The following is a 57,671-nucleotide window of genomic DNA, read 5'->3' as shown; positions in this document are numbered from 1 at the left end:
TATGGATAATCTAAATACAGCTATAATACTAGCTGGCGGAAAAAGTAGTAGAATGGGGTTTGATAAGCAATTTTTAGTAATCAATGAAAAGAGATTAATATTAGATATTGCTAAAAAGCTTAAAAAACACTTTAAAGAAATAATAATAGTGACTAATAAAAAAGAGTATTATAAAGATTTAGGGTACAAAGTTGTAGAGGATGAAATAAAGGGTATGGGACCATTGGCTGGAATAAGTGTAGGGCTTAAAAATAGCAGTAGTTTATATGCTTACATAATAGCTTGTGATATGCCTGTTTTAGATGATAATTATATAAAATACATTAAAGCAATGGTCAATAAAGACATAAAAGATAAAAAGGAATCTCATATTTATATATCTATATTAAATGATAAAATACAGCTTTTTCATGGTGCTTATAAAAAAAAATTAGGATATGAAATGAAAGATTATATATTAAACTCAAATAGAAAATCTATAATAAGCTTTTTTGAAAGAAATAATAAAAATGTGTATTATGTTAAAGAAGATGAATTTAAAAATAATAAATTTAATGAAAATATGTTTATAAACTTAAATACAAGAGAAGAACTAGATTCTTATAAAAAGGAAATATATAGCTATGGATGTGGTTAAAAAATATAAAATAAAAAGATACATAAATGGGGAATTAATAGAAGTTGATGATGATATAGTGGTAGAGTATTTATTTACTATATATATAAACGAATATGAATATATAACACTAATATGTACTCCAAGTTCATTACTACATTTAGCAGTAGGATTTTTGTATTCAGATGAGATAATAACTTCATATAATGATATTAATAGCATTAATGTATTTGAAAAAGAAGGATATGTAGATATAAAAATAGTTAATAAAAACAATATAAATAATAAGTTAAATGAAAAAAGAGCTATAACTAGTGGTTGTGGTAAAGGGAGTATATATTATAAGTCTTTAAAAAAGTTAAAAATAAAACTTGATGATACTTTAAATATAGATAAGTTAGATTATAAAAATATAAATAAGCTTATAAATAAATTTAATGAAAAATCAGAAGTATTTAAAAATACTGGTGGGGTACATAGTGTAGCTCTTAGTAATTTTAAAGAGATATTATTTTTTAAAGAAGACATAGGAAGACATAATGCATTAGACAAGGTAATAGGGAAGTGTTTAGTAGATAATATAGATATAAATAATAAATTAATACTTACAAGTGGAAGAATAACATCTGAAATAATATTAAAATGCTTTAATTTAAATTTAAAATATATAGTATCAAGATCAGCTATAACTGATATGGCTATGAAATTATCAAAAGAATTAGGTATTAAAGTAATAGGCTTTGCAAGGGGAGAAAAAATGAATATATATAATGATTAGTAACATTATTATATATGCTTTATTAATACCGTTTTTTGAAAAAATAAGTATATTGATATAATAAAGGTATTAATAAGATTTTAAATTTATTGACTTAAAAAATATATATAAAAATTATAACATTATTATAACTACAGTATATGGTATAAAAATATAAAAGGTAAACTTAAAATATTTGCTGAAAATACTAGAATAAAATTTTCTAGTATTTTTTATATTTTTATAAAAAAGTTAAAACTTTTTACTAAAACCCAGAGTCTAATAAATGTAATCAGAAATGAAAGTAAGAAGGGAGTAAAAAAGTGGATGAAGTAATACTAGCCGAAAAGGCAATAAAAGGTGATAAAGAAGCTTTTGAGAAATTGATAAATATATACTCAAAAAGACTATACAAGGAAATATATATAAGGTGTAAATATGAGGAAGATGCAAAGGAAATATTTCAAGAAACAGTATATAAAGCATACAAGAATATACAAAAATTAAAAGAGCCTAAGTATTTTAAAACTTGGATAAGTAAAATACTTATAAACACAACAAATGATTATTTAAGAAAAAATGGGATGATAGATTTAGGACATAATGAAAATTCATATACAAAAGAAGTTTTAATAGATGATAAGATTGAAACAAAAATAGATTTATACAATGCTATAGATGAATTAGAAGATAAATATAAAGATGCAATTATACTTAGATATATAGAAGATTTAAAGGTAGAAGAAATATCAAATATACTAGACCGTCCTATTAATACTATAAAAACTCATCTAAGAAAAGCAATAAAAGATATGAAAAGTATATTAAAGGAGGGCTATGGGAATGAGTAAAAAAAATAAAGTTGAAGATAATTTAATTGATATAGATATAGATATAAAAGACATAGATAAAGAAATTAATGATTTTTACATAGATAAAGAAAAAATAGAGTCAATTGAAGTTCCAAGTGACTTAAATATTTTAATAAAAAATGCCATAAATAATGCAGAAAAAGATATTAAGATAGAAAAAAGCAAAAGGAAATTTATGTATATAGCAGCAAGCCTAGGGATTATATTATCTGTTGGTATATATAACCCTGTGCTTGCACACAAGTTACCACCAGTTAAAAATTTCTTCCAAACTATAAATGACACTTTACAAGTAGATGAAATAGCATCTTTTATAGGAGTAGATAAATATATACCAAAAGCTAAGTTAGATGAAAATGGTAGTATAAAGTTTGAAGTAGTAGAAACTACAGAGTACAAGGTAAATAAAACAGATGAAGACTTAAATAAAGAACTTAAAATTTCAGATAAAGAAAAAAATGAAGATATAAAAGAGGAAGATAACGTACAAGTAAATAATTTATATATGCCAAATAGTGAATATCAAAGCATACAGTTTATACATGAAATGGCAAATAGTATTATAAAAGCTATAGATGATAGAAAGTATGGGATGGTAGAGATAACACCTGAAAGTGTAGATATAGCCATAACTTCTTTAGGATATATAAAAGATAATGGTGTTAAGGAATATCTAAATAGACAATTATTAAATTGGAAAAAAGGTGATTTTGATAATGCAGTAGAAGTTCATAACTATGTATGGAATATACTAGGAGGAGAGGTTGGAAAAGCAATAGCTATAAAGCATGATGAGGTAAATAAAATAAAATCTAAATATTTTAAATAGGGGGGATTTTTATGGGGGGATTAAAAAAAATACTTATATTATTAGGGGTAATTATTATGATTACATTATTGTTTGTAGGATGTAGCAATGAAAGTGAAGTAAAACAAATTATAGATAGTTTTACTAAGGATTTAAACGATAGAAAGTTTGATAAATTATATGAAAATATATCTATTAAATCCAAGAAGGAGATATCCTATGAAGAATTTACAAATAGATATGAAAAAATTTATGGCTCAATAAACGCAAGAGATATAAATATAAAAATAAAAGAGATTGATAAAGATTTAAAAATATTAGCATCTATGAGTATAAACACTATCGTAGGCAAATTAGATTATGATAATTTAAATATAAATTTAGTTAAGGAAGATGATAGATATAAAATACTATGGGATGAAAGTTTAATACTACCTAATATGAAAAAAGGAGATTTAGTAAGAGTAGAAACCAAAAAGGCCACTAGGGGAAAAATATTAGATAGAAACGACGAAGAACTAGCAATTGACTCTAATGTAAATTCAGTTTATATACATCCAGAAGTATTTAATAAAAACAAAATAGAAAATATAGACAAGGTAGCAACAATACTAGATATAAGCAAAGAATATATAGAAGATACAATAAAAGATAAGCCAAGTAGCCAGTTAGTACATTTATTAAATGTATCACCGTACGAAAATGATAGAATAAATAATTTGAAATTAATAGAAGGCATTAGTATAAAAGAAGAAGTGTCTAGAGTATATAAAAATAGTGAAGCTTTGGGAAATTTAATTGGATATATAGGAAATATAACAAAAGAAGAATTAGAAAAAAGTAAAGGATATTCACAGACTAGTAAGATTGGAAAAGCAGGATTAGAACAAATATATGAAGATAGACTAAGAGCAATTGATGGAGTAGAGGCTTATCTAAAAAGAGGAAATGAGAAAATAGAAATAGGCAAAGTAAATCAAAGAAATGGAGAAGATATAAAGTTATCTATAGACTCTAAACTTCAAGATAGTATATACAATGAATTAAAAGGAGATAAAGGAGCTTCTATAGCAATTAATCCTCTAAATGGAGAAGTATTAGCTATGGTAAGTTCTCCATCTTATAATTCTAATACACTGGTTACATACAAGACTAAAGAAATAGCTAATAAGTGGGAAAATCAAAATAATATACAGTTTGAAAATCGAGCTAATGATTCATACTCTCCAGGGTCAACTATAAAACTAATTACATCTAGTATTGGATTAGAAAGTGGAGTTATAAATCCTAACGAATACATGGATATAAAGGGGGAGAGTTGGCAAAAGGATAGTAGTTGGGGGAATTATAGCGTAACAAGAGTAAAAGATACAAAAAGACCTGTTAATGTATACGATGCAGTAAAATATTCTGATAATATATACTTTGCAGATAAGGCTATAAAATTAGGAGAAGAAGATTATATAAAAGGTCTTAAAAAATTTGGAATAGGAGAAAAAATTACTTTTGAATATCCTATGCAAAACTCTCAAATATCTAATAATGGGAAATTAGACAATGAAATTCTTTTAGGAGATACAGGATATGGTCAAGGGGAAATTTTAATGACACCACTAGATGTTGTACTTTCTTATAGTGCTTTAGTTAATAATGGAAATATAATGATACCAAGACTTGTTATAAGTGAAAACAAAGAAAGTAAAGTATATAAAAATGCTATAGATAAGAAATATATAGAAGAATTAAAAAAATGCTTTAAAGGTGCTATAAACGATGAAGATTCAACTGGATATCTTGCTAAAATAGAAGGTAAAAATATAATGGGGAAAACTGGAACTGCTGAAATTAAAAATAGTAAAGATGATAATAGCGGTATTAATAATGGATGGTTTGTTGCAGTAAATGAAGATGACCCCAAAATAGCTATATCTATGATAGTAGAGAATATAAATAAATCTACTAGTGAATATGTAGTACCTAAGGTTAAGAATATACTAAATTATTACTTAAACTAAAAGTATATATAAAATTAATTAGTTTTTTATATTAATAATTTAAACTAGATTAAGGAAAGATATTAATAATCAAAATATAAAATATTAATATGAGGGATTAGCTAATGATAAATATAATAAAAAGAGATGGAACAAAAGAGAGCTTTGATAAAAGTAAGATATATAATGCTATTTATAAATCAACTATAAATAGCAAGTTTGATGAAGATAAAGAGTTAGCTATAGATATAGCTAACAAGATAGAAAAAAGTTTAATTAATACAAATAAACCTATAAACGTAGAAGAAATACAAGATATGGTAGAGTTATATCTTATGGAATCAAATAGAAAAGATGTAGCTAAAAAGTACATATTATATAGAGAAAAAAGAGCAAATATAAGATATTCTAAGTGGAAAATGGAAGAGCTTCAAAAGTCTATATGGTCAAACAAATATCAATATAATAATGAAAGCTTTGATGAGTGGCTAGTAAGAGTATCTGGAGGAAATAAAAAAATAGAAAAGCTTATAAGAGAAAAGAAGTTTTTATTTGCAGGAAGAATACTTGCAAATAGAGGTCTTAATAAGCATGGTATAAAAGTAACCTACTCTAATTGTTATGTATTATCTAGACCAAAAGACAATATAGAGTCTATATTCGATACTGCAAAATATTTAGCTAGAACATTTAGTTATGGAGGAGGAGTAGGAATTGATATATCAAATTTAAGACCAAGAGGATCAAGGGTATATAATGCAGCAAAGACTACTACAGGGGCTGTATCATTTATGGATCTTTACTCTATGACAACAGGTCTTATAGGCCAAAGGGGAAGAAGAGGAGCTCTTATGATATCAATGGATGTTAATCATCCTGATATAGAAGAGTTTATAGATATAAAAACAAATTTAGAAAAAATTACTAAAGCAAATATATCAGTTAGAATAAATGATGAGTTTATGAGAGCTGTAGAAAATAAAGAAAAGTTTATTTGTAAATTTTTAGTAAAGGAAACTGATGAAGTTATAAATAAAGAAGTAGATGCATATAGTTTATTTATGAAACTCATACAAAATAATTGGGATTATGCAGAGCCAGGTATCTTATTTTGGGATAATATTAATAAAAATCACTTACTAAGTGAAGATAAAAATTTTAGATATGAAGGTGTAAATCCCTGTGCAGAAGAGCCATTACCAGCTGGAGGAAGCTGTTTACTAGGTTCTATAAATTTAGCTGAGTTTGTAGTTGAGCCATTTACAAAAAAAGCAGTTTTTGATTTTAATAAATTTAAGTCAACTGTACGTGATTGTGTTGTAGGATTAAATGAAGTGTTAGAAGAAGGTCTTAATCTTCATCCTCTAGATATACAAAAAGAGAGTGTAAAAAATTATAGACAAATAGGTTTAGGTGTTATGGGAATAGCGGATATGCTTATAAAGTTAAATTTAGTATATGGAAGTGAAAATTCTATAAACTTATGTGAAAAGTTATCAAAGATTATGTTAAATGAGGCCTTAAAGCAATCAGCAATTCTTTCAAGGGATTATGGAAGTTATGAAAAATATGATGAAGAAGTAGTTTTTAGTTCTAATTTCTTCAAAGAAAATGTTGATGATGATGTTAAGAATTTAATTAGGAAATATGGGCTTAGAAACTCTCAATTATTGACAATACCACCTACAGGCTCTATATCAACTATGCTTGGTATAAGTGGTGGTATAGAGCCAATATTTAACTTATCATACATAAGAAAAACAGAAAGCTTGCATGATGAGGATGTATATTACAAGGTATATACTCCTATAGTAAAAGAGTATATGGATGAATATAATATAGTAAATGAAAAAGATTTACCAAACATATTTGTAACCGCTATGAAGTTAAATCCAGAGGATAGAATAAAAATGCAAAACGCATGGCAAAAACATATAGATGCATCTATATCATCTACAATAAATCTATTTCATGAAGCTACTGTAGATGATGTGTACAATATTTATATGAGTGCTTGGAAAAATAATTTGAAAGGGATAACTATATACAGAGATGGTTGTAAGAGAAGTGGGATATTGGTTAATGAAAAGCCAAAAGATGATAAAAAAGAAAATTTATATGCAGATACAATAGAAAATGAAAAATTTATATGTCCAGAGTGTAAAAGTGAATCTATAATACCATCAGGTGGATGCGGGGTATGTTTGCAATGTGGGTATAGTAAGTGTAACTAATAAAAAGAAATTTTAGCAAATATATATAATTATAAAATAAATAACGAGGAGATATAGGGGGAGATTCCATGTTAAAATTTATTAAAGAAATAGTAGATGGGTTTATGCGTGGGCAAATGTTGGGATATAGCAGATGAAATATAAAAAAAGAGCTATCTTTATATAAAGATAGCTCTTTTTTTGTTGTATATTTATGTATTTCTGGTTAACTATTTTAAAGAGATGAAAGTATATATTTTACACTTTGAGACTTTAACATATCTCTTAACTTTTCTCTATGGCTTAGAAATTTAGAGTACAAGTCTTCTGAAGGTTTAGGATCACCATATACTCTCCAATATTTAGTGTTATGAAACTTATAACTACCATAACCCATAAATCCTACTACATCTTTAAGTGGATATCCTAAAAATATACCTATTTCATCTGGGAAATCATCTCCCTCTAATTTGTTTATCAAGTGATTAAGGTATAAATCTGTATCTAAATTAGATGGATAACCTAAATATTTTAAAAAGTTATGGATTTTTTTATTATTTAATTGAGTAGATAAGGAGTCTTTATTTATAAATAATAGTTTAAGTCCCTTTTCTTTTTTATCTATTATTATATAATTAATTTTTTTACATAATTTAAAGTGATTTTTTATATCGTTTATTTTATTATCTTTATTTTTATCAAAACTAGGTATACTAAGTATTTCACAAGGCTTAGAACCCATAAGTACAGGACCTAGTATTTCTAATAACCATTTTATATATGATGAATTTATATTAGTTTTACATGAATAACAGTTCAAAACTATCAACTCCTAATGAAAATTATTATCAATTAATTATATTATAGAATAAATGATAATCAATTTCAATGATAAATTTTATTAATTAATAATTTTTAGTATTGAAAATATCACGTTTAGTATTAGGTATAAACATTTTATTATCGTTATATAACTTAAATTAAATGCAAATTTTATTACAATATTCTTACTAAAAGTTTGTTCAAAAATTATAAAAATGATACAGAAATATAGATTAATTTTTATGGCAACTATGGTAAAATAAGAAATTTAAAATGTTAAATTTTTTATAATAATATTTAAGATTTAGTAAATAATAGTAGAGTAAATAATTACATAAAGAAAAATTGGAGGTAAAATATGAAACTAAAAAAACTTATGACAATAGGACTTTCATTAATGTTATCACTTGGAGTAGTAGCATGTAATAACAATGGAAAAAATGCAAACGAAAATACAAAAGGTACAAAAGTAGAGACTCCAACAGGAGATAATACTTCTGTAAGAGATAATGATTATGTAACTCAGTACTCAAGATTTTATGGAGATTATATGAATGATTTAAATAATTATAAAGTTTACTTATCTCCACAAAGTGTATCTAAGTACTATGAAACAAATGAGTACCCAGGAAATGAAAAATATTTATCTAATGTAAAAGAAGCATATAAAGATGCAAGAGATAAAACTCAAGCTTTTGTAAATAATTTAAAAAATGATGTAAAAACAGATGATAAAGAATTAGATAAAATGAATAAAGATCTTATAAGAGAAGGCGAAAAAACTATAGCTAATATAGATACAAAATTAAAAAATTTAGATAAAATATCAAAAGAAGATTTAAGTAAGTCAAAAGAAGACTTTATGAGAGTTGTAGATGAAGCAACAAAAACAGATAAAGGTGAAAAAAACCAATTTGAAAAATTATTAGAAGATATGAATAGATCATTAGGAATAGATACTAGTAAATATAACAATACTAATAATAACAACAATAATAATAACAATAACAATATTAATAAAAATGATAATGTTAAAAAGTAATTTTAATAAAAACATCTATAAATTTTTATAGATGTTTTTTATTAATACATATAAATTTATATAATTAATTTTTCGGATAGAGTAAAAGAGTACTTCTTAGAAGTACTCTTTTTTATAAAAATCAGTATACAAAATATAGATTTAAGAGAAACTAAATCAGAAATACATTTGATAAGGAGTTTTTCATATGGTTTTTTATATATCCGTAGCAATAATTGGGTTATTTGTATTGTGGGGACTTATATCTCCAAATTCTTTAGCAAGTACAGCTACACTTGCGTTAGCTTTTACAACAGATAAATTTGGATGGATGTTTCTTATAATTACATTTTTAGTATTAGTATTTATGATTGCATTAGCTTTTAGTAAATACGGTAGACTAAGACTTGGGCATGAGGATGATAGACCTGAATTTAGCAATATAACTTGGTTTGGAATGCTATTTAGCGCAGGAATGGGTATAGGTCTTGTGTTTTGGGGAGTAGCAGAACCTTTAGATCATTATATTTATCCTTTATCAGGAATACCAAAACTTACACCTGAAGCTGCTAATGCTGCTATAACTTTTTCATTTTTTCATTGGGGACTTCATGCATGGGCTATATACTCTTTAGTAGGACTTGCTATAGCTTATTTTAGATTTAGAAAGGACAAAAAGTTACTTATAAGTCAGACTCTATCTCCAATTATAGGAGGTGATTTGAATTCTCCACAATCTAAGTTTATAGATATTCTTGCAATAATAGCAACGGCATTTGGAGTTGCTACATCTTTAGGTCTTGGAGCCATGCAAATAAACGGAGGACTTAACAATTTATTTGGAATAAATATAAATATATTTAATCAGATAATAATAATAATAATATCTACTATATTATTTTTAATATCTTCAACAACTGGACTTGAAAAAGGAATTAAAATACTTAGTAATATAAATGTAGGTATAGCTGTATTACTTTTAATATTTGTATTTATACTAGGACCAACAGCAAATATACTTGAGGTATTTACTAATAATTTAGGAAATTATCTTCAAAATATTATATCTATGAGTTTGAGATTAACACCATTTGAAGAATCAAATTGGATAGCCAATTGGACATTATTTTACTGGGCATGGTGGATAGCTTGGTCACCTTTTGTTGGTGTATTTATAGCAAGGGTATCTAAAGGAAGAACCATAAGAGAATTTATAATAGGAGTATTATTAGTACCATCTTTATTTAGTTGTATATGGTTTGCTGTATTTGGAGGAACTGCATTAAGCTTAGAGATAAATACCAATCTAGCACTACTTGAAGCATTAAAAGCAGATATGAGTTCAACTTTATTTGTAATGTTAGAGAGTTTGCCATTTGGATATATTATAAGCATAATAGCAACGATACTTATACTTACTTTTTTCGTATCATCGGCAGATTCAGCAACTTTTGTATTAGGTATGTTTAGTGCTAAAGGTTCTATGGAACCAACTAATAAGGTAAAATTAGTCTGGGGAATACTTCAGGCATTAGTTGCAGTAGCACTACTTCTTAGTGGAGGACTTCAAGGACTTCAAACAATGTCAATAGTTACGGCACTTCCATTTAGTATAATATTAGTACTTATGATGCTATCTTTTATAATGGAACTTAGGAAAGAAAAAATATATAAAATACCAAAGCACCCTAAAAAGCACTAGTATTAAAATATACAAATAAGAAAAAATATAAACGATATTACTTTTAAGGAGTGACATTATGAATAATAACAAAAAATGTGAAGGAAATAACCAATGGTCAGGTTCTAATGAATGTGTAACTAATAAAGCTAATAGAAATAAAAAAGACGCTACTAATAATGAGTGGACGTCAACTTTAAAAAATGTTTCTGATAGTAGTAAAATATATAATGATAAAAAATAGCAAAAAGTACCTAGATTAATCTAGGTACTTTTTTATTTAATCTTTATACAATCTTAATGTATATAGAATTATATTAACATTCATTTTATATAAAAAATAATAGAATAATCATATACAAAAATTAGGAGGAGAAAAAATGAGTAGCATTGTAATTCAAGTAATATTTTTTATAGCAATAGTTTTATTGCTAGCAAAACCTTTGGGAATTTATATATCTAAGGTATTTAAAGGTAAAAGAGTATTTCTAAGTAAAGTAATAAAACCTATAGAAAAATGGATATATAAAGTTCTTAAAATAAATGAAAATGAAGAAATGTCAGGTAAAGAATATATTTTAAGTTTAATGGCATTTAGTGTCATTAGTTTATTATTTGTTATGTTTTTACAAATGATTCAGTATATATTACCACTAAATCCTGAAAAATTAAGTAATGTAAATTGGGATTTAGCTTTTAATACAGCAGCAAGCTTTATAACTAATACAAATTGGCAAGCATATAGTGGAGAGACTACATTAAGCTATATGTCTCAAATGTTAGGTCTAACAGTTCAAAACTTTGTATCAGCAGCAGTTGGGATAAGTGTACTTATGGTTTTAATAAGAGGATTTAAGAGAACTAAATGTTCTAAACTAGGAAACTTCTGGGTAGATTTAATAAAATCGACTTTATATGTGCTGATACCTTTATCTATGGTACTTGCAATATTCTTAACAACTCAAGGAGTAGTGCAAAACTTTAAACCTTATCAAGAAGTAAGCTTAGTAGAAGAAATAGTTTTAGATGATAAAAGTACAGTAGATACTCAGATTATTCCAGGAGGTCCTGCAGCAAGCCAAATAGCAATAAAACAATTAGGAACAAATGGAGGAGGATTCTTTGGAACGAATTCAGCACATCCACTTGAAAACCCAACATTATTATCAAATATAGCTCAAGTAGTATCAATTATATTAATACCAGCAGCATTATGCTTTACATTTGGTGACATGGTAAAAGATAAAAAACAAGGAACCACACTTTTATCTGCAATGATAGTAATATTTGTAATAGCTATGGCAACAACTATGTATTATGAATACAAGTCAACTCCAGAATTAGTAAATAATCCATATATATACAGTGAGATAGATGATAATCAGTCTGGAGGAAATATGGAAGGAAAAGAGGTTAGATTCGGAGTTACGAATTCTGCTATATGGGGGGTAACAACAACATCAGCATCTAATGGTTCTGTAAATTCTATGCATGACTCTTTCACACCAATAGGAGGAATGATTTTAACACTACTTATGCAACTAGGTGAAGTAGTATTTGGAGGAGTTGGTTGTGGACTATATGGCATGTTAGCGTTTGTAATATTAACAGTATTTATATCAGGTCTTATGGTAGGTAGAACTCCTGAGTATCTAGGAAAGAAAATAGAACCTTTTGAAATGAAGATGGCATCTATTTTAATAATAACTACTCCAGTCTTGGTTTTAGTTGGAACTGCTATGGTTTGTATGTTACCAAATGCAAGTGATTTATTAAACAATAGTGGAGCTCATGGATTTTCAGAAATATTATATGCATTAAGCTCTACAGGAAACAATAATGGTAGTGCATTCGCAGGATTTGGTGCAAATAATATATTCGTAAATTTATTAACAGGTATAGTAATGTTACTTGCTCGCTTTATACCTATAATATTAATAATAAATATAGCAGAGTCTTTAGCTAGCAAAAAAATAGTTCCACAAAGTTCGGGTACATTAGCCACTAACAATACACTATTCGTATTTTTATTGGTAGGAGTAGTACTTATGATAGGTGCATTAAGTTTCTTACCATCTTTAGCACTTGGACCAATAGCAGAACACTTGAGCATGATATTTTAATATAAGGAGATAAGATTATGGGTGATTTAAATAAGACTTTCATAAATAAAGATATTTTAAAAGGGGCTACTAAAGATTCTATAAAAAAATTAGATTTCAAGAATCAACTAAAAAATCCGGTAATGTTTATAGTTTATGTAGGTTCCATAATAACTAGTATTATAAGTGTTTTATCTATTTTTAACATAACAAATGACAATACACCATTTACTATAACAATTAGTATATTTTTATGGTCAACAGTGTTATTTGCAAATTTTGCAGAAGCGATAGCAGAAGGTAGAGGAAAAGCACAAGCAAGTAGCTTAAGAGCTGCTAAAAAGGACGTTTTAGCTAAAAAGCTCAAAGAGTGTAATATAGATAGTGAATTTGAAATGATTCCATCTAATTTACTAAAAAAAGGAGATATAGTTTTAGTAGAAGCAAATAACCAAATACCAGCAGATGGAGATGTTATAGAAGGAGTGGCATCTGTTGATGAAAGTGCTATAACAGGTGAGAGTGCACCAGTTATAAGAGAATCTGGTGGAGATAGATGCGCAGTAACCGGTGGAACAACGGTGGTATCAGACTACTTAATAGTAAAAGTTACATCAAATGCAGGTGAAAGTTTCTTAGATAAAATGATTGCTATGGTTGAAGGGGCACAAAGAAAAAAAACTCCAAATGAAATAGCTCTTCAAACTTTACTAATAGCGTTAACAGCAATATTTTTAGTAGTTACAATTACACTATATCCATTTAGTAGATTTGCTGTAAATCAAAATGGAGTAGGAAGTGTAGTTTCTATAACATCTTTAGTAGCCTTATTAGTTTGTCTAGCACCTACTACAATAGGAGCACTACTTTCCTCAATCGGTATTGCAGGAATGAGTAGATTAAATAATAAAAATGTATTAGCAACATCAGGAAGAGCTATAGAGGCAGCAGGTGATGTAGACATTTTACTTCTAGATAAAACAGGTACTATAACTTATGGAAATAGACAGGCAAGTGAATTTATACCTCTTAAAAATGTAGATATGGAGGAGTTTGTTTATTATACTGAATTAAGTTCTACACTAGATGAAACTCCAGAAGGAAGAAGTATAGTAATACTTGCAAAAAAGAAGAAGGCAATAAATGGAAACTACTTAGATGTTAAAAATCCTGAATTTGTTCCATTTTCTGCAAAAACTAGAATGAGTGGTACTAATATAGGTCAAGACAAGATAAGAAAAGGGGCAGCAAGTGCTATTAAAGAATTTGTAGAAAATATGGGAGGTAATTATCCAAAGGAATGTGATGAGATAGTAGAGTCAATATCTAAAAAGGGAGGAACTCCTTTAGTAGTTTGTAAAAATGAAAAAGTATTAGGCGTAATATATCTAAAAGATATACTAAAAAAAGGTGTATCTGAAAAATTTAACGATTTAAGAAAAATGGGAATAAAGACTATTATGATAACGGGTGATAATCCATTAACAGCAGCAGCTATTGCAGCAGAAGCTGGAGTAGATGATTTTTTAGCAGAAGCAACTCCTAAAGCTAAGCTTGATTTAATACATGAATATCAAAGAAAAGGGCATTTAGTAGCAATGACAGGAGATGGAAGTAATGATGCTCCGGCACTTGCACAAGCAGATGTTGCAGTTGCAATGAATACAGGAACTCAAGCTGCTAAAGAGGCTGGTAATATGGTAGACTTAGACTCAAGTCCAACAAAGTTAATAGAGATTGTAAAAATAGGTAAACAGCTATTAATGACTAGAGGAGCTCTTACAACTTTTAGTATAGCAAATGACATAGCAAAATATTTTGCTATAATACCACCCCTATTTATAGGTATATATCCTCAACTTGATAAATTGAATATAATGAATCTATCTAGCCCAGAAAGTGCAATAATGAGTGCTGTTATATACAATGCACTTGTAATTATAGCGTTAGTTCCTCTTGCTTTAAAGGGAGTTAAATACATAGAGCTTCCTGCTAGTAAGTTATTATCAAAAAACTTAATGATATATGGTGTCGGAGGCATTATCACACCATTTATATTTATAAAATTAATAGATATGCTTATAAGCATGATTATGTTTATATAGTTAAATAAGGAGAGTTTAATATGGAATATATAAAAAAAGCATCTTTAATATTTATAATAATGACAGTAATAACAGGAATTTTGTATCCAGTTACAGTAACAGCTTTTGCACAAATATTTGTACCGTACAAGGCAAATGGTAGTATAATAAAAGAAGATGGTAAAAGCATAGGTTCAGAAATATTAGGACAAAACTTTACTAGCCCAGATTACTTTTGGTCAAGACCATCAGCAACTTCAGACTATCCATATAATGGATTAAGTTCTGCTGGAAGCAATATGTCCCCAACAGGAGAAGATTTTGAAAAAGTAATAGATGAAAGAGTAAAATTATATAAAAAGTATGAAGAAAATAGTGATAAGAAAATACCTGTTGATTTAGTTACAGCATCAGGAAGTGGATTAGACCCACATATATCATTAAAAGGAGCAATATATCAAGTAGATCGTGTAGCAAAATATAGTAAAGTTTCGAAAGAAAAATTATTAGAATTAATAGATAACAATACAGAAAAGAAATTTATGGGTATATTTGGAGAAGATAAAGTTAATGTATTAAATCTTAACTTAGATTTAGAAAAAATCAAATAGTTAATGGGGGAAATATGAATAGACCAGATCCAGAAAGTTTATTATCAAAATTAAATAGTGAAGAAGAAAAGTCAAAAAGAGGTAAATTGAAAATATTCTTTGGGTATGCAGCAGGAGTAGGTAAAACCTACTCCATGCTTGAATCTGCACATACTCTAAAAGAAAATGGAGTAGATGTAGTAGTAGGATATGTAGAACAACATTCAAGAAAAGAAACTCTAGCTTTAATAGATGGACTAGAGGTTTTAGACATAAAAGAAGTAAAGTATAAAAATATAGTTTTAAAGGAATTTAATTTAGATTTAGCTCTTAAAAGAAACCCAGAAATAATATTAGTAGATGAGTTGGCACATACAAATGCTAAAGGATGCAGGCATGCTAAAAGATGGCAAGATATAGAGGAACTTCTAATGGCAGGAATTGATGTATATACTACAGTAAATGTACAGCATTTAGAAAGTTTAAATGATATAATTGAAATTGTTACCAATGTATGTGTAAAAGAAACTATCCCAGATAAAATAATAGATTTATCATCACAACTTGAGTTAATAGATGTAGAACCGGATGTGTTGTTAGAGAGATTTAATCAAGGTAAAATATACAAAAAGGAACAAGCAATAAGAGCACAAGAAAATTTTTTTACTAAAGATAATTTAATAGCACTAAGAGAATTGGCACTTAGAAAAACAGCACAAAAGGTAAATAAAGAGGTTGAAATAACTAGACTATCAAAAGGAAAAGAAATAGTAATCCCAACTTCAGAAACAATACTTGCATGTGTTTCACCATCGCCATCATCTCAAAAAATACTTAGAACTGCATCTAGAATATCACAAGCATCGTTATCAAAATTAATAGCTATACATATAAAAAATCCAAGCCAGAAAGAAATGTCAAAAGAAGCAAAAAAACAGTTAGAAAATAACTTAGAACTTGCAAAAAAACTAGGTGCTGAGATTGTGCTTTTACATGGCGATAATATGGTGGAAGATATTTTAAGATTTGCAAAAATGAGAAATGTAACCAAAATTATAATAGGTAGAAATCATAGAACTCATAGTATATTTTCTAAATTTGTTAAAAAAGATATAGTAGATAAATTAATAGATGAAGCTGACTACATAGATATACATGTAATACCTTATAAAGGAAGAAGCAGTAATAGATATATAACTAAAAATGAAAGTAGTTTAATATCAAAGATTAAAGTAAGTAGTCTTGATATAATAAAATTATTATGCATAACAATAGTAGTTACGGTAATATCTTCTGTATTAAAATATATGGGATTTATACAAGAAAATATATATTTAATTTATATACTAGGTGTTGCTTTAGTATCTGTTGTTACAAAAGGATATACAGCGGGGATAATAAGCTCAGTTATAAATGTAATCCTTTTAAATTACTTATTTACAGAACCTTTTTATACTTTAGATATTGATGATCCAAATCATATAATAACACTAGTTGTATTTTGTATAGTAGGTATAATAACATCAACACTTACATCAATAATACAGCAGCAAGTTGAAATATATTCAAAAAGAGAACAAAATACTCATATGTTATATGAAATAAATAGAAGCTTCTTGAGATTATCGAATAAAGAAGAAATTATAAAAAAAGGATTAGAATTACTTTCGGTAGGTCTTGATAAAAATGTAGTATGTTATATAAAGGATAAGAAGCAAAAAGAATTAAAATTATATAAGAATATAAAAAATAAAGAAAATGAAGAGATTTTTATATCAGAGTCTGAAAAGGCAGTAGCTACATGGGTATTTAACAATAGTACTATTGCCGGAAATGGTACAGCTACATTACCAGGATCTAGAGGTTTTTATATGCCTATAATTGGTATGAATGAGACTTTAGGTGTTATAGGTATTTCTTCTTTAGGTAAAAAGATAGATAATGAGGATATATGCCTAATAGAAGCGGTAATAGCACAAATGGCTATATCTATAGACAGAGAGATATTAGCAGAAGTGCAAAAAGAAGCTAGCCTTGAAATTGAAAGTGAAAGATTAAGAAGTAGCCTATTAAGAGCAATATCCCACGATTTAAGAACACCACTTGCAGGAATAAGTGGTGCAGTTAGTACTATCATAAAAAATAAAGATGCAATAAATGAAAGTATAATAGATGAGTTGTTACATGGAGTATTTGAAGATACTCAATGGTTAATAAGGTTAGTTGAAAACCTACTTAGTATGACAAGGATAGATGAAGGAAAGCTTGAAGTTAAGAAAAATCCAGAAATGATAGAAGAAGTTATATCAGAGGCTTTATCCCATATAAAAAAGAGGATACAATATATAAAACTTAAGATAGACATACCAAATGAAATACTGTTTGTTCCTATGGATGCTAAACTTATAGAACAAGTATTAATAAATTTAATAGATAATGCTATAAAATATTCTAAAGAGGAGTGTGAAATAAATATAAAGGTTTATGAGGAGGGAGAATATATTGCTTTTGAGGTAAAAGACAATGGACCGGGTGTTTGTGAAAATGTTATAGATAATATTTTTGATAGATTTTTTACTGGTGAAATAAAATACAGCGATTCTAGAAAAGGAGTTGGGCTAGGTCTTTCCATATGTAAGTCTATAATAAATGCCCATAAAGGCGATATAAGTGTAAAAAATAATAAAGACAAAGGAGCAACATTTAAATTCATACTTCCAAAAGAAGACTAGACAGAGGGGAAATAAAATGAGTAAATATCTTATATTAATTATAGAAGATGACAGTACAATAAGAAAATTTATAAATGCATCACTAACAACACAAGACTATATGGTTAAAGAAGCAACAACTGGTAAAGAAGGTATATCTCTTTGTATGTCTTACTCTCCAGATGTCATATTACTAGATTTAGGTCTTGAAGATATAGATGGTATAGAGGTCATAAAAAATATAAGAAATTTGAGTGATGTACCTATAATAGTAGTATCAGCAAGAGAACAAGATAGAGAAAAAGTAGAAGCTTTTGATATGGGAGCAGATGATTATATAACAAAGCCATTTTCTGTAGCTGAACTATTAGCTAGGGTTAGAGTAGCTATTAGACATTCGCAAAAAAATAAGCCTAAGGCTATAATTAAAAATAATTTTGATTATAAAGATTTATATATAGATTTTGACAAAAGGAAGGTAACAATTAAAAATGAAGAAATACATCTAACTCCTATTGAATATGATATATTATCTTTACTTGTAAGATATCATGGTAAAGTTCTTACACACAAGTTTATTGCAAAAGAAATATGGGGAAGTACGCTTGGAGGTGAAATAAAATCATTAAGAGTATTTATGGCAACGATAAGAAGAAAAATTGAAAAAGAACCAGCAAATCCAGAATATATAATAACTGAAATAGGTATAGGATATAAGTTAAATGATGAATTATAAAAAGAATAATAAAAAAGAGTACTTAGTCTAAATAGAATAGTACTCTTTTTTTATAGTAAAATTAAATGTATCTAATATAGATATTAAATTTATTCAATTTGATACATACTAATCATATGACATTAAAATATATAAAAAACAAGGAGGTATAATATTTGAATAAAGATTTTTTTAATAAAGATGGTATAGAAGTGGCTAAAGGTATATTAGGTAAATATTTAATAAGAAAATACAACAATGAAACAATAGTAACAAAAATCGTAGAAACTGAAAGCTACATGGGAAAAGATGATAAAGCATCACATGTATATAATGATAAAAAAAGCAATAGAACAGCACCTCTTTATTTAGAAGGCGGTCATATATATGTATACTTAATATATGGTATGTACAATTGTTTAAATATATCTGCAAACAAGGAAAATATACCAGAATGTGTACTTATAAGAGCAGTAGAACCTATTAAAGAAATAGATGAGATATCTTTTAATAGATATAAAAAACATTATAAAGACTTAAATTCATATCAGAAAAAAAATATAACTAATGGACCAGGGAAGCTTTGTATGGCACTTAATATATGTAGAGATTTAAATAGTAAAAGTATACTAGGTGAAGAACTTTTTATAAGTGATTTTTATTATGAAGGAAATAAGAAAATATATAGTAGTAATGATTTTGAAATAATAAATAGTAAAAGAGTTAATATAGATTACGCTAAAGAAGCTAAAGATTATTTATGGAGATTTTATATAAAAGACAATAAATTCGTCTCTGTTAAATAAATGTGAGTTTATGGTACAATTATATAAATAACAAATTAATAAAGGGGATATTATGAGGAAAAATACAAAAATATTAGTGGTTGAAGATGATATAAGCATAAATAAGCTCTTATGTGATATGCTAAGGCAAAATGGATATGATATAATATCTGCCTTTTCAGGTACAGAGGCTATTATAAATATAAAGTATGAAAATATATCTATGGTACTTTTAGATATAATGCTACCAGGAAAAAATGGAGAAGATGTACTTTCTTATATAAGAAAAGAAATGGATATACCTACAATAGTTATATCTGCTAGAGAGGAGATAGATTTAAAGGTAAAAATACTAAAAATGGGAGCGGATGATTATATAACAAAGCCTTTTGATATAGATGAGGTGCTAGCTAGAATAGAAACGAATTTAAGACGATATAAAATAGGTAAAAATACTATAAATGAAGATGTAATAAGCTTTAAAGATATAAAAATGAATAATATACAAAGAGAAGTAACCGTTAATGATAAATTAATAGAATTTACTAATATAGAATATAAAATTTTAAATATATTTATAAAAAATCCAAATAAGGTATTTACAAAAGCTAATTTATTTGAAAGTGTTTGGGAAGATGAATTTTTAGGAGATGACAATACTATAACAGTACATATTAGTAATATTAGAAATAAACTATCTAAATATGGAATACATAAAGAATACATACAAACTGTATGGGGAATAGGATATAAGCTAATAGATAAAAATTAATACTTTCTTAATAATTTCTTTATGCTTTATTAGAACTTAAATCTTAATATATAGGTATAAAGGAAGGAGAAGGGGCCATGAAAGAATATATACTAAAAACTTACAATATAAGTAAGAAATATAAGAAAAACTTAGTCGTAGATAATGTAAGTATATCTGTAAAAAGAGGGGATATATATGGATTTATCGGTCAAAATGGAGCTGGTAAAACTACTATAATGAAAATGATAACGGGATTAGTCAATCCTAGCGAAGGATATATAGAAATATTTAAAGAAGTAGAGAAAAATAAAATAAATAAAGAAAGAAAAAGATTAGGAGCACTTATAGAAACACCAGCTTTATATTTAGATATGAGTGCTAGTGAAAATTTAGAAGTATTAAGAATACAAAAAGGAATACCAGGAAGTAGTTGTGTAAATGAAAAGTTAAAGATGGTAGGATTAGAAAATACAGGCAAAAAGAAAGTTAAGCAGTTTTCATTAGGAATGAAACAAAGACTAGGAATAGCTATGGCATTACTATCTGATCCTGAAATTTTAATACTTGATGAACCTGTAAATGGACTAGATCCTAAGGGAATAGTTGAAATAAGAGATTTATTAAAAAAATTAAATAAAGAAAAGAATATGACAATAATTATATCGAGTCATTTATTAAGCGAGTTAAATCAAGTAGCAACTTGCTATGGGATAATAAATAATGGAAAATTAATAGAAGAAATAAGCCAAAAGGAGTTATATGATAAATGTAAAAAGGCTCTTAGAATAAAGGTAGATGATATAAACAAAGCTGTAGTTTGTTTAGAATCTGTATTAAAAACTACTAATTTTAAAGTATTAAAAAATAATACTATAAAATTATATGATTATATAGATAACCAAATAGAAGTATCTAAAGCTCTTATTAGTTCTAATGTAATAACTGAAGAAATTGTATCTATTGGAGATGATTTAGAAGATTACTTTATGAACTTAATAGGAGGTAGATTATAATGGAAAATTTAATTAAGTCAGAACTGTACAAGCTAAGAAAAAGTAAAGTTTTTATAAAAATGCTACTAATAACTCTAATTCCATTATTATTAGGATTAGGTCTTCACATATTTAAGCCTCAAGGAGATGAAATTCTTAGCTTAATAGTAACTTTTATAAATAACAGAAAATATGGATTTACTATGAATGATTTTAGCAATATAAAAAATTTAAGTGCTCAAGATTTTTTATTCTCAGCAATAGGATTTACAGCTGTTACGTATATGATTTTAGTATATTTTGTAGGAAATATAGTTGTAGATGAATACGTAGATAAAACTATAATGCATAAGATAAACTATGGATATAGCAGAACGAGTATATATATCAAAGTTAATAGTTTCATTTATAGGGGTAAGTATTATAGCTTTATTTCCAATAATACTCAATACATTAATAGGCGGATTAATGTATGAATTTGGAAATTTTGATATTTTAAAAATATCAAAGTTTTTAACTTTATATATGCTACTATTATACGCATCTACAAGTTTTTATGTACTTTTAGCTAGTATAATGAAGATAAAATCAGAACTTATGGGATTTGGAGTATTAATCCTACTTTTACCAGCATTTTTGACAGAAAAAAATGTATTGTATTTAACTAAATATATTCCATATGGTGGATTACTTGATATTTGTGGAAAATATCCAAGTAATGAGGTTATGGTAAGTTTAGGATTAAATGCTATAATAGTTATAATAATAACATCTACACTTGGATGTATATTAATAAATAAACAAGATATTAAATAAATTTATGATAGAAAAGGAGAATGAGTAAATTATGATAGCAATATTCTTTGGAGTAATTATTATAATATTACTCATCTATTTATTTTCTATAAAAAAGGAAATAAGAAACATTACAAAACAGCTGAAATACTATAATGAAAATAAAACTAATAAAAAGATAGATATAAAGTTAATAGATAAAGATCTAGAAATGTTGGCTTATAATATCAATAATCAAATAGATATAATAGAAGCTACAAATATAAATAAAAAACTAAGAGAAGAAAATTTAAAGCAGTCAATAGCAAGTATATCTCATGATTTGAGAACACCTTTAACATCTATACTTGGGTATGTTCAAATGCTAAAGAGTGATAAAGTAAATGAGGAAAGTAAGAATGAATATATAAATACGATTCAAGAACGTTCAAAGCGACTTGAAATATTACTTGATGAGTTTTTTAAACTATCACTTATAGAACTGGATAGTTATAAATTGAATATAAAAAAGGATAATTTAAATAATATTATATATAATATAATAGCTAGTTTCTATGAAGATTTTACAAATAAAAATATAAAGCCAAATATATATGTAGAAGAAAAAGACATAATTGTAAGTATAGATAGTAATGCTTTTACTAGAGTTATAGAAAATGTAATATCTAATAGTCTTAAGTATTCTAAGTCAGATATAGATATAATAATAAAAAAAGAAAAAGAGTTTGCTATAGTTAAGTTTATAGAATATAATACTAATCTTAATCTTAATAGTGAAGATATAGATAACATGTTTAATAGATTTTACAAAAAAGATAAAACAAGAAATAATGATAGTACAGGTCTAGGACTTTATATAGCCAAAAGTTTAATGCAAAAAATGAATGGTGATATAAATGCTACTCTTAGAAATTATGATTTAGTAATAAGCTGTAAGTTAAATTTAAATACTAAAAAACATGATAAAGATTAAGCAAATATTAATTTAGAAGTATATCTTTAAAAATTTAAATATAACCTAACTTATTTAAAACAACGAAAAAGAGTACATTCATAGATTAAAATTAAAATCTATGAATGTACTCTTTTCATATAAAAACACATTAATTTAAGCAATTTTAAAATATTTTTTATTCATTAAATCTTCATATATGTGAAGGTCTTTTTTATTTATTCTAAGAGTCTTAGATATACTACCATAGTATAGTGTAAGATCTACATATTTAGAACCAGCCACTAAATAACCAAACTTATAACCAGTAAGTTCATCCCAAGAATGTAAAACTCCATCATTAAATATTATGCCTTCATCAAATACTTTATTTTTAGTATTATTATGTTCAAGTATAGACACAAATAAAAGTAGTAAAGATATTAATATAAAAGTTAACAAACTTAAAAATATAAATTGTTGCTTAAAAGAAACATTAAAAAAGTTATATAATGTACTAAATCTAAAATCATTTAATGCAGGTAGTATATAAAATATAAGTAAAAGTGCTAAAAAAGAATAATCTGTAATTTCTTTACAGTCAACATTTATTATATGAGTAACTTGTTTTTTAGAATGATTTCTATTAATAGGCACTTTTATAGAATAATATATAGCAAATAGATTAACACAAATTATTGGAATTATAAAAATAGTTATATTCTGTATCATTATAGATGATATGAAAAATATGAATAAGAATATAAATAATCGTCTAAATATTTTAGTCAAAATAGACACCTCCACAAAATTATCATAAGCATATTATACCACTAAAAATTATAAAAACATAATTTGAAAACTAATAAATAGGGATGTATAAAATTTTTAAAATAAATATAAGAAATTTTTTTGACTTTATTGTAAAGTAGGAGTATTATGTATAAGGATGAAATTTATTGGAGGGAAAAACAGAATATGTCGCCAAAGTTATTTACAATGTTTAAGCAAAATGAATTAAGTGGTGAGCAAGTGAGAAAAGATATAGTAGCAGGATTTATAGTAGCAATTATAGCATTACCATTATCAATAGCTCTTGCTATATCTTCAGGTGTATCACCAGAAAAAGGTCTTATTACTGCAATATTTGCAGGATTTATCATATCTTTCCTTGGAGGAAGTAAAGTTCAAATTGGAGGGCCAACAGGAGCCTTTGTTGTAATAGTCTATGGTATTGTGAAAATGTACGGTATGGATGGTCTTATAACAGCAACTATTATGGCAGGTATACTTCTTGTAATAATGGGTCTTTTAAAATTTGGAAATCTTATAGAATATGTTCCTCATACTGTTACAGTAGGATTTACTAGTGGTATAGCAGTAACTTTACTTATAACTCAAATCAAAGATTTACTAGGTCTTAAAATAAATGATGTTCCAGCAGAAGCTATAGGAAAAATAGAAAGCTACATACATAATATAAATACATTTGATATGATGACTTTCATAGTGGGTATAGCATGTATATTAATTATGATATACTGGCCAAAAATAAATAAAACTGTACCAGCATCTATAATAGCATTAATACTTTCAACAGTAGTTGTAAATGTTTTTAGCTTAAATGTAGACACTATAGGAAGTGTATATACTAACATATCAGCAAGCATACCAATGCCAAGTGTGCCAAGTTTTAGTATAGATAAAATAGTATCCTTAATACAACCAGCTATAACTATAGCAGTATTAGCTGGGATAGAATCACTTCTTTCTTGTGTAGTATCAGATAATATGATAAATGACAAACATGATTCTAATATGGAGCTTGTAGCACAAGGACTTGGAAACATAGCATCAGCACTATTTGGTGGGATACCAGCAACTGGAGCAATAGCAAGAACAGCAGCGAATGTAAAAAATGGTGGGAAAAGTCCTATATCAGGTATGGTACATGCAATAACTCTTCTTTTAATAATGGTAGTTTTAATGCCACTTGCAAAAATGATACCTATGACAGTTTTATCTGCGATATTAATAATAGTATCTTATAATATGGGTGAGTGGAAAGAAATGAAAGAAATGATGAGCTTACCTAAAAAAGATGTAGTAGTTCTTTTAGCTACATTTATATTAACTATAGTATTTGACTTAGTTATCGCTATAGCAGTTGGAATGACTATACATATAGTAGCTAACATAGTACTTAAGAATAAAGTTGATAGTGAGATAGAAGATGTAGCATAAATTATAAAAAATACTACATAATTAGGTAGTATTTTTGTTTACTAAGAGATTAAATATTTTTAAAATCGTGAGTTTAACTTAGTTTGTTAGATAGATATACCTATGTTATAATTAGATGTAAAACGTATTCAGGGAGGTAGAATATGAATGTTATAGAAATAAAAGACCTAAGGATGAATTACGGTCAAAAAGAAGTTTTAAAGGGGATCAATCTAAATATAGATAGGGGAAATATTATAGGGTATATAGGATCAAATGGAGCAGGTAAAAGTACTACTATAAAAATACTACTGGGATTAGTTAAGGGATATAGCGGTAGCGTATATATATTTGGGAATGATATAGAAGATATTAATAATAAATATAAAAATAAAATAGGTTATGTTCCTGAAGTAGCCAAAGTCTATGAAAGTTTAACAGCTAGAGAATACTTAACTTTTATTGGCCAAGTGTATGGGCTAAGTTATGAAAAGAGTGATAAAAAAGCTAGAAGGCTTATGGAAATACTTAAAATAGAACATGCTTATGAGTCTAGACTATCATCATTTTCAAAAGGAATGAAGCAAAAGGTAGTTATAATAAGTTCAATGCTTCACAATCCAGACATATTATTTTTAGATGAACCATTAAGTGGACTTGATGCTAATAGTGTACTTTTAATAAAAGAAATACTACACAAATTAAAGCAAGAAGGAAAGACTATATTTTACTCATCTCACATAATGGAAGTTGTTGAAAAAATAAGCGATAGAATAATACTTCTAGATAAAGGAAATATTGTAGCAGATGGTAACTTTGAACAAATAAAAAATACTAATTTTGAAGGTTCTTTAGAAGAGATATTTAACCAGCTAACAGGATTTGAGGAACATTCAAATTTGTCTGATGAATTTATAAAAGTATTAAAAGAGGTGTAGCATGAAAGACTCTTTTATTTTAAAAATACTAGATATATTTAAATATTTATATACTAAAGCTGGTGTAAATTATAGTTTAATGCGACTTATAGTTAAGCATAAACTTATAATGGATGGTAGACGTGGGCAACGCAATATAAGTAGCAATGAAGAAGGTAAAGATAAAAATAACTTTTATATAAGCTTAATAATATATGCAATTGTTGGGTTAGCATCAGCACCTATTATAACACTAGATATTAACCCTATTGTAAAAATGAGTTTATATTTTAGTTTTTTTATGGTTATGATCTTAAGTGTATTTGTATCAGATTTTTCAAGTGTAATACTTGATATAAATGATAAAGATATATTAGAAACTAAAGGCGTAGATGTAAAAACTCTAAATGCAGCTAAATTTACACATATATTCATATATATGACATTACTTAGCTTATCAATAAGTATAGCAGCTATACTTTGTAGTATTAGATATGGTATTAAGTTTATATTATTATTTATACTAAATATATTTTTAATAAATGTATTTATGATTATAGTTACTGCCATAATGTATTTTGTCATATTAAAGTTATTTAGCGGAGAAAGGCTAAAGGATGCCTTAAATGCTTTTCAAGCTTTATTTATATTGGTATTTATACTAGGATATCAAGTTGTGGCAAGAGCATTTACCTTTGTAGATTTACAATTTGTATATGAACCAAAGTTTTGGAATTTACTACTTCCTCCTATGTGGTTTGGTTCAAGCTTTAATCTTTTATATAATATAGATGTAAATAATTTAATTATAATCATGAGTGGATTAGCTATTGTAGTTCCTATAGTATCTATATTCGTATATGTAAAGCTAATACCAAGATTTGAATATAACCTTCAAAAATTAAATGATAATACTTATGTCAATAAAAAATTTAAAGAAAAATTAAGTATAAAAGTTAGCAAACTAATATGTAAAGATAAAGAAGAAAGAGCATTCTTTAACTTTGTATATGATGTTCTTAAAAAAGATAGAGAGTTTAAAACAAAAGTATATCCATCATTAGTTATGGGGGCATTTATGCCATTTTTAATGATGATTAGTAGCTTTAGGAGTGATAATAATTTTTTAACAGAACTTAGATCTGAGCCATCATATCTATTAATGTACTTTTTTGTGCTTATGAGCCAAAGTATATTAACAACTCTGAAATTTTCTAAAGAATATGAAGCTAGTTGGATATATGATATACTTCCGATAAATAATAAGAAAAATATATATACAGCAGCTTTTAAAGCTAGTATATATCTTTTAGTACTTCCTTTATTTATATTAATGAGTATAGGATTTATAATAATATTATCACCAAAAGTTATAGTAGATTTAGCAATAGGATTTGTAGCTACTGTATTATCATCAATGATTACTTTTAAATTAAATGAAAAGCATATGCCATTTACTTGTGAATATCAAAATACTAATACAGCATCAAACATAGGAACTATGATAAAATCCATGGTGTTTGTTGGTGTAATAGCATTAGGCCATTTCTTACTTAGTAGTAGCATATTTTTAAAAATAACTTATTTAATAGGCTTAGTAATTTTAGTTAGGTTAATATGGAATAAAGTATTTGAAGTATAAATAATTATATAAAAAGAGTAATCTTAATAAATTAAGATTACTCTTTTTGTTTTTAGGCTTTTTTATATTCATTAAAGTAGTTATCTAGTACTTTTTTAAGAGAGTGACCTATTTCAGAATAGGCATCATCAAATAGATTAGCAAGTGATATTCTTATAGACCACTTAGGTCCAGCAAATCCACCTCCACCTAGTAAAACTATTGATGATTCCTCTGCTAAATCAAATAATATATCCACAGGATTGTAATTAATCTCTAAGTAATAAGAAAAATCTTCTCCATAGTAGTCTTTAGCTAAATCTAATACATCAAATTGAGTATAGTATGATGCATCATTTTTATCAAATTCTAAATCCATACCAAGACTATCAAATAATAACTTTTTACGAGTTCTACATATGTCTATTGTAAGGTTTTTGTATGAATCGTCATTATCCATAAGAGATACTAATGATAAAAATGCCATTTGAACTTGTTGCGGAGTAGAAAGACCAGCAGTATGGTTTAGTGCAACTTGTCTACTATCTGCGACTAATCTATCTATAAATGGCACTTTTTCTGGATTAGTATTCATATCAGCATATCTTTTATTAGTTCTTTTTCTTATAGAGTATGGAAGTTCATTTATAAGTTTATCAAATACATTGTTGTGATGCAGTGCTAAAGTACCTAATCTCCAACCTGTTACACCAAAATATTTAGAATATGAATAAGCACCTATTGTATTGTATGGTAATTCCGACATTAAAGACTTAAATCCATGGACAAAAGTTCCATAAACATCATCAGATATAATCATTAAATCAGGATTATAATTTTTAACTATATTTACTATTTTACTAGTACTTTCAGGAGATATAGCCATTGATGGTGGATTACTAGGATTTACAACAAATAGAGCTTTTATATCTTTATCACAAAGCTTTTCAAGTTCTTTATCAGTGCATTGCCATGTATGTTTTCCATCAGGCGTTTTCTCATCTGCATTTATATATACAACATCAAATTCATATCTTGGTAGATGAGGTATTTCTAAATATGGAGTAAATACTGGTGTCATTATAGCTATTTTATCTCCTTTTAAAAGTAGATTATTAGCTATTAATGAGTCAAATACATAACACATTGCAGCAGTAGCACCCTCAACAGCAAAAATGTCAAAATCTCCACCTTTTAAAGTATCGTATTTAAGCTCTTTAGTTAAATAAGCCTTAACTATTTTTTCTATATGAATAAGCATTCTATCTGGAAATGGGTAGTTATCCCCAATTATTGCATCAGTTATTTCATGTAAAAAATCATCAGAATTAAATCCTAATTCGTATACGCAAAACTCAACCATTTTACGTAGAAAATCTACTTCTGGAAGATTAGGGTTATTATCTAGATATGTAAAAAATCTTTTAGATATATCTTTTTTTCTTGGCATACCAGATAAAGGTCCATTATTCCAAGTGTGTTTACTTTCTTCAATAGCAAAATGCCCAAAAGTGAAAAATGCGTTACGAGGAGCATGTGCTATCCAGTTAGGATTACCTCTTCCCGCATCAAGTAATGTACGTGTACTTTTCTTAGAAGGATTAGTTGCTAATTCTAAAAGTTTGTTTTTAAATTCAAATGGACTGATTTTTCCATAGATGTTTTCTAGTTCTTGTCTCTTAATATTAATCGGTTCCATGATAGTATCTCCTTAATTTAATTATATGACATTTATCTCTTTTTTATAGCACATTAGAAATTATAATCATTTTAAAGTTTAGATTAGATAAAATCTTTGTACATGCACTTTTAGAAAGTTTTCATTTATAAAATATAAAATTTTAAAAAAGGCTTTCTTATTTAAGATAATTATAATAAAATTGCTTTAAAAAGACAATATAATACATATAAACTGCTTAAAATATAAATAAAAAGTATGTATATACTAAAAATATTAAAGTTTATAAATGGTTTTATTAATATAATATCTTATTTAATTAATTAATATACTAAATAAATGAAATGCGAAAAATCTGAAAAGTCATAAAATTGTCTAAATTGTTGACTAAGTTAAATAAATAATTATAATAAGAAGTTAAGTGTTATAGGAGCTATAAGTTTAGCAAATATTATAAATACTATTATAACTAGTATTATATCTAGAAAAAGAGAAATAGGTATACTTTAAGCTATAGGCATGAGTGATAAATAATTACTTAAAATGCTAAAGTTAGAAGGGTCATTTTACACATTTATTACTCTAATTTTATCATTTAGTGTAGGGATTGTTATTGGATATATAGTATATAAAGTTATGAAAAATAGTGGGGTGTACTATGTAGTTTATAAATTCCTGTAATAGCAATGTTTTAGTTCATTTATAGGAAAATTTATAAATAAGTTATTTAACAAAGAGTCATTAATAGATAGAGTAAGATATAGTGAATAGAAGAATAAATTATAATACAAAAAAGGTATCAGATTCTAATCTGATACCTTTTAATTTATAGACATTTTTTAATTAATTTTACTGTGCAGGGGGTATCTCTGCGTTTGAACTATCATTTTGGTTTGTATTTTGTGATGGCATTTCAGTAGAGTTATTCTCACTATTTGTAGTATCTTGTGAATTATTATTTTCTTCATTTGATACTGGTATATCTTTACCTTCATTAGTAGTATTTTCTACATTTGAACTGCCATCATTTGTAGTTGTTGTATTATTTGGCGTTGATTCTTTAGTTGGAGCTTTTTCATCAGATGTAAATAATCCTGTAAGCCAGTTCCATACTTTAGCAAAGAATCCTTCAACTTCTTCACTAGATGGTAAATTAACAGCTTTATCATCTGTAGCATTTATAGTAGCATTTTCACCTAACATTTGGTCATTAGTATTTTCAAGTATACCTAGATCCTTATTTTGCTCTTTACTGAATAAATTACCAAACCAATCTCCAATACCTTCAAACCATCCTTTTATAGTATCAAGTATTCCAGAGTTTTGTATACTTTCACCAAGATCTTTTAAGTTATTTTCAACAACATTAGATACATTTTCTAAAGTATCTTTCATGTCATTGTAATTGTAGTCTTGGCTAGCTATCTTTGACATTAAAGATTCTATTTGTTTAAATTGCTCATCAGATAGATTAACATTATAGTTATTAGTTATATTGTTTATAGTATCAGCAATTTGAACTGTATCCTTAGTGTTATTTTTTATGATTTCTGTTTTTATATCATTTATAACACCAGTAGCTTTATCCTGACCTATTGAATCACCTAAATCACCAGTTGTAACTAACTCTTCTGTAGCTAATTCCTTTTTCTCTTCTGAAAGTGACTTACCTGTAGCATCCTCAAATGCCTTCATAACACCTGTTAATGCACCAGTACCAGATACAGGGAATGGAGCTGCTGCTATTACGTTAGCATTTTCTATTCCTGCAGTAGATAAAGTAGTAGCTATCATTGCACTAGTTACCCAAGTTAAGTTTGCAGTTTTAACATTTATTCCATTTCCTTTTTTAGTTGGCTCAACATAAGAACAAGACATAGTAACTTTACCTAATTGTTCTTCAGTTGCAACTCCTTGTAAGTATTCTCTTTCTTCTTTGTTGTTAACTTCTATTATAACTGCCTGATTTTCATTAACACCAAAGTATTTTAACATTTGTTCTCTTTGAGAAGGGTTTAAGTTAGCACCTAGTGTAACAACACGTGAACCATCAGCAAATGCTACTCCTAAGTTTGCTATTGTTAAGCAAAGTGCAAGAGACAAACCTATAGCCTTTTTCTTAAAATTCTTAAATCCTTTATTCATAAATTTCATTCCTTTCAACTTTTAAAGTTAACCATAATACATTTCCAATATAGTATACTATAAACTATTTTTAGTATAAAGTGGATTACAAGATTGTAATAAAATCTTAATAAATAGTATGATTTCTGTTTGATAAAAATTTAGCATAAAAATTAAGCAAAATAAAAAGATAGTCATTTTTTATGACTACCTTTTTATTTGATTTATTATTTTCCGATAAACATTTGTGTCCAGTAAAGTTGTCCATTACTAGCTTTGGCAATACCAACACCTATATGAGTAAAGTTAGGACCTAGTATATTTTTTCTGTGGCCATCTGAGTTCATCCATGAATTCATAACATCTTGTGGATCTTTTTGTCCCATAGCGATGTTTTCTCCAGCAGCTTTGTAGTTTATACCAAATTGCTTCATCATATCAAATGGAGAACCGTAAGTTGGTGAATTATGATCAAAATATCCTCTATTTATCATATCTTGTGATTTTTTAGTAGCAACATTTGATAATGAGCTATCAAGTGTAAGTGGAGCTAAACCTCTTTTACTTCTTTCAGCATTTACTATATTTACAATTTCTCTTTGATAAGATGAGAAATTACCACTTTGAGCAGTTGAGTTGTCAGGAGTAGAAGGTTTATTATCTACATTAGTGTTATTGCTAGGAGTAGAAGGTTTACTATCTACATTAGTATTATTATTAGGAGTAGAAGGTTTACTATCTACATTAGTGTTATTGTTAGGAGTAGAAGGTTTATTATCTACATTAGTATTATTATTAGGAGTAGAAGGTTTATTATCTACATTAGTGTTATTGTTAGGAGTAGAAGGTTTATTATCTACATTAGTACTATTATTAGAAGTAGAAGGTTTTTTACATGCTTCAGAATTTTTATCAGGATTTAAAGCTGTTACAGAGTTATTTTTTAAATCAAATGAAAATTTAGGTACATTTGCTTTTATAGGACATAGCACGTCTAGTGGAAGTTTAAAGTCAACTCCATTTATACATACATATATAGATTTTTTCTCACAATTAGATTTAATAGTATCTTTAGATAAAGCATTTACTGGTATCATTGAAGATGCGGTTGTAACACTTATTACACCTAAAGCTAATAAAGTTTTTATCTTTTTATTTAATTTCATAAAATAATACACCTCTTTAATTGAATATTTTTAAAATGTTACTGATTTGTAACCTTTGGATTAGGGGAGATCCCCTCGTGAATAATAATAACATACAAAATAACAAAAAATATACTGTAAAGATATGTAAATGGTTATCTAAAAATGTCGAAATATAGATAAAATCTTGAAGGAAAGGCATTATAAATTTATAATGTAAGTGAAATTTTAGCTATTAAAGATTGAAAAATAAACAAATGTGGTATACTATAAAAAGGTAAAGTTTTACTATAAAAGCTTTAATAAGAAAGGAGATATTAACATGTCAAAACAATTAGTAAAAGAAAGAGTTATAAAATATTTAATGGAAGATTTATTAGTTCCACATGATATGATAGATACAGATGTACCTTTAGCTGAATTTGAAGAAGGAGCAGAAGGAACATTAGATATAGTAGTTAACGTTAAAGATGAGGAAGATTACTATGCACCAGTTATGATAGTAACTTGTATGGATGAAGATATAGAACTAGAAGGTGAAGTAGTTCAAAAGCAAATAGATTTCTTAGAAGATGTTGACAATATGACTATGGCAGGAAGATTAGTATTAACTAATGGAGATTCTATGATGTATGCTGATTGGACTGGAGAAGAGTATGATACAGAAGCTTCACTTCCAACATATGAACAAATGGTTAAAGAATTCTTTGAAATGGAAGAAATAGCTAAAAAGCATGAAGAGGCTCATAATCACGAAGGATGCGGTTGTTCTCACGAAGAAGGTCATGAATGTGGCTGTGGAGATGATTGTGGTTGTAAACACTAATAAACATACATATATAAGTACAAAAAATCCTCTTACTTAAGAGGATTTTTTATTACAAATATATTAAACTAATAAAACTAAAAACTTATTAAATAAAACTCTTTAAGTAAGTAGAATTTATATTTGCTTGACTAGATTTTTTAATGGTGGTATTATTAAATAGTTGAAAAATAACTATAAAACCGCAAGTGTTGGGGCAAACGCTAAGGATTTATTAATAGGGGACTTATCAAAGTCGTTCGGGAAAAAAAGATTGCTATAAAGCAGTCTTTTTTTTCTTTTTGGAATAAATTTTATAATAATTATTCAACTTTGCTTTGAATAAGAACTAAAGCTTTATCTAATTTAAAATTATATATATTTATATATATTTTAAATAGCCTAAGGATTTATGTGATATATTCAAAAAAATTAAAAAAATATAAAAAAAAGAAGGAAATTTGGTAAGTAAGAGAGAATAGTAGAATAATAAATATATTGACTAAAAGATATAAACATGTCTTTTATCAAATATAATTAAAGGAGAACTCTTTTAAAGTACATAGATAAAAATTGTATATTAAATTCTTTAAAGAATTATAATTTTTTATGTGCTATAAAAGTATCTTAAAAGGAATTTTTTAATATTAGTAATCATATTATAAAATTAAGTAAAGGTAATTTAATATATTAATTACTGAACTATATGCAAAAGGGGTTAGATTATGGGGGCTAAAACTGAAAACACTTACGAAAATTATATTTATTCAGACTCATCAGGTGGATCAAATGCAATGAAAATGTACTTAAAGGAAATAGAGGAGTACAAAATGCTATCTGCAGGTGAAGAAGTAGAACTTGCTAAGGAAATAACTAACTCTTCATTAGAAGCGAAGGAAAAATTTATTAATGCAAATTACAGATTAGTTGTTAGTATAGCAAAAAAATATAGAAAAGAAAATGTAGATATGTTAGACCTAATTCAAGCCGGAAATATTGGTTTAATTAAAGCTGTTGAAAAATATGACTATACAAAGGGATATAAATTTAGTACTTATGCTACTTGGTGGATTAAGCAAAGTATAACAAGATACATAGATGATTGTGAAAATACTATTAGAATACCGGTACATCTTCATCAAAGAATAAATTTTGTAAAAAGGAAAAAGCAAGAACTTGCAAACATATTACAAAGAGATCCCAAAATTGAAGAATTGGCAGAAATATGTGAGTTAGAAGTAGAAAAAGTAATAGATATATTGAAAAGGGATAAGAATGTAGTATCACTAGATACACCTATAAAAGAAGATGAAGATAGTAGTTTAGTTGAATTTATACCATCGGATGCTAATTTTGGTGATGTAGTTATGCATGAGGTTGAAAAAAATAACCTAAGAGAAAAGATAGAAGAACTATTAACAGGTCTTACTGAACAAGAACAAAGGGTACTTAGAATGAGATTTGGTCTTGATGATGATATACCAAAAACCTTAGAAGAAATAGGTAAAGTTTTTGGTGTAACTAGAGAAAGAATTAGACAAATCGAAGCTAAGGCAATAAGAAAGTTAAGACACCCAAGTAGAATTAAACAACTTAAATATTTTTATTAGTATAAGTAGGAGATATCTCCTACTTATTTTTTTAGATAATATATAAATTAACTTTTATATATAACTTAAATAAACGACAAAGGTTTATATTTTGTTTTAGAATCGAAGTTAGTTTACTTACTTAAATCATAGCACAAAATAGTCAACAAAACATCTAAATATTGATAATATTTAGGAAAAAATGCAAATATAAATTAGTGATTTAAAGTATTACCACTATTTATTGCATTTCTTTCATTAATTAAATTGTCTATTAAAGTATTTAATGACCAGGAAATATTGTCCTCTGTAACTACAGCCATTAAAGGTCTATTTATTTTAAATTTTCTTAAGTTATCAGAAAATCCACTTATCTTAGTATGTGCTATATTATTAAATATAACAGCCCTTTGATTTATACCTTGGACACAAGTGTCATCTATATTACCTTTTATTATGTCATCTATTTTAGAGTTTGCATTATCTTTATTTAAAGTGCAAACATCTTTTATTCCTAATAATTTTAATATGTTTTTAATCATTAAAGTATCTTTTGCATTAAAGTTATAAACTATAACAAAACTTCTCTCATTATTTGTAGTGCATAAGCTGTTTATTCTTTTAAAACTCATAACATCCTCCTATATTTTAATTATAGTAATTATTATTACCCATTGTCATTAACATTTAAATATATTTTAAAAATAATTATCAAATAATAAAATTAACTTGCTATTTAGTATAAAATGTATTACCATTTTTAAAAAATAGGTTAGTTACTATATTAACTAACCATTTAGGTAAGGAGGTTGCATGAAGCTTACACTAAATGAAGAAGAACCAATATTTATTCAAATAGCAAAAGCTATAGAAGATGAAATACTAATAGATGAAATAAAAGAACATGAACAAATACCATCAACTACTGAAATATCAAAGCTTTATAAAATCAACCCAGCAACAGTATTAAAGGGGATAAATACGTTGGTAGATAAAGATGTAGTTTATAAAAAACGAGGAATTGGTATGTTTGTAAATGAGGGTGCTAAAGAAATTATAAGAAATTTTAGAAAAGAAAACTTTAAGAATATCTTTATAAGGGAATTATTGATAGAAGCTAAAAAACTTCAAATAGAAAAACAAGAATTAATAGATATGATTAAATGTTACAAAGAGGTGGAGTAAATGAATATAGGGGTTAAAGTAGAGAATTTAAGTTATAGTTTCAAAAATCAAAAAATATTAGACGATATAAATATAGATTTTCATGAAAATAAAATATATGGTCTTTTAGGTAAAAATGGGGCAGGGAAAACTACACTTTTAAATATAATAACTAATCAACTATTATCAAAAGAGGGTAAAATATATATAAAGGGGGTAGAGGCAAGAAAAAATCCAAGTATATTAGAAAATATATGTATAGTTAGAGAAAAAGAATATTTAAATGAAGATGCCAAGATAAAAGACATATTTGATATATATTTTTATTTTTACAAAAACTACGATAAAAAACTTCAACATAAGCTTTGTAAAAAATTTAATATAGATACAAAAAAGAGGTACAAAAATCTGTCAAGAGGATTAAAAACATTAGTATTTAATATAATCGGAATATGTTCTAATGCCGATATAGTAATATTTGATGAACCAACTATAGGCCTTGATGCATTAAATAGAGTAGAGTTTTATGATTTATTACTAGATAATTATATAAATTACCCTAAAACTATAATAATAGCAACACATTTAATAGATGAAGTTGAAAATCTATTGGAAGAGGTAGTAATAATAAATAATAAAAAAGTAGTTTTTAATGATAGTATAGAAAATTTAAAGGAGAACTCAGTATATATTAGTGGAAACAAAGAAGATCTAAATAAGTTAGACATAGTTAAAAATAAAAAGCCTATTAAAACCTTTAGAAATAATGAAACTTATGCATATTATGAAAAGTTAAGTAAAGAGGAATTAAACAAAATTAAAGAGTTAAGTTTAGATATAGAGGCAATGAGCCTTCAGGATATGTTTATAAGTATTTCTAAAGAGGAGATAAAATAATGAAAGAATTAAAACCATACTTAAAGATGTTAAATAAAAATACATATATATACATGTTTATTCTTTTACTATTAATTATTGGAATAGATGGAATGAATTTAATAGGTGCTATATACACTAAAAATTATACAATAGAAGATAATTTTCTAATATTTAGAAGTGAAACCTATTATATATTAGGACTTATGATGTTTATATGTTCAATTTGTATTTCACAAAAGGACTTTAGTATTGCGATAAGCATAAAAGGTGACAGGAAAAGTTATTTAAAAAGTATGATTTTATATATCATATGTATGTGTTTTGTATTTACTATAATTGGTGTTGGTGTAGAGTTTTTAGAAAGCACAATACTAAATGGATTTACTGGATATGATGCAGTAATAATTAGTAGATCTATCTTTTGGGAAATAAGTGAGGTATTAAATAAAATTCAAGAAGAAATAACAGGAGGTAGTTGGGCTACATCATTAATATATACAACTAGGGATGATACATTATTATATATACTAGATATGATTATAAATATATTTATAAACAATTTTATTTTTAGTGCTCTAGGTCTTTTTATAGGAGCATTAGTTTATAGGCTTAAAAAAGTAACTATTCTATTATTATTTGCAGGAATGCCAGTTTTATCTATAATTTATCTATTAATAGAATTTTTTAAAGGTAAGTATGGTTTTGTAGAAAAGTATATAGAGACTTACTGGTCAAATTTAGGTCATATAATATATGCTTGTCAAAATATATTAGTAAAAGCATTAATAGCAACAATATTTATAACTGGTGCTATATTATTACTAATAAAAGCACCGATAAAAGAATATGCTCATGATTTAATATAGAATTTTAACACCAATTTAAAGTTAATTAATATTATACAAATATATAAAGTCATATATATAAGTATATAGATATTAGTTTAAAGAGGTGAGTAAATGGAAAATTGTTTGTATATATCTAAAGTTAATATAAGCAGGGATAGTGAATTTTTCATATATGATATAAATTATCCTATTATAAAGCTTAAAAAAGAATATATTTGCCAAGAGAAATTTGACTTATATGTAATAAATGAAATAAATAATAAGATATATAAAGATGTATTAGATTTTAAAAATAACACAAAATTAGAAGCTAAGGAATATAAGAAGCTGTATGATACTAAGATAAGTAAAGAATGCAAGGAATGTGTAAAGTATAAATACGAAGTATATATTAACTACGAAGCAACTTATGATAGAAATAGGATAATAAGTATACCTATGACTAAGTATAAATTTAGTGGTGGAGCACATGGAATGACTTATTTAGAAAGCTACAATTATGATTTATTAACAGGTGAAATGTTAAAACTTAAGGATTTATTTAGAGAAGGTGTAAATTATAAAAAGCTTATAAATGATTTTATAAGAGAAGAAATTATGAAAGAGCCTGAAAAATATTTTAAAGATGATTATGGATTTAAAGGTATAAGTGAAGATCAAAGTTTTTATATAGATGAAGATGGCATAGTTATATATTTCCCACTTTATGAAATATCACCATATTATGTAGGTATACCAAAGTTTAAATTGAAGTTTAAAGATTATAAAAAATATTTAAAGTACAAATAAAAAATCTAGCCTAATTTAGGGCTAGATTTTTTATATTAATTTCTGCACTTTTTACATTCACATTTACAGTGACAATCATGATTATGATGATGATTTTCGTCATCTGAATTTCTTATACAATTTTCTCTAAAGCAGTCTACTGTATCATCAAACGCATCTTCTAAATCCTCTATTAAATCTGCTATATCATCTTGATTATCTAAAGCTTTTAAAACATTTCTTATACCTTGAGCTTGATTAGGTATAGCTTCATCATTAAACTCGTCTACAACATCTCCTAAATTATCTACTATATCCATTAAGCAATTAGTTAACTTATCAAGCTGACATTTTGCATTAGCTACATCATCTCTTAATGCTAATAAATTAACATTATCAAAATTATCTAAAGCATTTTCTAAGTTATTTATAGCATCTTCATTTTTATTATCTATTTTATCAATTAAGTTATTAGTTCTTCTTACCTCATTTTGGCAGATCCTAGGTCTAGAACTTTCTCCATTATTACATCCACAAGAATAATTTGGATTTATCCAATGATGATTGCAATTATTATTCATGCAATTACAATTGCATCTATTATTACATCTATTATTGCATCTATTATTACAGTTATTAAATTTTTTACAAATCATAATCAAAACACCAACCTTTTAAATTTAGTAAGAGTAAACCCCTTTAATCTTATATATGAAATAAAAGGAATTTTTGTGCTAAAAATTAAATTATTATGTAAAAAAATATACAAAAATAAAACATGCACTTTATGATAAATGTATATGCTATAATCATATTAATTATAGTGAGGAAAATATAAAATTAGGAGAAAATAAATATGAAGATATATGATTTAAGTCAAAAACTACATGATGATATGTTAGTATATTCTAAAGGGATATGTCCAAATATAAAAAAAGTAGCAGATATAGAGAAAGATGGATATGAAGAAACTTTAATAAGTATGTATTCTCATAATGGAACTCATATAGATGCACCTAAGCATATGAATAAGAATGGGAAAAGTTTAGATGAGATGGAAATCGATAATTTCCTAGGAAATGCTTTGCTTATAGATGTAAGTAATATGAAAAAAATAGAACTAGATTATATTAAAAATTTTGAAAAGGATATATTAGAAAGTGATTTTATAATATTTAAATCAGGATGGAGTAAATATTTTAATAAAGATTTATATTATAAAAGCTATCCCACACTAACTAAAGAGTGTGCAATTTATTTAGGAAATACATCTATAAAAGGTATAGGAATAGATATGCTATCAGTGGATACTTATGAGTCAAATGATTTTGAAATACATACTATATTATTTGAAAAAAGTAAAGTAATAATAGAGAATTTAACTAATTTAGAAAGTTTACCAGAAAAATTTCTATTTATAGCTGCACCTTTAAAATATGATAATGCAGATGGTTCACAGGTAAGAGCTATAGGCATAGTTAATTATCAATAAAAAAATATTATAACTATAAAATGAATGAAGAAAGTGAATAATCAAGTGAAAATTTAAAGGATGTGAAAAATTGAAAATCTTTAAGAAAAGAAGTATATTATTAGCATTATTAATAATCATAATACCAATATTACTATTAGTAGGGATAATAAATAAATCACAAAATAATAAAAAAATAACTATAAATCCACAAAATATAGAAGAAGATATTAAAAGTAATAAAAATATAAATATAGCATTATTTGGATTAGATAGAAGAAAAGATAATGAACCAGCTCGTTCTGATTCTATTATGATAGCAAGTATTGATTTAAAAACCAAAGAAATTAATTTAGTATCACTTTTAAGAGATACTTTAGTAGATATAAAAGGTCATAAAAAAGACAAATTAAATCACGCTTATGCCTATGGAGGTGCAGAACTTGCACTTGATACTATAAATACAAACTTTGATTTAGATATAGATAAATACTTGGCTGTGGATTTTTATAGCCTAGCTAAGGTTATAGATATTATAGGTGGAGTTGATATAGATTTAAAAGATTATGAAGTTGAAGAGATAAATAAAAATCTAGTAGAATTAAATAAAATAGAAGAACTAGATAAAAAAGCTGATTACATAAAAGGAAGTGGAATTAAGACTTTAAATGGTCGTCAAGCTGTAGCCTATTCTCGAATAAGAAAAAAAGGTAATGGAGATTATGAAAGAACTGAAAGACAAAGAAATGTGTTAAAAGGGCTTTTAAAAAAGTATGAAGAAAAAGAAAAGGATGAGCAATTTGAAATGGCTATGGCAATTATAGGAAAAGTTAGTACTAATATACCTATAAATGATATTAAAAAGCTTAAAAGTATTATTAATGAAAATATAAACTTCAAAGTAAGTCAGAATATGATTCCTTATGAGGGTAGCTTTAAGAGTACTACTTATAAAGGAATGTGGTGTATAGAAGCTAATATGGAGGATAATATAAGAGTTTTACATAAATATATTAAGTAAAATGACCCTACGTCTGAAAAATTGACGTAGGTTTTTTAATGAATATATATTATATACTTACAATGAGTATAAATCTTGGAATATAAATAAAAAATAGTATATCGGTTAACATATAAGAAGATTTAGGGGTTAGATAAAAATAGTTAGATTGTATAAAATATAAAAATAAGAAGTAAGATATATAACAAAGTGTATTCTTATTATATGTCTTACAATTTACAATAAAGGAAGAAAAACAAATGAAAAGATTTTTAAGTTTATGTGTTGCTGGAAGTTATAGCATCTTAATAGGAGCGTCTGTTGGAGCTATCACATGGTTATTTTTAACTTTAATATTTAGTGGAATAGACTTGATATGGTATGACTTTATATTTAAGATTAATAATAACTACTTAGTTTTATTTGTATGTATTTTAGGTGGCATTATGGTAGGATTATGTCAAAAATATTTTGGGAAATATCCAAAAACAATGCCAATTGTTTTAAAGGAGTTTAAAGAAACCAAAAGAGTTGAGTATAAATCGTTGCATAAGTCAATAATATCAGCATTGATTATTCTTTGGTTTGGAGCGAGTCTTGGGCCAGAGGCAGCATTAAGTGGAATTGTAGGAGGATTAGTTACTTTATCCGGTGATTTACTTAAATATGGATTTAAAAGAAAAGAAATTGAAAATGATCTAAATGAAATTTTAATTGAATCAAGTATAGAATCAACTATAGGTATCATATTTGCTGCTCCATTATATGGTTTTTATAGTTTAATAAGTAATAAAGATAAAATAAAAAAAGCTAAAACAATAGTATATGTATTAACTATATCCTCAGGTTTTTATGTATTTGATTTATTATCAAAACTTGATAATCGAGCATCATTTATAACAAGATTTTCAAAGGCTAATATAGGCAAAAGGGAACTATTATTTTTTATACCTCTTTTAATAGTAGGATTTCTTTTAACATTGTATTATAAAAAAATGGGAAGTGTATTAAATAAGATACTAAAACCTTTAGATGATTATAAAGTAATAAAAGCAGTTTTAGGAGGGGGATTATTAGCAATATTAGGTATAACAATACCTTATATATTTTTCTCTGGAGAACATGAGTTAAAAGATATAATATTAAATTGGAAAAGTCTAGGATTAGCATGGCTTCTTATAATATGCTTTTTCAAGCTTTTAGCAACAGAGTTATGTATTTCAACAGGATGGATTGGAGGGCATCTTTTCCCTATAATGTTTTCTGGAATTACTATGGGGTTTGCTATCTCGATTATATTTGGAGTAGACCCAGTATTCTCAGCATGCGTAGTTGCTACTACTTTTTTAAGTGCGATAATGGAAAATTATATTGTAGCAATATTTTTACTTGTGTTATTTTTCCCAATAAATCTTGCTATTTTTATAATAATATCGGCAATATTAGGTGTTGAACTTATAAAAAAGTACAATTCAACACAAAATAATTTATTGAACTAATGACATAATTATTAATGTAAATTAATATGTGTATAGTTTATTTTAATTAAATATTTTATATGTAATCTTATTTGTAAATATATAAAAAGGACAGAATAATTTTAAAAATTAAACTGTCCTTTTTATATATTTGTAATTTGAATATCTAAAATAGTTCAATTTAAAGTTTTAAAATATAATACACTTTGAATCGGATTTTTACTTATAAAAATGGTTCATTAAGAAGGCGAAAATAATTAAATAACTTAGTGTCTTAAAGTTTATATAAATTTTACACTCTTTTAAGATTTATTTATGTATCTTTTAGAGTTTAAAGGATAACTTACTACTTTTAGTTCATAATGATTTCTTTCTCTATTATCTTTTTTAAAGTGAATTTCAGAAATTTCCATACCATTATAATTTTCATCTAATGCAGATATAAATTTACCCAAAAAGTTAGCTAAAGAATTAGTATCATTAACTAGACTTTTATCAAATGATAGAGCATCTATATTAAAAACTGACATGTTAGAATGATGCACAAAATGTTTATTAAACATGCAGTTACTACAAGTAGAAAAATTATCACAATTTATAACAGATTTAAAAGAGCATAGTAGTTTATCCACAAGCATCCCTCCTATATATATATTTAGTTTATCATTTTAATTAAAACTCATACATAATAATATTTTTATACAAAAAAAAGCTAGTCAATTGACTAGCTTTTAGTAATTACTATAATTTAAAACCTAAGTATATCTCAAATATAGCAGATATTATAAAATAAATTCCTATTATAAATGGAGTATAAAGTAATATCTGTATAGGATTTATAAATATTAATAAACCTAATATTACAAGACATATATTGTATAAAGTATTTGCATTAAACCCAAAAGTTTTTCTTTTAAATGATATTATAAATAGGTAAAGTCCTCTTACAAGTGCCCATATACCATATACAAATATTAATGAACTTGTAGTAGATATAGGGAATAACCATAATATAAGACCAAATAATACGTTTATAATACCACTAAAAATATAGTGAGATTTGTCTGTTGACTTAAATGCTCTAATTAATGTAAATATACCTGATACAATTAACATTATCCCAGCAATAGTTGTGAAATTAAAGTATGATTGTATTGGATTAGTAAAAAATAATACACCAATTATTCCAAGTAATATACCTTCTATAATAAGAAGAGCTTCAAGTTTTTTCATAAAGTACACCATCCTCTTATAGTATGATTCTTTTATTAAATTATTATAAAATAATTACTGCTACTTAATAAAAAAACTATACTTATATTGTTTGGGCTTTATATATATGGATCCATAGTTATAATATAAAAGTCCTTTTTTGTATTATAACACAGAAATTTGTAAATATTTGTAAATTAAATATTCTAAATAGTACGAACTTCTACTAATACAAAAAGGTTTAGGTTTAAAATTAATATCATAGAATTGAAAAAAGCAAAGAATTGTACACTCTTTTTTATTTTAATCAAATTTAAATGGGTTAATCATTATAGCATTATTATATAAAAATGGATAAGATTTATTTAAATATTCAAGATAATAAATCCATTGAGCAGCAGTGTTTTTATAAACCCTTAAAATATCATTTTCTAAATGATGAATATCTATTTGGTTTTGATTACCGTTTTTATAAAAAGCAATTTCATCTCTTAAATGTACAACAGACATTAATAAATCAGTAAATACTTCATGTTGATGTACACTTTCATTACCAATTAAGTTTATAAATAGATTACTATTAGTTACTAATATATCTTCAATAGCATCTAAATCAATATATCGCATATCGACTTTATAATCATGATTTATTATACTATTTTTAACTTTTACTAAATCATCAAAACAGATTATGTAGTTTTTAGCCTCTACATCACCATTTATTATTAAACGCATTAGCTTAAAGCCCACCTCTGTGAAGAATATTCCAACTAACATATTTATTTTATCTAGCCTTTCCTTCTTAGCTCTATAATCTATTAATTTTTCAAGTATTATAGTTACAACTAAACTGTTTATAGGTATAAAACATAGATTCATAAGAGAATAATAGGCGGTATTTACAGCTTGGCCAAAAACTAAATAATGTACAAAAAACATCACAGCCGATAGAAAAATTAATATAAGTGATACTATAAAATAGTGTTTAAATTTTTTCATATTACCTCCTAATAAAAATTAGATATCTAATATTATACCATAGTATGCAAAGTAGTTATTTTAAAATGTATTATATTATTGCTAAGTAATACTTGGTATACAAGAGATAATAAATATAAAACACAAATCTATGATGATATATAATAGCTTATTATTTGTACTAGGGTTTGCTTTTGATTCAACACTATTTAAAGCCGTAGTTGATAGTTCTAGATTTAATGTAGTTTGGATATTAATCCTTGTTTGTATATTTGTAAGATATGGACTTCTTCTTAATCCTATAAAGTAAGTAAAAGAACAAAATAAGATTCATGAAGAGAAAGAGTTTGGTAAACTTATAAATGAGTAGACAATATACAACTTCTTAAAGATAGAGAATTTAAAATTATTTATGCTTTAGGAGGTTTTTTAGTGTAAAAAAACTATAATAATTAAAAAATAGTAAAATGAATTATAATCTCTATACATAAATATTTAAATTATATTATGGATTTTATCTTTAATTATATATATAATTAAAGATAAAATTAGGGAAAAGTTTTAAATAGGAGTAATATATGATGGAAATTAAAAATGGTTAGATTAATAATACATAAGGAGAAAATTATATGAAACAATTAAAACTATTAACAGAAATTCATTCTTTCGAAAATTTTAAAGAGTTTGTAGATGAATTCAAATTAGAAAAGAATGATTTAATATTAACTCGTAGTTCTATATATAATGGATTTATAAAGGATTTAAACTTAGATTGTAATTTGGTTTTACAAAATGAATATGGAAATGGAGAACCAAATGATGAAATGATAAATGGCATAATAAAAGATATAAAAGATTTAGATTATAAAAGAGTTATAGCTATAGGTGGTGGAACTGTTATAGATATAGCTAAATTGCTAATATTTAAAGATGTTGATGATTGTGTAGACTTATTTGAAAGAAAAGTAGAACTTGTAAAAGAAAAAGAACTTATAATAATACCAACAACTTGTGGAACTGGAAGTGAAGTTACAAATATATCTATAGCAGAAATAAAATCTAAAAACACTAAGCTAGGTTTAGCATGTGATGAATTAATTCCAGATTATGCAGTTTTAATACCAGAATTAATGAAGAACTTGCCTTTTAATGTATTTATGTCGAGTTCAGTAGATGCATTAATACATGCTATAGAATCTTTTGTTTCACCAAAATCAAATTCATTTACAGAGTTATTTGCTATAAAAGCAATTGAGATAATCATTAAAGGATACAAAGAAATTGTTGAAAATGGAAAAGAGTATAGAAAAAATTTATTAAAAGAATTTTTATTGGCTAGTAACTATGCAGGAATAGCATTTGGTAATACTGGAGTGGGAGCAGTTCATGCTATGAGTTACCCATTAGGTGGAGTTTATCATGTTCCTCATGGAGAGGCTAACTACCATATGTTTACAGAAGTATTTAAGCTTTATAATGAAAAAAATCCAAATGGAAAGATAAAAGAAGTAAATAAGGTATTAGCTCAAACCTTAGGATTAGATGATGAAAAAAATGTTTATTTTGAAATAGAAAAATTATTGAATAATTTATTAACTAAAAAACCACTTAGAGAATTTGGAATGAAGGAAGAAGAAATAAGTATATTTGCTCAAAGTGTTATAAATACACAACAAAGACTATTACAAAACAATTATGTAAAGATAAGTGAAGAAGAAATGAAAAACATATATATTAAATTATATTAATCAAAATATAATTAAAAGTCTCCTAAAAATAATTGGATTAATTTAATATTTGCAAAAAAGCTTATAGCAATTTATAATATTGAAGGTATACAATCAAATTAAGGAGACATAAATGGGTAAATTTTATTATTTTTTTAGGACATCTACAGAACAAAATAATTTTGTTAACTTTGGAATTATACACATAATATTATTATTGATAGCTTTTTTTGGTAGTTTACTTATTATAAAATCAAAAAAGGAAAGTAGATTATTTGAAGTTTTTACTGGTAGTATATTATTAGTTCAACAATTAACATTATATCTTTGGTACTTTGTTGGAAACTATAATTTTATCAGAGAAGGTCTACCATTATTTCATTGTAGGATAGCAATACTTATGTTGGCAATAGGATTGATTTTTAAGAAAGATTTCATTTGCAAAATGGGATCTTATTGGGGAATGTTTGGTTCAATATCAGCATTAATATTTTTAGGGCTAGATCCTTTTTCATTCCCTCATATAACTCAATTCTCATATTTTATAGGTCATATACTATTACTTTGGGGGTCTGTTTATTTACTATTTGTAAAGAAAATAGGTATGAGTAAAGATGATTTTAAGAAAATACTTATTACAACAAATTTATATCATATAGTAATATTTTTTGTTGATAGAACGATAAATGCTAACTATGCATATATGAAATCATCACCTATTGGTATAGGCAATAATTTAAACCCATTTTTATATGGATTTATAGTTATGATGATTTTTAATATAGTTTTAAGTATAGAATATATAATTATAAATAAAAAAGAAGATAGCTCTGTAGAAGAATTTTATGAGGTTGCATAAATATTTTAAACAAAAGTACTGGGAATTAAAAATTTCCAGTACTTTTTTATTAATAAAATAGTATTTGATTTAATTAAATAATGTTTTAATATAAAAACATTATAAATGATTATGATATATTGAAAGTACCCTATTTATATGAGATAATAAAATGTATTAAGGAAGGAGAGGATTTTTTTGAAAAAAAATAAATATTTTGAGAGTGTGTGTGAGCTTCTTGATAAATAAGGAGCAATAATAAAAGTCCTTATTTATCAAGAAGCCTTTTAAGAATAAAAGCTGATAAATAAAGGAGATAATAATGAACACACAAACATATGAAAAATTACAATTAAACGAAGTTAAAGAATTAGTTAAAATATATTGTGTAAACTCACTTGGAAAAGAACTTATAGATAAATTAATGCCAAGTAGTAGCTATAAAGTAGTTAAAAGAAGGCTAGATGAAAATAATGAAGCTAGAAAAATAATAGAAAATAGCAATCATATACCTTTAGAAGGACTTTTTAATATAATGCCAACTATAGAAAAAGTAGAAAAAGGTATGATACTAGAGCCTAGAGAACTTATACGTATTGAAGATTTTTTAAGAGGATGTAGAAAGATAAAATCTTTTATGATAGATAAAGAATTTTATTCTCCTACATTAAGTTCTTATGCACTTAATATAACAGAGTGTAAAGCTATAGAGGAAGAAATTAAATATTGTATAAAAGGAAATAAAGTAGATTCTAATGCTAGCAAAGAATTAAAAAAGATTAGAAGGCATATTGAAGTTACCGAAGAAAAAATAAAAGAAAGATTAAATAAATTTTTAACAGCATCAGGAAATAAAAAATATATACAAGAGTTTATAATAAGTAAAAGGGATGAAAGGTATGTAATACCGATTAAAGCATCTTATAAAAATGAAGTAGATGGAGTAGTGTTAGATACATCATCAAAAGGAAATACAGTTTTTGTAGAACCAAATAGTGTTTCAAAATTTAGTATAGAGCTTATAACCTTAAAATCAGAAGAATCTGTAGAAGAATACAAGGTACTTTCTTATTTAACAGACCTTATTTATGAAAAAATACAAAATATAAAAATAAATATAGAAATAATTGCAGAATATGATATGGTATTTGCAAAAGCTAAATATAGTGATTCTATAAAAGGAATAACACCTAAACTAAATAACTATGGATATATAAATATAATAAATGGAAAACATCCACTACTTAAAGGTGATGTGGTTCCTCTTAATTTTGCAATAGGTAAGTATTATAGAAGTTTAGTTATAACAGGACCTAATGCAGGAGGGAAAACTGTAGCTTTAAAAACAGTTGGAATTTTAACTCTTATGACTCAATGTGGATTTGATATATGTGCAGATAAAAATACTGAAATAAGCGTATTTGAGAAGATATTTGTTGACATAGGAGATAATCAAAGCATAGAGAATTCTTTAAGTACATTTTCATCTCACATACAAAATATAGCAAACATTATAAATGCATCAAATAAGTCAACATTAGTATTATTTGATGAAATTGGGTCAGGTACTGAACCTAATGAAGGTGCTGGTCTTGCAATATCAATACTTGAAGAGTTATATAAAATGGGGTCTATAATTGTAGCATCAACTCATTATGCAGAAATTAAACATTTTGCCACAATGCATCCAGAGTTTGAAAATGCAGGAATGATGTTTGATAAAAATACATTAGAACCATTATATAAACTTACTATAGGTAAATCAGAAGATAGTAATGCTTTATTTATATCAAAGAAAATGGGTATAAGAGATAAAGTACTAAGTAGAGCGAAAAGATATATAGAAAGTAAAAATTACAACTTTGACTTAGTAGATAGAAATAAAATTAATGAAACGGAAGAAGTATTAAAAGATATACCTAATTATGAAATGGGAGATAGAGTAAAATTACTAGATGAAGATGAATTTGCTATAGTATATGAAGGTGTAGATAAGTTCAACAACGTCAAGGTATTGTATAATGAAGAGATAATAGCTGTAAACATAAAAAGAATTAGCTTAAATCTAAAAGCTATTGATTTATACCCTAAAGATTATGATTTAAATTCTTTATTTGTAAGTTACAAGGAAAGAAAGTTAGAGAAAGATATAAAAAGAGGCTCTAAAAAAGCTTTAAAGAAGATAAAAAAAGATATAAAAAATAATAGGTTATAACAATAACTCCCTAGAAATAGGGAGTTTTTTATTATAAAAGTAACTATGAAGATAGTTTGATATATAAAGAATAATTAAATAAAAATGTAAAACATGACAAAATTTAAAAATATGATAAAATATAAACTGTAAGAAGTTTAGGAATATCTATACAAAAAAGAAAGGATATATTTTGGGGGGAGTAAAAATAAGAAAAATAATATATATAATCATAGCTATTGCTACATGTATATCATTATCATATGGGGCACATAAACAAAATATAAAAAATGAGATTATGCAAATAGAAAGTAAAATAAAAAAAAATACATATGATAAACAATATAATAAAGCAATAGATATCTTTAAAAATGAATTTTCAAAAATAAAGCCTAAAGATTACAACATAGTATGTGAATATATAATTCAAATGACTGATTATATTAGAAATACAGAAAGAGGATTAAAAGAAGTTATAAACATACTAACTACAATGGAACAAAGTAAGTACTTATCAATAAATTCTAAATTTATAGTATCCAGTAAACTTCAAAGTGCGTATTTACTAGAACAAAACTATGCAAAAGCATCTAGGTATATATTAAACACACTAATATTATCTAAAAAAAGGGATGACAAATTTAATGAAGCTAAATGCTTAGTAGATCTAGGTGTATTGTTTTCGGAGATAGAAGGTGAAAGTACCGGAATAAAGAGTATAAAAGATGGACTTGCCGTTAAAATTAATGATGAATATAAAAATAAATTTATACAAGTGTATGGAAATTTAAACATAGCTGAAATATATTTAAAAAACAATGAGTATAGTAATGCAAAAAAATACGTAGAAGAGGTAGAAAAATATAGTAATTATATAGATGTAAATGAATATTACGATTTAAATATATTGATATATACTATAAAATCTTCAATCTATTTATCAGAAAATAATTCAAAACAAGCAAAGATATATTTAGATAAATCTAAAGAACTGTTAAATAATGAAAAGTTAATGGTAGGAAATAGAAAAACTATATATCAACTTGCTACGGGTAAATATTATGAGGCTATTGGAGATATTGATAAGGCAGTATATACATATAAAGAAGTACTTAAAGAAGATGAATATGAAAAAAATAGAGAACAGGACATAAGGTATGCCTTAACAAGATTAATAAAATTATTAGAAGAACAAAAAAAATATAATGAAGCAAATTTATATACAGATAAGTTACTTGAGGTAATAAAAGAATCTGAAGACAATAGATATAAAGATTATTCATATTATATAATAGAGCAAGCTAGTAAAGAGTACAAGTTAGAGAAGGAAAATAATATGATAAAGTTTCTATTTATAATAATACTATTTGGAAGTATTATATTTGTCGTAATACATATGTATAATAAAAATAGATTAATAAGTATGAAACATTTAACATTACAAGATAAACTGACAAATACACACAATAGAGCTTATTTTGATAGTAAATATGAGGAATTATTGGATAAAAATATAAAATTCTCTATAGTAATGATAGATATAGATAATTTTAAATATATAAATGATACTTATGGGCATCAATTTGGAGATGAAGTTTTAAAAGTTATAACTAATACCATAAAAAAATTATTGCAAGAACACACTTATTTATGTAGGTATGGTGGAGAAGAATTTGTAATAATATCCTGTTATAAAATAAAAGAAGAAGTATTACTTTTAGCTGAAATGATTAGGTCTTCAGTAGAAGGTATAAGTTGGAGCAAGGATATAAAAACAACTGTAAGTATAGGAGTGGCTTTTTCAAATATACATTATGAAAATACCTTAAAAAAATCAGATGAAAATATGTATAAAGCTAAAAATACAGGAAAAAATAAAGTTGTTGTGGATAACGATAAGAAATAATAATTTAAATTAAAAAGCATGTTAGTTGATATTACCTAACATGCTTTTTAATTTATTCGCTTAAAGTACTAACTTCATTTTCATCATAACTTATCCAGTCACTAAAACTTCCAGGATATACTTTATGGCATATACCAACTTCACTAAGAGCTAAACTATTAGGACAAGCTGTTATACCAGAACCACAATAAACTATAATTTCCTTATAATCATTTAACTTTTCAAAGTGTCTTTTTAAATCATCTAAACATTTTAAGTTTATAAACTCATTGTCCTTATTTAATACATCCATCCAAAAATAGTTCTTGGCACTAGGTATATGTCCAGCTTTTTTATCTACTGGCTCAAATTCACCTAAGTATCTTTTATATTCTCTGGAATCTATGATAGCAATATCCTTATTATATAATCTCTCTTTTACATAATTCATATCAACTCTCATATTATTGTTTACAGTAGCTTTAAAGTTACCTATTTTAGTTTTTGGTATTTCATTAGTAATTTCTCCACCAATGCTTTTAAATTCATTTATACCTCCGTTTAAAACATAAACTTTATCATGACCTAGATACTTTAATATCCACCATAATCTAGAAGGCCCTGCTAAATCACCCTCATCATATGCTACAACTATAGAATTATTATCTATCCCTATACTTTTAAAGGTATTTACTAGGTCATCTACACTAGGAAGAGGATGTCTACCACCATGGATTTTAACCTCACTAGATAGCTGATTTTCTATATCAACTCTTACTGCATTTTTTATATGGCTCTCATTGTAGCTTTTTTTACCGTATTCTTTGTCTATTAAGTCAAACCTACAATCTACTATAACTAAGTCTTTATTATCCATATTTTCTTTTAACCAATTAGGGCTAACTAAATTTGTCATAAATATTCCTCCTAGTACTAATATAAAATTATTAAGTTAAATACTACACTTACATTTATAAATATATACATATAGACAATAAAATTCAATATATTACTAAATTTACTTAATATATTGAAAATAATTACTTTTGGGTAAATATGTAAAAACATTAAAAAAAAATTATATTTATGTTAGAATATAGATGAAACGTTAAATTAGATATCAAAAATAAAATAACTGACAATGAATCATTAGGAGGCAAACGTTATGAATATTTCTTCAAGAATAAAATCAGTACCAGCTTCTACTATAATGGAATTATTAACTTATTCAGCAGAAGCCAAGAAAAAAGGAAAAAAGGTTTATCATCTTAATATAGGTCAACCCGATATAATAACACCTAAAAGTTTCTTTGAAGCTATTTCAAGTAACAAAGAAGATGTATTAGAGTATGCTTTATCAGAAGGGTTAGACGAACTTAGAGAAGCTATAAAAAGATACTATAATGAATATAATATAGATTTTGAAAAGGAAGATATACTTATATTAAATGGTGGTAGTGAAGCATTATTTTTCTGCATGATAGCTTTATGTAATGAAGGAGACAATATATTAATACCAGAACCATTTTACTCAAACTACAATAGTTTTGCAAATTCAGTAGGTGTTGAGATCAAGCCAATAACTACACTTGCAGAAAATGGTTTCCACTTACCTAAAAAGGAAGAAATAGTAGAAAAGATAGACTCAAAAACTCGTGCTATATTATTCTCAAACCCAGGCAATCCAACAGGAGTAGTTTACTCTAAGGAAGAAATAAAAATGATTAGTGATATAGCTAAAGAACATGATTTATGGATAATAGCAGACGAAGTTTATAGAGAGTTTGTATATGATGGAGAATATACTAGTTTAGGAAGTGTTAAAGAAGTAGAAGATAGAGTTATAATAGTTGACAGTGTATCTAAAAGATATAGTGCTTGTGGAGCTAGAATAGGATCACTAGCATCTAAAAATAAAGAATTTATGGCACAAATATTAAAATTATGTCAAGCTAGGCTATCAGTACCTACTTTAGAGCAAATAGGAGCTGTAGAACTTTATAAAACTGATAAATCTTATCTACAAGATGTGAATAAAGAATATAAGGAAAGAAGAGACGTATTATATAATGAACTTGTAAAAGTACCTGGAGTTATATGTAAAAAACCAACTGGTGCATTTTATATAGTTGCTAAATTACCAGTTAAAAGTGCTGATGATTTTGTAAAATGGTTATTGAAAGATTTTGATATAGATGGAGAAACAGTTATGCCTTGTCCTGCTGAAGGATTTTATGCAACAGAAGGTCTTGGAAAAGATGAGATAAGACTTGCATATATATTAAATAAAGAAGATTTAGCTAAGGCATCTAAAATTTTAAAAGAAGGATTAGAAGCATATTTAGAACTTGATAAATAAATAAATAAAAAGGGTTTATATAGATTAATATATAAGCTCTTTTTTATTTAAAATAAAGTTATACATTTAAATTTAGGTAAGTAGCTTGTATATAAACAATAGTAATATTTTATTTTAAGTTAATGATAAATAATATTAATTTAAAATTGATATCTAATGATATAATATAAAGGGAAGTATTAAAATGTAAAAATCATATATGAACTAGGAGACATTTTATGAGGAGAAAGAGTGATATAAAAATAATAGATTTTATATTAATACAAGTAATATCATTTTTAATAGTACTAACCTTTAATTATAAGTATATAGGTATTCTTATGAATCTATCTATATATGATGATAGAAATAAGGTATTTATTATTTGTACTCAGGTAATATCTATAATAATTTTATTATTATATTTAGGGATATCAATAGATGATATAAAAAAATCTTACATAGATTTCAAAGAAAAATTAGACATAAAAGAAATAATAGGACGATATATAAACTCCATTATGTTAAGCTTAGGAGTTACATTGCTATTAATATCTATAGCTATGTTAACTTATAAACCATATGAAAATAGCTTATTAACATCATCAGGTGATCCAATATATACAGGAAATATTATTATAATGATAGTAAGTGTAGCAATAATAGGACCAATATTAGAAGAAATAATATTTAGGAAAGTATTATTTATCAGTATATCTAAAAAATATAATTATAAAATTGGTATATTAATATCATCTATTTTATTCGGAATAGGTCATAGCATAGATAAATCTATACTTGCAAGTTTGTTTGGAGGGGTGCTTTGTATATTATATATAAAATATGAAAATATCTTAATTCCAATTTTTTTACATATTATAAATAACTCAATGTCTATAGTTTTAAAGTTACCACAAGAATCTAAGATAAATAAAAATATAGATATGACTACATCAACAATACATATGTACTTGATTTTAGGATTGGTCATAACGACACTTTCTGTATACTACTACATAAGATTTATAAATCTAAATAAAAAATATATTAAATAATAATAGTGCTAATATATATGAAGATTATAAAATATCTTTAGAAAAAGACTATATAAAAAGGAGATTATCTAATGTAGAAAAAGGGAATAAATAACGTATACATTTTATAAGGAGTGATAAGTTTGATAAAAAAGGCAACTTTTGCAGGTGGATGTTTTTGGTGTATGGTAAAACCTTTTGATAAATATGATGGAGTACTTAAAGTTGTATCAGGATATACTGGAGGACACACGAAAAATCCTACATATGAAGAAGTTTGTAGTGATAAAACAGGCCACATAGAGGCTATAGAAGTTACTTATGATGATGAAGTAATAAGTTATGATGAACTTTTAGATATATATTGGAAACAAATAGACCCAACAGATAGTTATGGTCAATTTAATGATAGAGGAGAAAAATATAAAACTGTAATATTTTATCATGATAAAGAGCAAAAAGAGATTGCTACTAGATCAAAGAAAAAACTAGAAAATAGTAAGGTATTTGATTCTGAAATAGTTACAGAGATAAGAGAAGCTACTAAATTTTACGAAGCGGAAGACTATCATCAAGATTATTATAAGAAAAATCCAAATCATTACTATATGTATTATGTAGGATCAGGTAGATATAAGTTTATAAAGGAAAATTGGGATAAAAATAATTTTAATAGAGAAGAACTAAAAAAGAAACTAACTCCAATTCAATTTGAAGTAACACAAAATGATAAGACTGAACCTGCATTTAAAAATAAGTATTTTGATAATAAAGAAGAAGGTATATATGTAGATATAGTAAGTGGTGAAGTTTTATTTTCATCAAAAGATAAATTTGATTCAGGATGTGGATGGCCAAGTTTTACAAATCCAGTAAATAAAAATTCTATAATGGAAAAAAGTGATTTTTCTCATGGTATGTTCAGAACAGAAGTTAGAAGTAGCAAGGCCAATTCTCACTTAGGTCATGTATTTGATGATGGCCCTAAAGAAAAAGGTGGTCTTAGATACTGCATAAATTCAGCATCCTTAAACTTTATACCTAAAGAGAAAATGAAAGAAGAAGGATATGAAGACTATTTAAGTTTGTTTGAATAAGAGTCTTAGGTAATAAGGATTTTAAATTACAACAAAATTAAATATTAACTAAACTTTTTATAAACAAGAAATTTTATAAAGACATAAGACTAATATAAAAAATACCCTAGTAAGCTAGGGTATTTTTTACCATTTTTTAGACCAATCGCAGTAATGGTATTCATCTTTCCATATAAAATCAGTTGTTATTTTAAAATTACCATAATATTCAAATGAATTATAATAGATGTTAACAACGCTAAATTTAGTAGATAAATCCTTATCAATTATTACATTATACCCATCTACTTTAAATATATTATCATTTTCTTTTGCCTCATCCAGAGCCAAGTCAAATATAGGTCCATGTCATGCAATTTCTTTTAAATAAAGTCTTATATTTTTTAAATCAACATTATACTCTATAAATAAATTATCTAACGCATTTTTTGCTAAATCGGTTATATTTATAATCATAAGCCCTCCTAAAATTAATTTATTATGAATTATTATATCTTAGTTAATATAATATTATTGTTTTTATCGTCATATTTTATAGTATAATGACTTAATATTATAAGTATTTGATGTAAACCTACACTAGAAATTATACCCATAGAATTTAAGAATGAAACGTTTCCTATTTCAGATATTATTGGTGCAAAACCTATAAATCCTAAAAATGCCGAATCATCTATATTATTTTCTAGGGTATATTTGCATCTATTTCGTTGTGCATGCGTTATATTAATATTGTTAAGCAACTTTAAAGAATTTACAATTTTAAAATTACTAACTACAATTTTATTTTCGCTATCGTTAAGGGCTATATCTAGATCTTTTTTTGATGAAACTATTTTCATAAAGCACAATCCTTTCTAAAAGTTTATAATTATTATATAATGTTGTATAAGTGATATACAATAAATTTACAAAATATATGGCAAGGAGTAAAGGGTATGATAAAATTAATCGGTTCAGATATGGATGGGACACTACTTGACTCAAATAAATGTGTTGATAAAGAATTTTATGAAGTTTTAGAACAACTTAATTCTAATAACATACTATTTGCAGCAGTAAGTGGTAGGGAAATACAGTCTTTAACTAATATATTTAAGAAAGAAATAATAGATAATATAATACTTGCACCTAACAATGGAAATTTAGTTGTCTATAAGGGCGAAGTTTTATATGAAAATTATATAGATAAGAAAAAATTAAAAAGTATATCAAACATTATAAGAAAATATGCTAATCATAATACTATATTTTGTGGAAAAGAAAAAACATATAGTGAAAGTTTAAAGGTTAAGATAGCTTGTAAAGCATGGAATACAGATGTTGAGGTTGTAGAAGATATAACCAAGATAAATGATAGTATAATGAAGGTTAGTGTTTTTGCAGATGAAAATATAATAAAAGACGTGTTAACA

The 57,671-nt window shown here is 25.8% G+C and carries 54 protein-coding genes (1 of these 54 only partly in view); 41 read left to right on the top strand and 13 right to left on the bottom strand.

The genetic code is table 11. From position 1 onward, the window contains the following. The first annotated feature begins 1 nt into the window (after position 1). The 6 genes from I2H23_RS10025 (at position 2) to I2H23_RS10000 (ending at position 7,281) form a co-directional block, all read left to right on the top strand. The gene (locus tag I2H23_RS10025) at positions 2-637 is read left to right on the top strand and encodes a molybdenum cofactor guanylyltransferase (protein ID WP_092925256.1); all 636 of its coding nucleotides are present in this window, start codon (positions 2-4) and stop codon (positions 635-637) included. Next, positions 624-1,394: a formate dehydrogenase accessory sulfurtransferase FdhD gene (fdhD, locus tag I2H23_RS10020; RefSeq protein WP_092925258.1), complete on the top strand. Its 771-nt coding sequence runs from the start codon at positions 624-626 to the stop codon at positions 1,392-1,394. The genes I2H23_RS10025 and fdhD overlap by 14 nt, the downstream gene beginning before the upstream one ends. A gap of 302 nt (positions 1,395-1,696) precedes the next feature. Continuing rightward, entirely contained in the window at positions 1,697-2,224 is a 528-nt protein-coding gene (locus I2H23_RS10015) for a sigma-70 family RNA polymerase sigma factor (RefSeq protein ID WP_092925260.1), read from the top strand. After that, positions 2,217-3,074, top strand: a complete 858-nt coding sequence (locus I2H23_RS10010; RefSeq protein WP_166505615.1) for a DUF6241 domain-containing protein — start codon at positions 2,217-2,219, stop codon at positions 3,072-3,074. Before I2H23_RS10015 ends, I2H23_RS10010 begins: the two co-directional genes overlap by 8 nt. 11 nt (positions 3,075-3,085) lie before the next feature. Further along, positions 3,086-5,068, top strand: coding sequence for a penicillin-binding transpeptidase domain-containing protein (locus I2H23_RS10005; protein ID WP_195581591.1), 1,983 nt, complete (start codon positions 3,086-3,088; stop codon positions 5,066-5,068). A gap of 104 nt (positions 5,069-5,172) precedes the next feature. Further along, positions 5,173-7,281 (top strand): adenosylcobalamin-dependent ribonucleoside-diphosphate reductase, encoded by a 2,109-nt coding sequence (locus tag I2H23_RS10000; protein WP_166505613.1) that lies wholly within the window; start codon positions 5,173-5,175, stop codon positions 7,279-7,281. 214 nt (positions 7,282-7,495) lie between these two features. Here I2H23_RS10000 and I2H23_RS09995 read toward each other — a convergent pair whose 3' ends face one another. Then, the gene (locus I2H23_RS09995; protein ID WP_240275750.1) at positions 7,496-8,080 is read right to left on the bottom strand and encodes a DUF3793 family protein; all 585 of its coding nucleotides are present in this window, start codon (positions 8,078-8,080) and stop codon (positions 7,496-7,498) included. Positions 8,081-8,440: 360 nt separating this feature from the next. Between I2H23_RS09995 and I2H23_RS09990 the strand changes: the two genes are divergently transcribed. The 14 genes from I2H23_RS09990 to I2H23_RS09925 all read left to right on the top strand — a co-directional run bounded on the left by I2H23_RS09990 (position 8,441) and on the right by I2H23_RS09925 (position 23,285). Beyond that, on the top strand, positions 8,441-9,124 hold the full coding sequence (locus I2H23_RS09990; protein ID WP_195581590.1) for a hypothetical protein: 684 nt from the start codon (positions 8,441-8,443) through the stop codon (positions 9,122-9,124). Positions 9,125-9,311: 187 nt separating this feature from the next. Further along, positions 9,312-10,805, top strand: coding sequence for a glycine betaine uptake BCCT transporter (locus I2H23_RS09985; RefSeq protein WP_195581589.1), 1,494 nt, complete (start codon positions 9,312-9,314; stop codon positions 10,803-10,805). A gap of 58 nt (positions 10,806-10,863) precedes the next feature. Further along, positions 10,864-11,028 (top strand): hypothetical protein, encoded by a 165-nt coding sequence (locus tag I2H23_RS09980; protein WP_166505610.1) that lies wholly within the window; start codon positions 10,864-10,866, stop codon positions 11,026-11,028. Between the two features lie 136 nt (positions 11,029-11,164). Further along, complete coding sequence (gene kdpA / locus I2H23_RS09975; protein ID WP_166505609.1) at positions 11,165-12,907, top strand: potassium-transporting ATPase subunit KdpA; 1,743 nt, start codon at positions 11,165-11,167, stop codon at positions 12,905-12,907. Positions 12,908-12,924: 17 nt separating this feature from the next. After that, positions 12,925-14,991: a potassium-transporting ATPase subunit KdpB gene (gene kdpB / locus I2H23_RS09970; RefSeq protein ID WP_166505608.1), complete on the top strand. Its 2,067-nt coding sequence runs from the start codon at positions 12,925-12,927 to the stop codon at positions 14,989-14,991. Between the two features lie 20 nt (positions 14,992-15,011). After that, positions 15,012-15,581 (top strand): potassium-transporting ATPase subunit KdpC, encoded by a 570-nt coding sequence (gene kdpC, locus I2H23_RS09965; RefSeq protein ID WP_092925276.1) that lies wholly within the window; start codon positions 15,012-15,014, stop codon positions 15,579-15,581. 14 nt (positions 15,582-15,595) lie between these two features. After that, positions 15,596-18,292, top strand: a complete 2,697-nt coding sequence (locus tag I2H23_RS09960) for a sensor histidine kinase (RefSeq protein WP_092925278.1) — start codon at positions 15,596-15,598, stop codon at positions 18,290-18,292. 16 nt (positions 18,293-18,308) lie between these two features. Continuing rightward, complete coding sequence (locus I2H23_RS09955) at positions 18,309-19,007, top strand: response regulator (protein ID WP_092925280.1); 699 nt, start codon at positions 18,309-18,311, stop codon at positions 19,005-19,007. 155 nt (positions 19,008-19,162) lie between these two features. After that, complete coding sequence (locus I2H23_RS09950) at positions 19,163-19,792, top strand: DNA-3-methyladenine glycosylase (RefSeq protein ID WP_195581588.1); 630 nt, start codon at positions 19,163-19,165, stop codon at positions 19,790-19,792. 52 nt (positions 19,793-19,844) lie between these two features. After that, on the top strand, positions 19,845-20,543 hold the full coding sequence (locus I2H23_RS09945; RefSeq protein ID WP_092925284.1) for a response regulator transcription factor: 699 nt from the start codon (positions 19,845-19,847) through the stop codon (positions 20,541-20,543). Between the two features lie 77 nt (positions 20,544-20,620). Continuing rightward, positions 20,621-21,538 (top strand): ATP-binding cassette domain-containing protein, encoded by a 918-nt coding sequence (locus I2H23_RS09940; protein WP_092925286.1) that lies wholly within the window; start codon positions 20,621-20,623, stop codon positions 21,536-21,538. Beyond that, positions 21,538-21,993 (top strand): hypothetical protein, encoded by a 456-nt coding sequence (locus I2H23_RS09935; RefSeq protein WP_195581587.1) that lies wholly within the window; start codon positions 21,538-21,540, stop codon positions 21,991-21,993. Before I2H23_RS09940 ends, I2H23_RS09935 begins: the two co-directional genes overlap by 1 nt. Next, complete coding sequence (locus tag I2H23_RS09930; protein ID WP_195581586.1) at positions 21,986-22,333, top strand: hypothetical protein; 348 nt, start codon at positions 21,986-21,988, stop codon at positions 22,331-22,333. The genes I2H23_RS09935 and I2H23_RS09930 overlap by 8 nt, the downstream gene beginning before the upstream one ends. 31 nt (positions 22,334-22,364) lie before the next feature. Continuing rightward, entirely contained in the window at positions 22,365-23,285 is a 921-nt protein-coding gene (locus tag I2H23_RS09925) for a sensor histidine kinase (protein WP_195581585.1), read from the top strand. A gap of 135 nt (positions 23,286-23,420) precedes the next feature. On the opposite strand, the gene I2H23_RS09920 is transcribed toward I2H23_RS09925, so the two are convergent. Then, a complete protein-coding gene (locus tag I2H23_RS09920; protein WP_092925292.1) occupies positions 23,421-24,035 on the bottom strand; it encodes a hypothetical protein in 615 nt (204 codons plus the stop codon). A gap of 186 nt (positions 24,036-24,221) precedes the next feature. On the opposite strand from I2H23_RS09920, the gene I2H23_RS09915 reads away from it, so the two are divergent. From I2H23_RS09915 to I2H23_RS09905, 3 genes are all read left to right on the top strand, one after another. Then, on the top strand, positions 24,222-25,487 hold the full coding sequence (locus I2H23_RS09915; protein ID WP_330383727.1) for a SulP family inorganic anion transporter: 1,266 nt from the start codon (positions 24,222-24,224) through the stop codon (positions 25,485-25,487). A 143-nt stretch (positions 25,488-25,630) separates the two neighbouring features. Continuing rightward, positions 25,631-26,404, top strand: a complete 774-nt coding sequence (locus tag I2H23_RS09910) for an ABC transporter ATP-binding protein (RefSeq protein ID WP_092925294.1) — start codon at positions 25,631-25,633, stop codon at positions 26,402-26,404. A gap of 1 nt (position 26,405) precedes the next feature. Then, on the top strand, positions 26,406-28,025 hold the full coding sequence (locus tag I2H23_RS09905; RefSeq protein WP_195581584.1) for a hypothetical protein: 1,620 nt from the start codon (positions 26,406-26,408) through the stop codon (positions 28,023-28,025). A gap of 52 nt (positions 28,026-28,077) precedes the next feature. On the opposite strand, the gene aspD is transcribed toward I2H23_RS09905, so the two are convergent. The 3 genes from aspD to I2H23_RS09890 all read right to left on the bottom strand — a co-directional run bounded on the left by aspD (position 28,078) and on the right by I2H23_RS09890 (position 32,972). Continuing rightward, positions 28,078-29,703: an aspartate 4-decarboxylase gene (gene aspD / locus I2H23_RS09900; protein ID WP_195238206.1), complete on the bottom strand. Its 1,626-nt coding sequence runs from the start codon at positions 29,701-29,703 to the stop codon at positions 28,078-28,080. An 828-nt stretch (positions 29,704-30,531) separates the two neighbouring features. Next, complete coding sequence (locus I2H23_RS09895; protein WP_195581583.1) at positions 30,532-31,827, bottom strand: DUF1002 domain-containing protein; 1,296 nt, start codon at positions 31,825-31,827, stop codon at positions 30,532-30,534. Positions 31,828-32,033: 206 nt separating this feature from the next. Then, positions 32,034-32,972: a CAP domain-containing protein gene (locus tag I2H23_RS09890; protein ID WP_195581582.1), complete on the bottom strand. Its 939-nt coding sequence runs from the start codon at positions 32,970-32,972 to the stop codon at positions 32,034-32,036. A 301-nt stretch (positions 32,973-33,273) separates the two neighbouring features. On the opposite strand from I2H23_RS09890, the gene I2H23_RS09885 reads away from it, so the two are divergent. Beyond that, positions 33,274-33,777, top strand: a complete 504-nt coding sequence (locus tag I2H23_RS09885) for a type I restriction enzyme HsdR N-terminal domain-containing protein (protein WP_092925304.1) — start codon at positions 33,274-33,276, stop codon at positions 33,775-33,777. Between the two features lie 704 nt (positions 33,778-34,481). Then, a complete protein-coding gene (locus I2H23_RS09880) occupies positions 34,482-35,366 on the top strand; it encodes a sigma-70 family RNA polymerase sigma factor (RefSeq protein WP_092925306.1) in 885 nt (294 codons plus the stop codon). A gap of 194 nt (positions 35,367-35,560) precedes the next feature. On the opposite strand, the gene I2H23_RS09875 is transcribed toward I2H23_RS09880, so the two are convergent. After that, positions 35,561-35,977 carry a DUF3783 domain-containing protein gene (locus tag I2H23_RS09875; RefSeq protein ID WP_092925308.1) on the bottom strand — a complete coding sequence of 139 codons (417 nt, stop codon included), beginning with the start codon at positions 35,975-35,977 and terminating at the stop codon, positions 35,561-35,563. 181 nt (positions 35,978-36,158) lie between these two features. Between I2H23_RS09875 and I2H23_RS09870 the strand changes: the two genes are divergently transcribed. The 4 genes from I2H23_RS09870 (at position 36,159) to I2H23_RS09855 (ending at position 39,025) form a co-directional block, all read left to right on the top strand. After that, positions 36,159-36,530 carry a GntR family transcriptional regulator gene (locus I2H23_RS09870; RefSeq protein WP_092925310.1) on the top strand — a complete coding sequence of 124 codons (372 nt, stop codon included), beginning with the start codon at positions 36,159-36,161 and terminating at the stop codon, positions 36,528-36,530. After that, the gene (locus tag I2H23_RS09865; protein ID WP_092925312.1) at positions 36,531-37,406 is read left to right on the top strand and encodes an ATP-binding cassette domain-containing protein; all 876 of its coding nucleotides are present in this window, start codon (positions 36,531-36,533) and stop codon (positions 37,404-37,406) included. Beyond that, the gene (locus I2H23_RS09860) at positions 37,406-38,254 is read left to right on the top strand and encodes a hypothetical protein (RefSeq protein WP_195581581.1); all 849 of its coding nucleotides are present in this window, start codon (positions 37,406-37,408) and stop codon (positions 38,252-38,254) included. The genes I2H23_RS09865 and I2H23_RS09860 overlap by 1 nt, the downstream gene beginning before the upstream one ends. 93 nt (positions 38,255-38,347) lie before the next feature. Next, positions 38,348-39,025, top strand: coding sequence for a DUF3298 and DUF4163 domain-containing protein (locus I2H23_RS09855; protein ID WP_092925316.1), 678 nt, complete (start codon positions 38,348-38,350; stop codon positions 39,023-39,025). Between the two features lie 35 nt (positions 39,026-39,060). Here the strand turns inward: I2H23_RS09855 and grpE are convergent, their stop codons facing one another. Further along, positions 39,061-39,585, bottom strand: coding sequence for a nucleotide exchange factor GrpE (gene grpE / locus I2H23_RS09850; protein ID WP_195581580.1), 525 nt, complete (start codon positions 39,583-39,585; stop codon positions 39,061-39,063). A gap of 275 nt (positions 39,586-39,860) precedes the next feature. Between grpE and I2H23_RS09845 the strand changes: the two genes are divergently transcribed. The 3 genes from I2H23_RS09845 to I2H23_RS09835 all read left to right on the top strand — a co-directional run bounded on the left by I2H23_RS09845 (position 39,861) and on the right by I2H23_RS09835 (position 42,974). Beyond that, positions 39,861-40,496 carry a cyclase family protein gene (locus I2H23_RS09845; RefSeq protein ID WP_092925320.1) on the top strand — a complete coding sequence of 212 codons (636 nt, stop codon included), beginning with the start codon at positions 39,861-39,863 and terminating at the stop codon, positions 40,494-40,496. A gap of 70 nt (positions 40,497-40,566) precedes the next feature. Then, positions 40,567-41,496 (top strand): LCP family protein, encoded by a 930-nt coding sequence (locus I2H23_RS09840; protein ID WP_092925322.1) that lies wholly within the window; start codon positions 40,567-40,569, stop codon positions 41,494-41,496. Positions 41,497-41,735: 239 nt separating this feature from the next. Next, entirely contained in the window at positions 41,736-42,974 is a 1,239-nt protein-coding gene (locus tag I2H23_RS09835) for a chloride channel protein (RefSeq protein ID WP_195581579.1), read from the top strand. Between the two features lie 281 nt (positions 42,975-43,255). On the opposite strand, the gene I2H23_RS09830 is transcribed toward I2H23_RS09835, so the two are convergent. From I2H23_RS09830 to I2H23_RS09820, 3 genes are all read right to left on the bottom strand, one after another. Then, on the bottom strand, positions 43,256-43,585 hold the full coding sequence (locus tag I2H23_RS09830) for a hypothetical protein (protein WP_092925326.1): 330 nt from the start codon (positions 43,583-43,585) through the stop codon (positions 43,256-43,258). A gap of 109 nt (positions 43,586-43,694) precedes the next feature. Then, positions 43,695-44,186 (bottom strand): HdeD family acid-resistance protein, encoded by a 492-nt coding sequence (locus I2H23_RS09825; RefSeq protein WP_092925328.1) that lies wholly within the window; start codon positions 44,184-44,186, stop codon positions 43,695-43,697. Between the two features lie 282 nt (positions 44,187-44,468). Next, the gene (locus tag I2H23_RS09820) at positions 44,469-45,164 is read right to left on the bottom strand and encodes a hypothetical protein (protein WP_092925330.1); all 696 of its coding nucleotides are present in this window, start codon (positions 45,162-45,164) and stop codon (positions 44,469-44,471) included. Between the two features lie 130 nt (positions 45,165-45,294). On the opposite strand from I2H23_RS09820, the gene I2H23_RS09815 reads away from it, so the two are divergent. The 5 genes from I2H23_RS09815 (at position 45,295) to I2H23_RS09795 (ending at position 51,808) form a co-directional block, all read left to right on the top strand. Continuing rightward, on the top strand, positions 45,295-45,453 hold the full coding sequence (locus I2H23_RS09815; protein WP_176698670.1) for a hypothetical protein: 159 nt from the start codon (positions 45,295-45,297) through the stop codon (positions 45,451-45,453). 319 nt (positions 45,454-45,772) lie between these two features. Then, a complete protein-coding gene (locus I2H23_RS09810) occupies positions 45,773-46,891 on the top strand; it encodes a 4-hydroxybutyrate dehydrogenase (RefSeq protein ID WP_092925332.1) in 1,119 nt (372 codons plus the stop codon). 112 nt (positions 46,892-47,003) lie between these two features. Further along, positions 47,004-47,729: a YwaF family protein gene (locus tag I2H23_RS09805; protein WP_092925334.1), complete on the top strand. Its 726-nt coding sequence runs from the start codon at positions 47,004-47,006 to the stop codon at positions 47,727-47,729. A 301-nt stretch (positions 47,730-48,030) separates the two neighbouring features. Then, positions 48,031-49,923, top strand: coding sequence for an endonuclease MutS2 (locus I2H23_RS09800; RefSeq protein ID WP_195581578.1), 1,893 nt, complete (start codon positions 48,031-48,033; stop codon positions 49,921-49,923). A 172-nt stretch (positions 49,924-50,095) separates the two neighbouring features. Next, positions 50,096-51,808, top strand: a complete 1,713-nt coding sequence (locus I2H23_RS09795; RefSeq protein WP_195581577.1) for a GGDEF domain-containing protein — start codon at positions 50,096-50,098, stop codon at positions 51,806-51,808. 52 nt (positions 51,809-51,860) lie between these two features. On the opposite strand, the gene I2H23_RS09790 is transcribed toward I2H23_RS09795, so the two are convergent. Next, positions 51,861-52,703 (bottom strand): sulfurtransferase, encoded by an 843-nt coding sequence (locus tag I2H23_RS09790; RefSeq protein ID WP_195581576.1) that lies wholly within the window; start codon positions 52,701-52,703, stop codon positions 51,861-51,863. 249 nt (positions 52,704-52,952) lie between these two features. Between I2H23_RS09790 and I2H23_RS09785 the strand changes: the two genes are divergently transcribed. The 3 genes from I2H23_RS09785 (at position 52,953) to msrA (ending at position 56,256) form a co-directional block, all read left to right on the top strand. Continuing rightward, a complete protein-coding gene (locus I2H23_RS09785) occupies positions 52,953-54,146 on the top strand; it encodes a pyridoxal phosphate-dependent aminotransferase (protein ID WP_092925342.1) in 1,194 nt (397 codons plus the stop codon). Positions 54,147-54,364: 218 nt separating this feature from the next. Next, positions 54,365-55,180: a CPBP family intramembrane glutamic endopeptidase gene (locus I2H23_RS09780; protein WP_092925344.1), complete on the top strand. Its 816-nt coding sequence runs from the start codon at positions 54,365-54,367 to the stop codon at positions 55,178-55,180. A 122-nt stretch (positions 55,181-55,302) separates the two neighbouring features. Further along, on the top strand, positions 55,303-56,256 hold the full coding sequence (msrA, locus tag I2H23_RS09775; protein WP_195581575.1) for a peptide-methionine (S)-S-oxide reductase MsrA: 954 nt from the start codon (positions 55,303-55,305) through the stop codon (positions 56,254-56,256). A gap of 126 nt (positions 56,257-56,382) precedes the next feature. Here msrA and I2H23_RS09770 read toward each other — a convergent pair whose 3' ends face one another. After that, a complete protein-coding gene (locus I2H23_RS09770) occupies positions 56,383-56,586 on the bottom strand; it encodes a hypothetical protein (protein WP_092925346.1) in 204 nt (67 codons plus the stop codon). A 158-nt stretch (positions 56,587-56,744) separates the two neighbouring features. After that, the gene (locus I2H23_RS09765; protein ID WP_166505583.1) at positions 56,745-57,098 is read right to left on the bottom strand and encodes a hypothetical protein; all 354 of its coding nucleotides are present in this window, start codon (positions 57,096-57,098) and stop codon (positions 56,745-56,747) included. 96 nt (positions 57,099-57,194) lie between these two features. On the opposite strand from I2H23_RS09765, the gene I2H23_RS09760 reads away from it, so the two are divergent. After that, positions 57,195-57,671 carry the 5' portion of an HAD family hydrolase gene (locus I2H23_RS09760; protein ID WP_092925350.1) on the top strand. The gene runs 321 nt beyond the window's last position, so 477 of the gene's 798 nt are visible here — the first part of the coding sequence; it begins with the start codon at positions 57,195-57,197; its stop codon lies off the right edge, out of view.

Origin of the sequence: Romboutsia sp. BSD2780061687b_171204_C1 (assembly GCF_015560225.1) — a bacterium.
Classification (GTDB): Bacteria; Bacillota; Clostridia; order Peptostreptococcales; family Peptostreptococcaceae; genus Romboutsia_C; species Romboutsia_C hominis.
The sequence above is the reverse complement of the archived record's forward strand: the minus strand, read 5'-3'. Positions and strand labels throughout refer to the sequence as shown.

Coding starts and splice junctions, on each gene's coding strand:
- I2H23_RS10025 (WP_092925256.1), top strand. CDS start 2: ATGGATAATCTAAATACAGCTATAATACTAGCTGGCGGAAAAAGTAGT.
- fdhD (WP_092925258.1), top strand. CDS start 624: ATGGATGTGGTTAAAAAATATAAAATAAAAAGATACATAAATGGGGAA.
- I2H23_RS10010 (WP_166505615.1), top strand. CDS start 2,217: ATGAGTAAAAAAAATAAAGTTGAAGATAATTTAATTGATATAGATATA.
- I2H23_RS10005 (WP_195581591.1), top strand. CDS start 3,086: ATGGGGGGATTAAAAAAAATACTTATATTATTAGGGGTAATTATTATG.
- I2H23_RS10000 (WP_166505613.1), top strand. CDS start 5,173: ATGATAAATATAATAAAAAGAGATGGAACAAAAGAGAGCTTTGATAAA.
- I2H23_RS09990 (WP_195581590.1), top strand. CDS start 8,441: ATGAAACTAAAAAAACTTATGACAATAGGACTTTCATTAATGTTATCA.
- I2H23_RS09985 (WP_195581589.1), top strand. CDS start 9,312: ATGGTTTTTTATATATCCGTAGCAATAATTGGGTTATTTGTATTGTGG.
- I2H23_RS09980 (WP_166505610.1), top strand. CDS start 10,864: ATGAATAATAACAAAAAATGTGAAGGAAATAACCAATGGTCAGGTTCT.
- kdpA (WP_166505609.1), top strand. CDS start 11,165: ATGAGTAGCATTGTAATTCAAGTAATATTTTTTATAGCAATAGTTTTA.
- kdpB (WP_166505608.1), top strand. CDS start 12,925: ATGGGTGATTTAAATAAGACTTTCATAAATAAAGATATTTTAAAAGGG.
- kdpC (WP_092925276.1), top strand. CDS start 15,012: ATGGAATATATAAAAAAAGCATCTTTAATATTTATAATAATGACAGTA.
- I2H23_RS09960 (WP_092925278.1), top strand. CDS start 15,596: ATGAATAGACCAGATCCAGAAAGTTTATTATCAAAATTAAATAGTGAA.
- I2H23_RS09955 (WP_092925280.1), top strand. CDS start 18,309: ATGAGTAAATATCTTATATTAATTATAGAAGATGACAGTACAATAAGA.
- I2H23_RS09945 (WP_092925284.1), top strand. CDS start 19,845: ATGAGGAAAAATACAAAAATATTAGTGGTTGAAGATGATATAAGCATA.
- I2H23_RS09940 (WP_092925286.1), top strand. CDS start 20,621: ATGAAAGAATATATACTAAAAACTTACAATATAAGTAAGAAATATAAG.
- I2H23_RS09935 (WP_195581587.1), top strand. CDS start 21,538: ATGGAAAATTTAATTAAGTCAGAACTGTACAAGCTAAGAAAAAGTAAA.
- I2H23_RS09930 (WP_195581586.1), top strand. CDS start 21,986: ATGTATGAATTTGGAAATTTTGATATTTTAAAAATATCAAAGTTTTTA.
- I2H23_RS09925 (WP_195581585.1), top strand. CDS start 22,365: ATGATAGCAATATTCTTTGGAGTAATTATTATAATATTACTCATCTAT.
- I2H23_RS09915 (WP_330383727.1), top strand. CDS start 24,222: ATGTCGCCAAAGTTATTTACAATGTTTAAGCAAAATGAATTAAGTGGT.
- I2H23_RS09910 (WP_092925294.1), top strand. CDS start 25,631: ATGAATGTTATAGAAATAAAAGACCTAAGGATGAATTACGGTCAAAAA.
- I2H23_RS09905 (WP_195581584.1), top strand. CDS start 26,406: ATGAAAGACTCTTTTATTTTAAAAATACTAGATATATTTAAATATTTA.
- aspD (WP_195238206.1), bottom strand. CDS start 29,703: ATGGAACCGATTAATATTAAGAGACAAGAACTAGAAAACATCTATGGA.
- I2H23_RS09895 (WP_195581583.1), bottom strand. CDS start 31,827: ATGAATAAAGGATTTAAGAATTTTAAGAAAAAGGCTATAGGTTTGTCT.
- I2H23_RS09890 (WP_195581582.1), bottom strand. CDS start 32,972: ATGAAATTAAATAAAAAGATAAAAACTTTATTAGCTTTAGGTGTAATA.
- I2H23_RS09885 (WP_092925304.1), top strand. CDS start 33,274: ATGTCAAAACAATTAGTAAAAGAAAGAGTTATAAAATATTTAATGGAA.
- I2H23_RS09880 (WP_092925306.1), top strand. CDS start 34,482: ATGGGGGCTAAAACTGAAAACACTTACGAAAATTATATTTATTCAGAC.
- I2H23_RS09875 (WP_092925308.1), bottom strand. CDS start 35,977: ATGAGTTTTAAAAGAATAAACAGCTTATGCACTACAAATAATGAGAGA.
- I2H23_RS09870 (WP_092925310.1), top strand. CDS start 36,159: ATGAAGCTTACACTAAATGAAGAAGAACCAATATTTATTCAAATAGCA.
- I2H23_RS09865 (WP_092925312.1), top strand. CDS start 36,531: ATGAATATAGGGGTTAAAGTAGAGAATTTAAGTTATAGTTTCAAAAAT.
- I2H23_RS09860 (WP_195581581.1), top strand. CDS start 37,406: ATGAAAGAATTAAAACCATACTTAAAGATGTTAAATAAAAATACATAT.
- I2H23_RS09855 (WP_092925316.1), top strand. CDS start 38,348: ATGGAAAATTGTTTGTATATATCTAAAGTTAATATAAGCAGGGATAGT.
- grpE (WP_195581580.1), bottom strand. CDS start 39,585: ATGAATAATAATTGCAATCATCATTGGATAAATCCAAATTATTCTTGT.
- I2H23_RS09845 (WP_092925320.1), top strand. CDS start 39,861: ATGAAGATATATGATTTAAGTCAAAAACTACATGATGATATGTTAGTA.
- I2H23_RS09835 (WP_195581579.1), top strand. CDS start 41,736: ATGAAAAGATTTTTAAGTTTATGTGTTGCTGGAAGTTATAGCATCTTA.
- I2H23_RS09825 (WP_092925328.1), bottom strand. CDS start 44,186: ATGAAAAAACTTGAAGCTCTTCTTATTATAGAAGGTATATTACTTGGA.
- I2H23_RS09820 (WP_092925330.1), bottom strand. CDS start 45,164: ATGAAAAAATTTAAACACTATTTTATAGTATCACTTATATTAATTTTT.
- I2H23_RS09815 (WP_176698670.1), top strand. CDS start 45,295: ATGATGATATATAATAGCTTATTATTTGTACTAGGGTTTGCTTTTGAT.
- I2H23_RS09810 (WP_092925332.1), top strand. CDS start 45,773: ATGAAACAATTAAAACTATTAACAGAAATTCATTCTTTCGAAAATTTT.
- I2H23_RS09805 (WP_092925334.1), top strand. CDS start 47,004: ATGGGTAAATTTTATTATTTTTTTAGGACATCTACAGAACAAAATAAT.
- I2H23_RS09800 (WP_195581578.1), top strand. CDS start 48,031: ATGAACACACAAACATATGAAAAATTACAATTAAACGAAGTTAAAGAA.
- I2H23_RS09790 (WP_195581576.1), bottom strand. CDS start 52,703: ATGACAAATTTAGTTAGCCCTAATTGGTTAAAAGAAAATATGGATAAT.
- I2H23_RS09785 (WP_092925342.1), top strand. CDS start 52,953: ATGAATATTTCTTCAAGAATAAAATCAGTACCAGCTTCTACTATAATG.
- I2H23_RS09780 (WP_092925344.1), top strand. CDS start 54,365: ATGAGGAGAAAGAGTGATATAAAAATAATAGATTTTATATTAATACAA.
- I2H23_RS09765 (WP_166505583.1), bottom strand. CDS start 57,098: ATGAAAATAGTTTCATCAAAAAAAGATCTAGATATAGCCCTTAACGAT.